We start from the raw sequence: 57,671 nt of genomic DNA, 5'->3' as shown, positions 1-57,671 counted from the left end.
CTAGATGAGATGAACGCCGATGAAGCATGGCGGTGTGAAGCAGCCGGATTCAACATCGTGGACAAGGGCGCTGAGGGCATCCGTGAGTTCCTAGACGAACTCCAGGCGCCGCACCGCGACAGCCGCTCGTCTCGGGGTCCGAAAGTCATGTACGGACGCCTCTACGACTGGCTGGCACACGAATGTCGCGACCGGGCCTACGACCCAGTTCGCGAAATCATCATTGATCATTCGCTCGACACGTTGGCACTCGGGCCAAACGACGTGCTTTTCGGCCGCAAGGTCGGCGTGAGACGGAAACACTCAGTCCGGTCGGCTTCAGAGGAGTTCGGGTTGCATCCGAAGCGGCTGCGCAAGTTGGTTCAACGCGCGAAGCTAACCGGCGACGTACAGAACGCACCCAACAACAAGATCATCTTCAACGCGGCCGAAGCCGACGCTTTCTTGAAAGCTTTGGCGGAATCCATGAGCCTGGAGAAGCTCCGGGACTACCTGAACGTCCCTCGCCCGCACGACCGGGGACTCGTAGAGCGGGGCTTCATCAAGCCCATGGTGGCCGGCGGCCGGTCCAAGGGCGGACATGCGTTCCGCAAGAGCGACCTGGATGACTTCTTGGCGCGGCTTCTGCGCGATGCCGATCCGGCGCTACACGAAGTTCCATCCATGGTTCCACTGATCGCCGCCGCAAAGCATTCATGTTGCGCCGTGATGGATGTGGTAGCGCTGGTCCTCGACAGGAAGCTTTCCCGCATTGGCCGCGATCCTGGCCAGATTGGGTTTCTTTCCGTCCTTGTCGACGCTGAAGAGGTCCGGCCCCTCGTGACCGGGCCCGCCTATGACGGCTATTCCTTGCGCGACGTCGAGAGGCTACTGCCAGCGAAGTCCGCCGCCGTGAAGGCTCTGATCGAGAAGCGTTTCCTCATGACTGAGACGGTGAAGAATCCGGTGACGGGGTGGATGCAGCCGATCGTGCGGAGGGAGGAACTGGCGCGCTTCAGGCGGGAGTATGTTTCTTTGAACAACCTGGCGCGGGAGCGCGGGGAGCATTTCGCGCGGGTGAAGAAGTCGCTCGTCGCCGCCGGGGTTTACCCGGTTGCCGATCCGACAGAGCTGAAACTGACCCTCTACCGTCGGTCCGACATCCCATAAATCCGGAGCACTTCCGGCATCGCCGTTGCCCTCGGCTCATGCGGGCCGGGGGTTTTCTTATGTCGGACGAACTGGCAGTTCGGAAAGGTGGAGGATCTGAGCAATCTTCATGCAAGCAAACCATGAGTTTGTATGACACGCCCATGAAAAATATTGTTTGTTTTCAAGTTGTTACAAGAAGATGTGAGTGAGAATTAATGACGCGTCAGGCCTGCTCATCTCCGCGCCCTCCCCTGGTCGCAACGGACTGAGCAGTCAGGGGCGGCGCGCCTCTCGATAGCGCTGAAACCGCCCCCGACTGCGACTGCGTGGCACTTCGGTGATCAGGGCGCGATCACGCTGATGGCAGGCGCTCGGACCCGCCTAAGGCGGGCTTTGCGAGCTGCACCGCTGCGGCGCCCTCCTCTGCCATTTTCGACATGTTGCTTGGATTGATGCGTGTGGTGGTTCGGCCCTGAATCTATGTCCCCGATTGCAGTTCGAGGGGGATTCCGCACCTTAACGTCTGTCCCCATAGACGGAACTGCAAGCAGAAGCTCCACGGCCGTATACTTGGGCCATTGGCACACCAGTCCTCACCGGGACGCCACTTCCCAGCAGGGTCGCCTGATCTTCTGACTCTGGAGAGCCTTTTATGGGCTCCCGGGCACAGACCCATGGCGTCGCGGCCATGCCAGGGGGCTGGCATTCCAGCCCGACCTGCTCGGCTATGTCCATCTGTTCAAGGATACGGTCCTGAATGCCAAAGCAGCTGCGGAGGACGCGGAACCGCGCCTGAACGAAGACAGCTGCGACATCGGCATCGACGAGGCATCCGAATCCGGCGCCTCTGTGCCCGAGAACCACGTCGTCGTCCTGAAGGAAGTCGGCAACGCGACCGTCTCCCAGGGGAAGGATGTTGCGAGGGAGTTCCGCCGGATCACCGGGCGGCCGCTGCCGTTGCCCGTCGTTTCGGCCCTTGATGCTGTCCGGGAGCGGCTCGTGGCGGAATTCCCCTACGCCACCGCTGCTGTCGACCAGATCCTCGAAGGGCTGGTGGAAGGACAGCAGATGCGCCTGCGGCCGACCGTCCTGCTGGGTCCGCCCGGCTGTGGGAAATCCCGTTTCGCGAGACGGCTCGCGGAAGAACTCGGTGCTCCGTACGAACTCATCCCCTGCGGCGGCATGAGCGACAGTGCCCTGGGCGGCACGCCGCGGCGATGGTCGTCCGGCGAGCCGAGCCTGCCGATCCTTGCCGTGAGCGACACGCGTCTGCCGGTCCCGTCATCATTCTGGACGAGGTCGAGAAGATCGGGACAGGCCGCCACAACGGAAACCCGCACGATGTTCTTCTTGGGCTGTTCGAGCCGGAAACGTCCGCCCGTTGGCATGATCCTTACATCCAGGCGAGTTGCGACCTCTCCAACCTGACCTGGCTGATGACCGCCAACGCAGTGGAGCCGATCCCTGCGGTGCTGCGGGACCGCTGCCGGGTCCTGCGTTTTCCGGAGCCCGGCCGCGAGCATCTTTCCGTGCTCGCGTCGCGCATCATGGAGCGGCTTTACGTCGAACGGGGGTATGACCCTCGCTGGGCAACGCCGCTGAAAGGATTCGAACTGTGCGAATTGACCTCGGTCTGGAGCGGAGGCTCCATCCGGAAGCTCGAGTTGACTATGTCATCTATGCATTAAACTTTATGGCAAAATTTGCCTTCTCTAGTCCTCGCTGGGCATTGTACCACATGCCTTTCGTCGTAGGTCGATTCAAGATAGGCTCCTCGGGGGGGAGTATGAAACCATTTTATACGCAGCCGATTCTCAATTCACCATATCACGAACCAACACGCCATCACGCGCTCGGGGATGACGGTCAGCCTCTGGATCAGCCGCCCATCATTGGTCGCAGGCGGTCGCACTATATGGTGCCTGTGCCAGCGGCCCGGAAGAAGACACGGGCGGCACAGGCAGCGCAGGCTGAGCTGCTGCTCGACGCGGAGGGTAGCGGAGAAACCCGCTACAATCCCAGCGTCATCGTCAACGAAATCCGCTCGCATGTAAGCGCTTGGCGCAAACTGCCTCACTCTGCAGATTGGGGCGGCAACGTCCAGACTGGTCTATGAGTGGATTGCTGGCTTCGAGCGCGAAGTGGATGGCGAAAGACGCTGTGTCCACGCGGGTCATCTCGAGCTGTTCCGCAACTATGATGAACATACCGGCGAGCCGCTGCCACGCATGAACACGATCCTGGTAGACAGCCACCAGATCGAGTGGACGCTTGACGATGCCTTCAAGCAGGCGGCTGCCGTCGAAATCGAACGGTTCCGTCGCGAGAAGGCGGAACGCGAAGGTGCAGCCGCCGCCGGCGCGGTCAGCGACAGCGAAATCCGGCGAGAGGTCATGAACACCGTGGGGCGCAAGGGACGCCTGGGTGAACACGTCCGCTGCGTTGTGTCGGTGTCGATGCTGACGGAAGGCTGGGACACCAACAACGTCACACACATTCTCGGCGTCAGGGCCTTCGGCACGCAGCTGCTGTGCGAGCAGGTCGTGGGCCGTGGTCTGCGTCGCCAGTCCTACGAACTCGGGCAAGACAGGGACCTGGAAGGCAACCCGCTGTTCGAGCCGGAATATGCCGACATCCTCGGCATCCCCTTTGACTTCGCGTCCGAGCCGGTCAAGGTCAGGAACTCAGCAAGATTGGGGTGGGGAAGGAGTAGATGGCGTATTCGTCGACCAAAATAAAAGACATCGTTAGAGCATCTGTCGATCATGACTGGAGCATTCCGGAATTCCAGCGCGGATTTGTCTGGAAGCCAACTCAGGTTCGCGACCTCATCGAGTCCCTGTGGCTTCGCTATCCGGTCGGAACCCTGCTGATCTGGGACAGCCGGGGGCCGGCGGAGACACGCAGCGCCACTGACGCCAAGGGACCCACCCAGTGGGTGGTGGATGGTCAGCAGCGTACGACGGCTCTGTGTGTCCTCAGTGGGAGAAAGCCTTACTGGTGGAGCTCGTCACAGGATTGGGACCAGCTGATCCGCAAATACGACATACGTTTTGACGTCCACACCCGGACGCCGCCGTACTTCGTCGTGGCGAATGCGGCAACCAGGAAGGTGACTACCAGCCGCTACGTACCGGTGCGCAACGTCCTAAATCTGGACCTGGATAGGGAAGAGGACCAGAAGAAACTCGAGGCGTTGGCCAAGCAGATCAAGCTCGATGGTCTGTGCGACGGCATGGACGCCATGGAAGTGTATTCGCGTCTGAATCGTCTGAGGTCAATTCGGGATCAGGATGTCGTTCTGATTACGGTAGACAACGATCTGGAGGATGTCGTCGAGATTTTCGCCCGGCTCAACAGCCGGGGGACCAGGGTTACCGAGGCGGACATCTATCTGGGCGTTGTCGCCGCTCGCGCGCCTGGCTGGGTCCGCGATCAGTACCTACCCTATGTCAAAAGCTTGGGTGACATGGGCTTCGACGTGAGCCCGAACCTCGTCTTCCGCACGATGACGGGCGTTGGAAGGGGCAAGATCCGCTACAAGGAAATTGAGCAGTCCTTCTGGGATGCGGCCACCATCAAGCCCACGTGGGAACGCACGAAAAAGGCGTGGGGGCTGGCCGTCAGGCATCTGCGCGACTTTGGCATCGCGGGCAACAGCCTGCTTCCCTCCGACAATGCGCTCGTGCCTCTGACCGCGTTGCTTGACCGCTACCCGGATGCGCCGTTCGAGCAGACGTTCTACTGGTTCCTCCAGGCATCCCGTTTCGGTCGCTACTCGACCTCTTCGACCAGTTCAATGGAAGAGGACCTGAAGGAGATCGGAGAGTCGAGCAGCCTGTCTGATGCCCTCGAGCGGCTTCTCGCTAAGATCAAATACATCCCGCTCCTGTCGGCGGATGACTTCATGCGCGACTACGGTGACTCCCGCTTCGGCCGCCTGATGCTCTACCTGCTGATATACGACGCCCAGGCTGAAGACTGGGACGAGCGGTCAATGCGGATTGGTTTCGATGCGGGCGAACTCCTGGCCGGCTTTACCCCACAGTTCCATCACATCTTCCCCAGGGGATATGTTGGAGATGAACAACCGGCATCAGTCGTCAATGCGCTCGGCAACATCGCGCTGATCGGCCCAGCGATCAACATCCGAATCTCCAAGAAGGAACCGCTGGACTACGTCGCGCGCTACGGCATCACTGAGAAAAAACTCCGCCAGCAGTATATCGACCCGAGTTTCGTCGAGACCAGGCTGGCTGACCTGGAAACATGGGTGCGTAACCGCGCTCAAGCATTGGCCGACGCAGGCAATGCGTATCTCGCCAGGCTGCGGGGCAACCTGAAGCTTCCGCAACTCCTTCCCACCGATCAGGCGTCCGAGAACGCCTACGAAAACGATTGAACCGATGGCCCGTCCACCCAAGTCCAAGGACATTGAGGCCCTGCGCCACAAGGACAAGCGGATCAACAATCCGACGGCCGAGATGGCGCCGATCTTCGAGCAGAACGAAGAGCTGCTGGGCGCGACAGCGCAGGAGATGCGGCTGGCGCGCGCCTTTCCGCTCGCCGAGGGCGAGACGCGGCCGCGCGATCCGGATCTCGACCCGCAGATCATCTGGAACGGCATCCGCATCACGCTCACCGAAGCGCAGCGCCAGCAGCTCTGGGAGACCGGCGAGGTCGAGATCGGCGACGCGCAGCTCGTCTGGCGCGGCAAGGACACGCAGGACTGGTCCGACCTCGTCGTCAACGCGCCGCCCCTCTACATCCAGGAGAAGATCCACCCCAAGGCGATCATCGACGATCTCAAGCGCCGCACCAAGGAGGCCCGCGCGGCCGAGGCCGACATGCCGGACCTCTTCGCCGATTTCAACGGGCTCACCGACCCGGAGGACCGCTACGAGTTCTACCGGCATTCCATGCACTGGCAGAACCGCATGATCCTGGGCGACAGCCTGCAGGTCATGGCCTCTCTCGCCCAACGCGAGGGGCTGAAGGGCAAGGTGCAGTGCATCCATTTCGATCCGCCCTATGGCATAGGGCGTCGTCAGGAAGTGCACTAGCAGCGCTGTTAGGCGGCACCGGCGAGCACCTCGCGGATGGCCACCCGCAAGCCGGCATGGTCGTCGGCGACGACATTCGACGCCATTGAGGCCGCGCGCAGGAGGTCCTCCCAGGACGAGCGGCTCTCGCGGCCGGCCATCTTGATGGCCAGGATCTGGCGCGGCCGTCCCAGTCGATGCCGATGGCGACCAAGCCGTGTGAGTTGCACCTGTTCTTCAGCGCATGGCAGCCCGATAAATATCCAGAATATTCTCCGGGTTCATGGCACGGGGATTGTTGTCGATCAGCCGCTTGATGGCAAAGGCCTCCTCGGCCCAGGCACCCAGCTCTTCCTCTTTCGCGCCGTGCCTGGCAAGGCTCATCTCAAGCCCGAGGCTTGCGCAATAGGCGTGGGCGCGCTTGCGGACTTCCGTCTCATCCGCAGTTTCGCCAAGTCCCAGCAGGGTCATGATCTCCTGCGTCTTCTCAGGCCGTTCCGGCGCGTTGAAAGCAAGGACGTGGGGAAAGATGATCGCGTTGGCGAGGCCATGCGGCAGCTTGAGGCGCGTGCCTAGTGGATAAGCGAGGGCATGGCCCCCAGCGGTGTTCACCGGCCCAAGACAAACGCCGCCGTAGTAGGAGGCAAGCATCATCCCTGCCCGCGCCTCGGTATCCGAACCATCGGCAACGGCGCGCGCGAGATAGCTGCCAGCAAGCTGGATACCCTGACGCGCGTAGAAATCGATCAGCGGATGAGCCTTGATGTTGGTGAAGGCCTCGACGCAATGGGCCAGCGCATCGATGCCGGTTGCGGCAGTGATGGCGGGCGGCACCGAATAGGTCAGCTCAGGGTCCAGCACTACGAAATCGGCGCGCATGTGGACGCTCTCGACCGCCAGCTTGGCGAGCGTTGCCGGGTCGGTGACCAGCGCGCGGATGCCCGCTTCCGAACCAGTGCCTGAAGTCGTAGGCACTTGGGCGAGCGCCGTGGTCCGGCCCGGTACCTTTCCCGCACCGACCACGTCGGTAATGGAAAGATCCTTGTCCCAAAGGGCAGCGACGAGCTTGGCGACATCCATGACGGAGCCGCCGCCAAGCCCGATCACGAGATCTGGGCGGAAGGCACGAGCGGCGGAGAAGACAGCGTCGACCGCCGGAAGGTCGGGTTCAGGGATGAGGTCCGTATACACCGTGACCTTGCCCGAAAAGCCCAGCCGTTCGACATAGGCCTCGGTCGGCCCCATGGCGATGACGAAGACGCGGCGATACGCGGATGCCCATTCGCCGAGGCGCGCCCCGGTGCCCGCGCCGATCACGATCCTTGCTGGCTGAACAAGCGTGATTGCGCGCGAGAGGAACAGATCAGACATTTTCTTCTGCCTCCAGGCGCTCCATCTGCTGCCAGACATGGGCCTTTTCGGCCTCAGTAAGCTCCACCAGCGGCGGACGCACGCGTGTCCAGCCCTCATGTCCACGGCGGCGGGCGAGCATTGCCTTGACCGTGGGGAGCTGGACATAGGTGTTGGAAAGGTCGCGCCACGCGTTGATACGGGCTTGGGTGGCTTCGACCAACTCTGCCTTACTGGCGTCGAACCAGTTGTCGAAGACAACGCGGAGGTGCTTGCCGATGAGGTTCGAGGATGAGGTGATGCACCCTGCCCCGCCCGCCTTGAGGAGTGGCAGCATGAGCGGATCGGCACCAGCAAGCACCGAGAAGTTGTCGAAGGCCTTCGCGAAGGCTTCCATGCTCTCGAGCTTGCCGGAGCTGTCCTTGATTCCCACGATGACGCCGGGGAATGTCTCGCGCAGGCGCGCGATTAGGTCGATCGAGATGCCGACCTGGGCAATCGGCGGGATGTGGTAGAGCACAATGCGCAGATTGTCTCTGCCTACCCCCTCGATGAGTTCGACATAGAACCGGAACAGACCGTCGTCGCTCACGCTCTTGTAGTAAAAAGGTGGCAAGACCACGCAGGCCTTCACGCCCGCCTCAACGGCGTGGCGGACCAGCGTGATGCTGTCCGGAACATTGGTTTGCGATGTGCCCGGCAGCAGGCACGAAGCGTCGACGCCCGAGGCAATAAGGTTTTCGAGGATCGCCTGACGCTGGGCGATAGAAAAGGAGTTCGCCTCGCCCGTCGTGCCAAGTAGGGCGATGCCGTCGCATCCTTCTTCCAGCAGCGCCTTGCAGTGGGCGGCAAAGGCAGCGTGATCCGGGGCGCCGTCTTCGAGAATGGGGGTAGCCGAGGCGCAGAAAACGCCGTGAACAGGGAGACTGGTTGCGGGGTTCATACAGATTTTCCCGCAACGAGGCGCCGCGCATAGGCAATGGCAGCCTTCATGTTGACATGTTTGGCCTTACCCGTGCCAGCGATGTCGAAGGCGGTGCCGTGGTCGACCGAGGTCCGGTCAATGGGCAGGCCAAGCGATACGTTCACAGCAGTATCGAACGCCACGAGTTTGATGGGGATATGCCCCTGATCGTGATACTGGGCCACCACGAGGTCGAAGGCGCCAGAATAGGCCCGGTAGTAGACGGTGTCGGCCGAGATCGGCCCCACGACATTGATGCCCTCCGCCCGGGCCACTTCGACGGCGGGCGCGACCTGGAGGTCGTCCTCCTTGCCGAAGAGGCCGGACTCCCCACAATGCGGGTTGATCCCTGCCACCGCGATGCGTGGGTTCTCGTAGCCGATGCGCTTCAGATGCTCGTTCCCGGCCCGGATGGTCGCGAGGATCCGCTCGGGCGTTGCGCGGTCGATGGCAGTCTTGAGCGAGACGTGGGTAGAGACGTGAATAACCTTCAGCCTATCCGAGGCAAGCAACATGAAGGCCGACTTCTGGCCGGTGAGCGCCGCGAGCATGCCGGTGTGGCCATCATAGTGATGACCCGCCATGTTGAGCGCTTCCTTGTTGATCGGGGCGGTCACGATGCAGCCGATGGCGCCGGCCTTGGCATCGCGCACCGCCTTCTCGATAAAGCGGAAGGCGGCATCGCCGGCGCGCGGATTGAGCTTGCCCCAGGCAAGCTCGGGCCCTTCGATGGGGAGGTCGACCGTCACGGCGTCAAGGTCGAGTGAAACGCCCGTCGCCTCGCAGGCCCGTTCGAGCACGCCGCGATTGCCATAAACGCGCGTCAGCGCGCGTTCGGCATCGGACATCTCGGCCATGGCCTTAACCGTGATTTCTGGCCCTACCCCCGCGGGGTCGCCCATTGTGATGCCTATAACCTGACTCACGCTTCTTCTCCATCGATCCATCCCGCAGGGAGACGCACGTATTTGATTGCACGCCGGAAATAGGTATAGGCGACGTGCAGCTCGCCGTCTTCGCCTTCGAGGATATAGGGGTATGACAGCTCCTGGTTCCGGCCGTCCTCGGAATTGTTCGAAAGACAAGCGCCCGAGCTGTTATCGATGATGCGGCGCTTCGGCCAGGTGCGACCGCCATCCTCTGAAATGCAAAGCGCCAGCGGCGCGCGTGGTACGCCCCAGATGGGATTGCAGCCTCCGGTTGCATCCGGACGATCATCGCCCTCCTCGATCTCGTCGTAGAGCGAGGTGCGGCGCGCATCAGAAGTTGCCGCCGAGGATGGGTTACAGGCCATGGCAAGACGGCTGTCCCTCAACCGGATAACGTTGATGGACGAGTTGTTGTTTGGCACGTCGGTTGGCTCAGGCGCGGACCAGGTCATGCCGCCATCAAGGCTCTCGGAGCGATGGACGAAGTCGGACTGACGGCGCCGGTAGAAGGCAACCATGTGGTCGCCATCCAGCGGTACAATGGTCATGTGCACGGAGCCGATGGAGCCCGGTACTTCCTCAAGCGTCCAGGTCTCACCTTCGTCATGGCTGACGCCGACAGCGGCGTTGTCGTGGCTACCGTTCCAGCGCTGGCCCGGCCGGGACACACAACGGAAGATCGGCATCATCCATGCGCCGTCCTTGCGGCGCACGAAGCGCCCGCGGATGAAGCAGCCAAGTGGAAGGCCAATTGTGCGCGGTACACCGCCGGTGAGCCTTTCGCCGTCAAAGAAGACCTCGCGGGCGCGCAAGAGGCACTCGTCCTGGTTCCCAGCCGGCTGGGCCGTGTGAAGGAGCTGCCATTTGCCCTCGCCATTCCTCCAGAGGACGGGGTTTTGTTCGGAACGTTCGGGATCGTCGCTCAGTTGAGACCATGCTCCCCAGACGTCCACGCCAGGACGCATCACCGACGCGTAGATCGAGATGTCCGCCTTGCCCTCCAGCGTGCCACCGAACCACGCGCAGGCGAGCGTACCATCGTCCAGCGTGGCCAGGAACGCGGCGTGGTTCTGCACCTTGGGCGAAGGCAGAAAGGCTTCGAGCTGCCCGTTCTCTCCGGGGCGCAATACGCCATCCATCCGTGCAGCTATTTCAGTGGGCAGCATGACTCCTCCGGGTGTCAACTTCGCTCGCCAAACTCCACTTGGAACGACATGTTGTCAAGTTCCAAATCGGGCCATATTGAGAATTTCAATCGCGATCATTTTCTATCTATTTGATATTCCAAATCTATTTTTACCGTAAGCCAGCCAACAGATGCGACAGAAGATTACAATTGACAACTCGCACGGGTTTCCCCGATAGTTCGCGAGGGTCGAATAACCGGCCCGCGGGCATTGGCATCCCTGCCGATCCGTACTCACGACGGGAGGTAAACGTGCAATTCAAAGCTATCTTACTAGGTGCCTTGCTGGCATCGACTTTCAGCGCCCCGGTTTATGCCCAGGCGAACACCGACATCACCGTAGTCCTGAGCGAGGAACTCGACCTGGTTGAGCCGTGCATGGCGACCCGTTCGAACATCGGCCGCGTGATCATGCAGAACATCAGCGAGACACTCACAGAGCTTGACGTGCGCGGCGACAAGGGGTTGATGGGCCGCCTCGCCGAAAGCTGGGAAGATCTGGGCGATGGTACCTGGCAGTTCAAGCTGCGCCAGAACGTAAAGTTCTCAGATGGCACTGACTTTGACGCCAACGACGTCAAGCACTCCTTCGAACGCGTGTTCAGCGATCAGATCACCTGCGAGAGCAAGCGCTACTTCGCTGATACCGAGCTGAGCTTCGACATCGTCGATCCGCACACGATCAACATCAAGGCCGAGCCCGCGCAACCGATCCTACCGCTGCTCATGACGCTCGTCACAATCGTGCCGGAAGAAACGCCGTTCGAGTTCGTGCGCAACCCAGTCGGCACTGGCCCCTATGTCCTCGCCGACTGGACAGCCGGCCAACAGATCGTTCTGGAGCGCCGCGACGACTACTGGGGCGAGCTGCCCGCCGTCACCAAGGCGACCTATGTGTTCCGTTCCGATCCGGCCGTTCGTGCGGCGATGGTTGAGACTGGCGAAGCTGACATCGCTCCGCAGATCACCGAAGTGGAAGCCACGAACCCGGCGACCGACTTCACTTACCCGAACGCTGAAACCGTCTACCTCCGCATCGACCAGTCGATCGAGCCGATGGGTGATATCCGCGTCCGCAAAGCCCTAAACGCCGCGATCGACCGCGAGGCCTTTATCGGAACCCTGCTCTCGGAAGGCACCCAGTTCGCCACCGCGATTGTTCCGCCGACCACGCTGGGCTGGAACCCGGACCTCGTGCCGCCCGCCTACGATCCGGAGCAGGCCAAAGCCTGGCTGGCCGAGGCTGAAGCCGATGGCGTCAACATCAAGGCCCCGATCGAAGTAATTGCCCGTACGGAGAACTTCCCGCACGTTGCCGAGGTCGGCGAAGCCATCGTCCAGATGCTCAGCGAGGTCGGGTTCAACGCTTCGCTGCGCATGGTGGAAGTGGCCGAGCACGAGCAGTACTACTCCAAGCCCTACCCCGAGGGACGTCCAGCCCAGCTTATTGTCGCCCAGCATGACAACGCTCGCGGCGATCCGGTGTTCTCCATGTACTTCAAGTATCACAGCCAGGGCACGCAGTCGGGCCTGAGCGACCCGAAGGTCGACGACCTGATCGAGCGCGCCAGCGCTGCGACGGGCGAGGAACGTGCAGCCCTCTGGTCGGAGCTCTTCGCGTACCTCCACGACGAAGTGGTCGCCGACGTACTGCTCTTCCACATGGTTGGCCACAGTCGCGTGAGCGAACGTCTCGATTTTACGCCCACTATTGCTACCAATCAGGAACTGCAGCTGAGCCAAATCGGCTTCAAGTGACCCTGTGCCAGTCAGACGGCGCCGCCATCCGGCGCCGCACAGTTTCCGAGGGACTGTCGGAATGATCAAACTGATCGGGCAACGCGCCATCGCGAGCATCTTTTCGCTGCTCGTCCTGATGGTGCTCGTCTTTTTCCTATCTCGCCTCACTGGGGACCCGGCAGTCCTGTTCCTGCCGATCGACGCCACCGAGCAGATGAAGGAAGAGTTCCGGCGCCTGCATGGCCTCGACCGTCCTGTCCTCGAGCAGTTCTGGTTCTATCTCCAGGACCTCGCGTATCTCGACTTCGGCGAGAGCCTCCGTAAGGCCCGCCCTGCCCTTGAGGTGGTCCTCGAGGCCTATGCCTGGACGCTGCCGCTCGCGCTCATCACCATGGCACTGGTTATGGTCGCGGCAATCGTCCTCGGCTCGCTGGCGGCCTTCAAGACCGGCGGCTTCTTCGACCGCCTCGTTTCCATCATTTCGCTCATTGGCGCGTCGGCGCCCGACTTCTGGATCGCCATCGTCGCGATCGTCATTTTTTCAATCGGCCTCGGGTGGTTGCCCACTTCCGGTGTCGGCACGCCAGTACACTGGATCCTGCCCGTGGCCGTCCTTTTCATCCGCCCCTTTGGACTGGTCGTTCAGGTCGTGCGCGGCTCTATGCTTGCTGCACTCCAAGCGCCCTATGTGAAGACAGCGCGCGCCAAGGGCGTGAAGAACCTGCCGCTGATCTTCGTTCATACGCTACGCAACGGCATGCTCCCCGTAATCACGGTGATGGGCGACCAGGCCGCCGCCCTGCTCAACGGTGCAGTGATCGTCGAGACGATCTTCGGCTTTCCGGGCATCGGCAAGCTCATGATCGACTCCATCCTTCAGCGCGACTTCAACGTCGTACTGGCGGCCATCATGGTCACGGCACTTGCCATCTTCATCATGAACGTCCTGATCGACATCGCCTACGGCCTGCTCGATCCGCGGATCCGGTACTAAGAGAGCAAGATGCCCGCCACCATTACCCAGGCTCCGACCACCGCGAGCGAGACCAAGGGACCAAACCTCATCTCGATGCTCTGGCGGGACAAGTTCGCCTTCGTCTCCGTCATCATCCTGCTGCTCATCCTCGTTTCTGCACTGATCGGCCCGGCCCTGCTTGGCGACGCGGCCACTCAGCAGAACCTGCGCGGACGCAACTTCCCGCCGTTCAGCTTCGAGCGCGGATGGTTGTTCTACCTCGGTGGCGACGCACTGGGGCGGTCGATGCTGGCGCGCCTGATAGTCGCCGCGCAGAGCACGATCGCGATCGCCGCCGGAACGGTGGCTGCGGCCATGGTCGTCGGGACGATCCTGGGCCTCATCGCCGGCTACATGGGCAAGGTCGTCTCGCAGGTTATCATGCGGCTGGCCGACGTCATCATGTCGTTCCCGTCGCTGCTGATCGCCGTGGTCGTGCTTTACGTTCTCGGACCTTCGATCCCGAACATGATCCTGGTGCTGGCCATCACACGCGTCCCGATCTACCTGCGCACGGCGCGCGCGGAAGTTCTGGAAGTACGCGAGCGGATGTTCGTGCAGGCCGCGATCGTCATGGGCGCCACGCATTCGCGCATCATTGTCAAGCACATCCTGCCGGTGATCGCGCCGACCATACTTACCATCGCGACGCTCGATTTCGCCTTCGTAATGCTGGCAGAATCCTCGCTCTCCTTCCTCGGCATCGGCGTGCAGCCACCCGACATCACCTGGGGGCTGATGGTCAGCCAGGGCAGGCCCTATCTCAGCTCCGCCTGGTGGCTCGCCTTCTGGCCGGGGTTGATGATCGTGATCGCCGCTCTTTCGCTGAACCTTCTTTCGAACTGGTTGCGCGTGGCGCTCGACCCCACACAGCGCTGGAGACTGGAAGCCAGGAGGACGAAAAGTGTCTGAAGCGCTGCTCACGGTCAAAAACCTCTCGGTGGACTTCCACACGGCTCGAGGCACCGTTCATGCTGTCAGGAATGTGAGCTGGTCCGTCTCCCGCGGAGAGACGCTGGCCATTCTCGGCGAAAGCGGTTCGGGCAAGTCGGTTTCGGCCAATGCCATAATGAACCTGCTGGACAGCCCACCGGCGGAGATCGTCTCCGGTGAAATCCTTTATGACGGCAAGGATCTGCTGAAGATCAGCCAGGAAGAGCATCGCGCCCTCAACGGCAAGAAGATCGCCATGATCTTTCAGGATCCGCTAGGGCATCTCAATCCGGTCTATTCGGTGGGCTGGCAGATAGTTGAGATGATGACAGCGCATGGTCGCCCGCACGACCTTGCGCACAAGCGCGCCCTAGAGCTGATCGCGCGGGTCGGCATTCCCGAGCCCGAAAAGGCGATGCGCAAATACCCGCATCAGTTCTCGGGCGGCCAGCGCCAGCGCTTGATGATCGCCATGGCGCTGATGCTCAAGCCGGATATCCTGATCGCGGACGAGCCGACCACGGCGCTCGATGTCACAATCCAGGCCGAAGTACTGGCGCTCCTCAAGGAGCTTCAGGCCGAAACTGACATGGCCCTCGTACTCATCTCGCACGATCTCGGCGTTGTGGCCGAGATTGCCGATCGCATCGTCGTCATGAATGAAGGCGAAATCGTCGAATCGGGGACGGTGCGCGAGGTCTATCATGAGGCCAAACACCCCTATACCCGGAAGCTTATCGCGGCCGCGCCGGGCAAGGGCGAGATCAAGATTCCCAACCGGTCATCACCGATCCTGCTCAGTGTCGAGAAGCTTAGCAAATCCTACCATTCCTTCCATGCCCTGAGGGATGCGTCCTTTACGGTGGCGAGGGCGCAGAGCCTCGCGATTGTCGGGGAAAGCGGCTCCGGCAAGTCCACTCTCGCACGCACCCTTCTTCGCCTTGAGACCGCCGATAGCGGCCATGTCTACTGGAAGGGCAAGGATCTCCTCACCATGAGCGCGCGTGAGCTTCTTGGGGTTCGCCGCGAGATTCAGATGGTCTTCCAGGACCCCACCCAGTCCCTCAATCCACGGATGTCCGTTTACGAATTGATCGCCGAAGGCTGGGACATCCACAAACTCATGCCTGCGAGGCAGGAGCGGCGCGCGCGCGTCATCGAGCTGCTGGAACAGGTAGGTCTCATAGCGGAGCATATCGACCGCTATCCGCACCAGTTTTCAGGCGGTCAGCGGCAGCGCATTGCGATCGCCCGCGCACTCGCGCTGGAACCGGAGCTTATTATCTGCGACGAGGCCGTATCCGCGCTCGACGTCTCCATCCAGGCGCAGGTCATCGCCCTGCTCGACAGCCTGCGCCAGAGACTCGGCATTTCCTTCATCTTCATCGCGCACGACCTTGGGGTGGTCCGCGACTTTGCCGACACCGTGATCGTGATGAAGGCAGGTGAAATCGTGGAAATGGGGCCGACGGCACAGATCTTCGAAGCTCCGCGCGAGCCATATACGAAGAAGCTGCTTGCCTCCAATCTTGATCCTGATCCGGATGTGCAGGCGAAGCGTCGGGCAATGGGTATCTATGCCTGAACTTGCCATCATCGCAGATGACCTCACGGGAGCGCTTGATACCGCCGCCCCGTTTGCCATGCGCGGCCTGTCAACCCATGCAGCGCTTGGCGTGGACAGCATCAGCGAAGCGTTGTCGGCGGGTCCACGGGTTCTCACCGTCTCCACCGACAGCCGTGAAGTTGCGCCTGACATAGCCCGGAAGCGGGTCGCGGAGATCGTCGCAGTGCTACCAAAAGGCACGAAGATCTTTAAGAAGATCGACTCGCGCCTGAAAGGCAATATCGCCGCTGAACTGGGTGCATTGCCCCACGCCAGAAGTATCGCAATACCTGCCATTCCTGCATTCAGGCGGCTGGTCGTGAACGGACATCTCACGGGGTTTGGGGTCGATAGCCCGACATCGGTCGCAGGGGCGCTGGGCGAATATGCGGCCCGCGCTCACATTCCGGATATCGTGACGGACGCTGACATCGACGCCGCGCTGGACGGTGACTACGACTTGCTCATCGGTGCGCGCGGCCTGGCGGACGCCTTTTCCCGCCGCTTGAGCAACCGCCTCCTCCCGCAGCCTGATCATTCCATGCGGCCGGCTTACGTGGTGATCGGCTCGACAGACCTGATTACGCTCCGCCAGGTCGAAGCCTTGTGCAAGGCACACCCTGAGATCGATTATATACCCGCTCCGAATGGGCAAGCGGACATTGCTGGACCTCTTAAAGAAGACATCATTCTGCTTCACGCCACACCCGGAGATCGCTCCGCTCCCCCGTCACAGGTAGCGAGCGCTCTTGCCTCCAGCCTTCAGGCCCTGGTCGCCTGCCGGCCCGCGCTCCTCGTACTCTCGGGCGGAGCAACGGCGCAAGCGGTTCTGCGCCGGTTTGATGTAAACACTCTCGAGGTTCTTGGAGAGGCGCTTCCAGGGCTGCCGGTTTCGCGCTCGGGTCACTTGACTGTTGTTACGAAATCGGGCGGTTTTGGCTCATCGGATACGCTTGTTCATCTTCTTTCTTCCGCAGCAACAGAAGCCAGGTGAACCTATGCTGGAAACCTCGGGTCGGCGAAGCCTATCGGATATGGTTTTTGAGCGGATCCAGAAGTCGATCAAGTCCGGGGCCTATGCCGTGGACGAACGCCTTCCGCCAGAGCACGCCCTGGCGGCGGAATTTCAGGTTTCCCGCCCGGTGGTGCGGGAAGCCTTGCGTCGCCTCCGGGATCAGGGATTGATCTATTCTCGTCGCGGCGCAGGCAGTTTTGTGCGCGAACAGGGCATTCGCGAGCCACTTGGCTTCGGACAGATTGAAAACCTGTCGGATCTTCAGCACTGCTACGAGTTCCGGTTGACGATCGAACCGGAGGCGGCGGCAATGGCTGCACAACGACGCAGCCCGGAAGCGCTGCAGAAGATCAAGCGCGCTCTGGCCCTTTTGCGCGATGCAACCAACCGCCAGGCGCATCGCGAAGACGCCGATTTCATGTTCCATCTATCGATCGCCCAGTCTTCGACCAACCCCTATTTCGTCACTGCGATGAAAGCCCTGGAGGAACATATTGCCGTTGGCATGCGTCTTCACGGCCTTTCGCTCAAGCGCATGGTTGACGGTCTCACCCATGTTCTTGTGGAGCACATGGCCATCACCGACGCCATTGAAGCCGGCGATGTCGAGGGAGCCAGAAACTTGATGCGTGCCCATCTCGCTGGTTCCCGCGACCGCCTATTTGGCACCACGACCAATGGAATGGGGCGCACTCCCGAGGAGCAGGTCGATCAATAGACGCGGCGACGGGTTGGCCGCTTGACGGTGTTGGAGGCGGTCTCGATGCAGGAACCGCCGAGGAAGCGGGAGAGTCCCTCTCAGGTTGAGGGCGTGTAGCCGATGGCGGCGAGCTCGGTTATTTGGCTGATCGGGTCGAGCTTCTCGCGCGGCCTGTTTAGATGTTTGGTCCCGGCATTTGAAACCCGAATCAACCCCTTGTGGCCAACAGGCTACTCATTGCACCCTGACGGGCTGAAACAGAACTTTGGGTCTGACATGAACACAAACTTGGTCCCTCACCACGTCCGTCGTCGTACGGGGGAGCCACCGACCAGATGGTGAATCCTGGATCCATCCTAGCATTCACTTACACGGGCGACGAAGCTAACGGCAACTCGGAGTGAGGCATACCTTACGTGGGGCCGCGTCGGCCCATCGGCGACTGCGGCCCGCGCATGTTGATGGGCGCGGCGGGAAGCTCGTCTGTATTTGCAGGTTCAAGGAAGCAAATCCTCCATTCATGTTGCGCAGTTACGCGCGCCAAAGTCGCGCGCGTTGGTCTTTCGGTGATCGCGGGAATGCAGACAAGGGGTCTTTCTTACCGGTAAGTCTGCACCGACACTCGGAATTGCTCTGAACGCTTCCGCATTCCAGATCGTGGCTGCCTTTCATAGGTCATACCGTACTCCCGTCTTGAAAATCCATTAGCGCTAATGTAATTGCATACCCATGAACGAGAAGACAAGACCCGGCCTCGGAGAACTGCTGCGCTATGTCGGGGAACTCGTCGAGCAGGGCAGCGAGGATTGCTATCGCACGCTCGGCCTCGATTATCGCCCCCGCTACACCCCTGTCATGCGCGCCCTCTCCGCTGGCGCGGAAACAGTCACCGAGATCGTGGCGCGCAGCTATCTGACGCAAGGGGCGATAAGCCAGACGGTTGCCCTCATGGCAAGGGATGGACTGATCGAGCATCATGCCTTGGGCGATGGCAGGAAGAACGGCATTCATCTCACGCCGAAGGGCCGCAACCTCCTCGCCAAACTCGTACGCCAGTGGGACACGATCTATCGGGCGATCGAAGCCCTGGAAAACGAGACCGGCTTTCCACTCCTCCGGGCGTTGGAGGAAACGGCCAGGGCGCTTGAAAGGAAGGGCTTTGCCGAGCGCCTGCGGGAGGCGGACGGTGAGCGATAGGACGCCGCCCCCCAACTGGTTCGAAAGCGGAGGCAAGGCCTACGCTGCCTTCCGGCCTGACTATCCGGACGCGCTTGTCGCCTATCTTGGGGAGATTGCGCCCGACCAGGATCTGGCCGTCGATGTCGGCTGCGGCACGGGCCAGCTGACGGCACTGCTCGCCCAGCATTTCCGGAAGGTGGTCGGCATAGACCCGAGCGCGGAGCAACTGGCAAATGCCAGCCAACACCCTCTGGTCGAATATGCGCAGGCCCATGCGGAAAGCCTCCCGCTGCCGGACGGTTGCGCCAGCCTCGTAGTGGCGGCGCAGGCGGCGCACTGGTTCGACCTGCCGAGATTCTATCGGGAGGTTCGGCGAATTGCGCGCAAACCCGCAGCACTTGCGCTTGTCGGCTACGGTGCCCCACGGTTTGAGGAGGGCAGCCTCCAGAGCCGCTTCGCACGGTTCTACGAGCAGGAGATCGGACCGTTCTGGCCGCCGGAAAGGCGTCTGGTCGATCAGGGCTACGCCACCATCGACTTCCCATTCCCGGAATTCGCGCCACCCCTCCTCTCCATCCAGCGACGGTGGGACCTCAATCAGGTGCTCGGATACTTCTCCACCTGGTCGGCTGTGAAGCGTGCAGTTCTGGCGGGGAAGGCCGAGATCATTCAGAGCTTCCAGGACGACCTGCGGTCGCTGTGGCAACGGGAAGACGAAGCGAAATCCATATGCTGGCCCATCATGATCCGTGCAGGAGCAATCGAATGACACGCGAACGTCCGGTCACGGTCCCTCAAGGCATTCGACACAGCGCCAGCATGATCGTCCAGCCGCAACATACCGTGCCGAAGGTGGAAGACTCCTGGCCCGGTTTCGTAAGGCATCGACACCGGCTTCAACAGCCGCTCGGCCCGGACAAACGCTTCAATCGGTAAGGCGGCTAACGGCAGGCTGTTCAAACCAGCTTTTGCGACTAGCTCTCTCGGATTCCCCCGGTATAGTAGCCCAACAAAGTTTCTCCGCGCCCGTTCCCGGCCTGAAGTCGGGAAACGACGGGACGCGAAAGCCGCCGCAAGGAGAAATCATGAATTTTGGTCTCGGCCCTATCCTCCTTGTACTTCTCCTGGTCATCGCCAGCTATGCAATCGTCATCTATAACGGCCTCGTAAGGGCGCGGCAGATCATGCGCGAAGCCTGGTCGGGGATCGACGTGCAGCTGAAACGCCGCGCGGACCTCATCCCCAACCTGATCGAGACGGTGAAGGGATATGTGCAGCACGAACGCGCGGTGCTCGAGGAGGTGACCGCGCTCCGCTCGCGCGCACAGAGCCTGCCGAGCGACGACGTTGCCGGCCGTGGCCAGGTGGAAGGCCTGCTCGGTCGGGCGCTCGGCCGGCTCTTTGCCGTGGCGGAGGCCTATCCGGATCTCAAGGCGAACGAGAATTTCAGGCAGCTGCAAAGCTCGCTGGAAACGCTCGAAAGCGAAATCCAGATGGCCCGCCGCTACTACAACGGCGCGGCGCGTGAGCTGAACATCAAGGTCGAAAGCTTCCCCTCCAATCTGGTCGCCAGCATGTTCGGCTTCAGCCAGGCGGAGTATTTCGAGATCGACAATGCGGAAGACCGCGCGGTACCGAAGGTCTCGTTCAGCTGACACATGGTGAAGCCGGCCGCGCAATTGCTCATTGCCTTTCTCCTTGTTCTCGGTTTCGCCCAAGGCGCAACCGCTGCAGAGGAAATCCGCAGCTTCCATGCGTTGATCGACGTGGGAAAGGACGGCACGCTCACCGTGACGGAGACCATCGAGGTCACCGTCGAGGGCCGGCAGATCTTGCGCGGCATCTACCGGGACATTCCGCTGCGCTATGAGGATGCCAATGGCCGCATGCGCGAGGTGGGGCTTGATGTGCTCGCGGTGACGCGAGACGGCAATACGGAGCCCTACGCCATTGAGCGGGATTCAGGCGTTCTGCGCATCCGCATCGGCGATGCGAACGTGCTGCTGCGGCATGGCGTGCATGTCTACGAGATTACCTACGAGACGACGCGCCAGATCCGCCATTTCGAGGATCACGACGAACTCTACTGGAATGTCACCGGCAATGGCTGGGATTTCCCGATCCTGGAGGCGACTGCGGAGGTCCGTTTGCCTCTCGGCGCCGGCGCGACCGGCATTACCTACTTCACTGGCCCCTATGGTTCGACTGAGCAGGCGGGCCGGGCCACACGACTTGACGGCGGAAACCGTATTCGTTTCGAGGCGACACGGGAGCTTGGCAGGCGCGAGGGGCTGACGGTAGTGGTCGCCTTTCCGAAAGGCATCGTGGCGCCGCCCTCGGCGGCGGAGCTGCGCGCCGACTGGTGGCGGGACAATCGGGAATGGATCGTCGGCATCGGCGGACTGGCCCTCATATTGACCTACTATCTCTGGGCCTGGCGGCGCGTGGGCCGCGATCCGCCGCGCGAGATCGTCATCCCGCGCTGGACACCGCCAAAGGGGATCTCCCCTGCCCTGGCCAATTACATTGAACAGCGCGGCTTCAGAGGTGGCGGATGGGACGCCTTTGCCGCATCTGTCATCGATCTTGCCGTCAAGGGGCATCTGGAACTTGAACAGCCGAGCAAGACCTTGACGATCCGCCGCAAGGGAAGCGGCATTCCGGACGGTATCGGCGTCGGCCAGCGCGCCATTCTCAAGGAGCTGCCCGAAGACGGCGATTCGCTCACGGTCGACAAGGCGAACGGCGAGACGATCCAGTCGATCGGCCACGCGTTTCGCAGCGCCATCGAAACGGAACATCGCAACGAGTTCTATCGCGGCAACACGCTCTATATCGCTGCCGGTGCTCTCGCATCGGTGGTGCTGCTCGTCTCCATCATCGCCTTGGGTGATTTCTCACCTCACGCGATCTCCGCGGCTTTCGGTATCATCGTGCCCTCCTTCCTGATCGCCATTGTCGCCATCAATGTCGGGCGCCGGTTTCGCCGGGCACACAGCCTGGCGAAACGGATATGGGCGGTGATCGTGACCGCATTTCTCGGCTATCTCGGCTTAAATCTGATCGGCGGACTTCTTCTGCTGTTGGTTCAGGCCGAGATGGATCCCCGCACACTTGCGGCCATCGCTGGACTGATACTGGCCAACCTCGTCTTCTTTTTCCTGATGGGCGCTCCGACGCCGGTCGGCCAGAAGCGCTCCGCCGAGATAGCAGGCCTGAGGCAATATCTGATGCTTGCTGAAAAGGAGCGTATGAGCATGCAGGGCGCGCCGGAGATGTCGCCGCAGCATTTCGAAACGCTGCTGCCCTATGCCGTGGCTCTCGGCGTCGAGAAGCCGTGGTCGCGGGCGTTCGACAACTGGCTGGCGACGGCGCTCGCCACGGGCGCCGCGACCTATACGGGCCCAGTCTGGTATCACGGCAGCAGTGTCAGCCCTGGCAGGCTCGGCTCCAGCCTTGGAAATATGGCAAGTTCACTCCCGAAAAGCTTCACCGCGTCCTTGCCCGCCCCGAAAAGCTCGTCCTCGGGCTTTTCGGGTGGCGGCTTCTCCGGAGGCGGTGGCGGCGGAGGTGGCGGAGGCGGTTGGTAGCTCCAGCAGCGCCGGCAGGATGGGCAGCATCACGGAAGCAGGCGAACCAGTCAGCGCGCCGTGTGCAGAAGCCGTGCAACCTGACCGGGCGCCCCGCCATCAGAGCGGCCCTTCCGAGTCGTGGCCGCGGGATTGACCCTAGGACGGGAGTAGGCCGCCCGCAGTGTCACGCTCCGGCCCCGCCGGTCCTGATAAAGTCCAGGAACGCGCGTAACGGCGGAGGAACCAGCCGGCGGCCGGGATAGTACAGGAACGGTCCGGAAAAAGGCTGCCACCAGTCCTGCAGCACAGGTTCCAGCGCACCGCTTTCGAAATACGGGCGCAGCCAGTCTTCAAATAAGCTGATGACCCCGCAACCTGCAACCGCCATGTCGATCATGAGATCGACCCCCGCACCAAGCGATACCACCAGCGGGCCCTGCACCTGGATGCGGATGACCTCACCGTCGCGCTCGAACTCCCAGCAGTCGGTAGTCACACCGCTCGCAAAGCGGCCGGTCAGGCAGGCGTGATTGAGCAGATCGCGCGGGTGCGTGGGACGGCCGCAGCGGTCAAGATATGCGGGCGCAGCGGCCGCGGCGGCGCGCTGCGTCCGCGGACCGATGGGAACGGCGATCATGTCCTGCTCGAGCCGTTCCTCGTACCGGATGCCGGCATCGCATCCCGACGCCAGGATGTCGACGAAGCCGTCCTCGACGACCACCTCCACCTTGATGTCCGGATAGGCGGCCATGAATCCGGGCAGGATCGAGGGTAGCACCACCCGCGCCGCGACCGTGGGCACGTTGAGGCGCAGGGTGCCAGACGGGTGATCGCGAAAGGTGTTCATCAGGTCGAGCGCCGCCTCCACCTCGCCGAGCGCCGGCCCCAGCCGCTCGATCAGCCGCGCGCCCGCTTCGGTCGGCGCCACACTGCGCGTGGTGCGATGCAGCAGGCGAACGCCTAGCCGTGCTTCCAGCCGCCGCACCGCTTCGCTGAGAGCCGAAGCGCTCATTCCGCTGGTGCGCGCAGCCCCGCGGAACCCACCCGCCCGCGCCACGGCAAGGAATGCGTTAAGGTCTCCGAGATCCGCTCGCATTGTTCGCCAATCCGCACAGCCCGTGCAGATAATGGCCGATTATCGCCCGCTTGTGCAATGACTAGATGTGTTGCCTCACCCACATGGAGGCCCACATGCAGATCATCGACAAGGCAGGAACCTACACGCTCGGCAGCCGCACCGTGAAGCGCCTCGGCTACGGCGCGATGCGGCTTGCCGGTCCCGGCGTCTTCGGGCCGCCCAGGGACACGGCAGAGGCCGCTGCGGTGCTGCGCGAAGCCGTAGCGCTCGGCATCAACCATATCGACACCAGCGACTATTACGGCCCATATGTCGTCAACCAGCTGATCCGCGAGACGCTGGCGCCCTACCCCGACGATCTCGTCATCGTCACCAAGATCGGCGCCCGTCGTGGCGAGGACGGATCCTGGCTTCCCGCAGCTTCTCCGGAAGAATTGCGACAGGCGGTTTACGACAATCTGCGCAATCTCCAACTCGACGTGCTGGACGTCGTTAACATGCGTTTCTGGGGCGACAACGGCCATGATCCGGCCGAGGGCAGCGTCGAGCCCGCCCTGGCGGTGCTCGCTGAGTTGCAGCGGGCAGGACTGATCCGCCACATCGGTCTCAGCAACGTCACCCCGCGGCAGGTCGAAGAGGCGCTCGGCATCTGTGAGATCGTCTGTGTCCAGAACCAGTACAACCTCGCGCACCGCGCCGACGACGCTTTGATAGACACACTGGCGGCCCGGGCGATCGCCTATGTTCCCTTCTTCCCGCTCGGCGGCTTCAGCCCCCTGCAGTCCGAGACGCTCTCCCGTGTCGCTAGGCAACTGGAAGCAACCCCGATGCAGGTGGCGCTCGCCTGGCTTCTTCAGCGCTCGCCCAACATTCTCCTGATCCCCGGCACTTCGTCGCTCGCGCATCTGCGCGAGAACGTAGCCGCCGCGGCGATCGAACTGCCGGACGAAGCCATCGCAGCGCTGGACGGGATCGGGGCAATGCCTCACCCGGCATAAGTGACAGGCACCTGAGGCAGATTTTGCCTCAGGGACTGTCCGCAATCGTGCTGCGCAGTGTGCCCCGCCCGAAGAGAAGCGGCGGGGCACGTTGCGGAAGTGAATTGCTTCTATGCGGCCCGGAACTCCGCAGTGGGCCTGATGTTCTGGTTCATTCTGAAGAAGTTCGTCGGATCGTACTTTCTCTTCACCTCCACCAGGCGCTGGAAATTCGATCCGTAGGCCGCTTCCACCCGCTCTGTCTCATCCTCGGGCATGAAATTTATGTAGGCAGTTCCGGCAGCATAGGGCTTCGTGTCCTCGAACAGGCCGCGCGCCCAGTCGATACAGGGCCGATCCATACGGATTTCGCGCCAGCGGGCATGGACGTTCATCACGTAGTGCGAGCTTCGCTGCGGGAAGGCGGTCGCATCCGGCGCTATACGGCCGGAAGCACCTCCGACATGCCCGACGAACACCTCGCATTCGGGTCCTGGCAGACGGCGAATGGCGTCGATCAGGACATCGATGAGTCCGTCAGACAGTTCGATGAAGTCGTGGCTCTTCCAGTAGTTCCGGGCGCCAGGTGCAAGCAGAGGATCAAATGCCTGCTGCCATCCGACCAGCGTATTCTCTCCGACCACGTCGGCAATCGGCGTTCCTATGGATCGCAACTGCGCGGTTGCCCGCTCCCCCTCATCAAGATCGCCGCAATAGCACATTGCGAGGACGAGAATCTCCTTCCCGTGCCATTCGGCGGGCAGGAACGGCAGCGGCGGCGCCTGCCTCATGACGACCCAGCAGGTGAGTTCGTCAGGCGCCGATTCCAGGGCCTTCCGATACTCTTTCAGAACGGATGCAGCCTCGGCGAACGGATGAACGACGAGGCCGGACAGCACCTGCCGGCCAACCTGGTGAAGCTGGAACTCGAAACCAGTCACCACCCCGAAGTTGCCGCCGCCGCCCCGGATCGCCCAAAAAAGATCCGAAGCCTCGGTGAGGCTCGTCCGCAGCAGCTCCCCGTCCGCAGTCACCACGTCGGCGGCCATCAGGTTATCGAGTGTGAGGCCGTACTTGCGTGTAAGCCACCCGAAGCCTCCGCCGAGCGTCAGACCGGCAATTCCCGTGGTGGAATTGATCCCGGTCGGAAGCGCCATTGCGAATGACTGCGTTTCCTTGTCCACATCGGCAAGCAGAGCCCCCGGCTCGACCCATGCCCGCTGGATCGACGGGTCCACCCGCACCGATCTCATTTGGGAGAGATCGATGAGCACGCCGCCGTCGCAAACAGCGTTGCCGGCGATGTTATGGCCGCCGCCTCGAACGGACACGAGCAGGCCGTGTTCCCGCGCGAAACGCACCGTTTGGATCACATCCGACACGCCAGCGCATCGGACGATCAGGCCGGGCCGCCGGTCGATCATGGCATTCCAGACGGAGCGCGCCTCATCATAGGCGGCGTTGTCGGGTTCGAGAATGGTGCCGCGCAGTCTCGCCTCGAGCGCTTCGATCTCCGCGGCGTTCACTGTGGTTGTTCCTGAATCGAATTTGACGATGGTAGCGTCAAGCATGACGGGCTCCTCCCAGCGCTTGGATTACCCCACCGCTGAACGCATGGTGCGCCTGTGCAGTCACGTTGGCAACTGAATGTTCATGCTCGACGGCCGCGGATATGGCAGAAGTGACCCGCGGCGAGAGGGAGGGGCGTTAAATCCGCAGTTAGACCTACAGCGACAGGCTCAATCATCACCGGCCGGCACGCGGTCGCGCACAGCACTACAGCGGCGTAGCGAACATTGCGTTGAAAAAGGTGCCGACCTTACCCGCAAGGAAGCTGCCGATCGCCGGGACAGCTCGCGCGTACCCTACCGTGTTTAGCCAAAAGGCGCCGTCACGCCGCCTGCACCAGGGGCCGGATCGCCCGGCCGGCCTTGTCGAAAACATGCAGGTGCTCCCGCGCGATCTCCAGCCCCACCTCTTGGCCGTTCGCGGGCACTGCTGGCCCATTTGCGATCACCAGCGCTGTTTCGCCTTCTTCAAGTTCCACATGAAGAAGGGTCGCGGCGCCCGTATATTCGCTGAGCGCCACGCGACCGCGCAGGAGACCCGATTCCGGAGCTGTGAGCGAGATGTGCTCGGGCCGCATGCCGACGCCCTCGGCGGCGCCGATGTTGAGCCCCCGCGCCGCCAGGCGGCCCGCCACGGCGCGTGCGGGCAGCACGTTCATACGCGGGCTGCCGATGAACTGCGCGACGAAGAGATTGGCCGGGCTCTCATAGAGTTCGCGCGGCGTTCCCACCTGCTCGATCACGCCTTCGCGCAGGACGACGATCCTGTCCGCCAGGGTCATGGCCTCGATCTGGTCATGCGTGACATAGATCATCGTGTTTTCGAGCCGCTGGTGCAGCGCCGCGATTTCGGAGCGCATGTGCACGCGTAGCTCGGCGTCGAGATTGGAAAGAGGCTCGTCGAACAGGAACACCTGCGGATTGCCGACGATGGCGCGGCCGATCGCCACCCGCTGGCGCTGGCCGCCGGAAAGCTCGCGCGGATAGCGGTCCAGAAGCGCCTCGAGCTTGAGCGAGGCCGCCGCTTCCCGTACCCGCCGCTCGCGCTCGCTGGCGGGCACCTTGCGCACCTTCAGGCCGAAGGCCATGTTGTCCCTCACCGTCAGGTGCGGATAGAGTGCGTAGGACTGGAAGACCATGGCGACCCCGCGCTGCGCGGCCTGCACGTCGTTGACCTTCCGCTCGCCGATGTAGATTTCGCCCTCGGTGATGTCCTCGAGGCCCGCGATCATCCGCAGAAGCGTGGATTTTCCGCAGCCCGACGGCCCGACGAAGACGACGAATTCCCCGTCCGCAATCTCGAGGTCTACGCCCTTGATCACCTGGGTCGCGCCGAAGCTCTTCTTGATGTTGCGGAGTGTGAGGCTGGTCATGGTCTATCCCTTTACCCCCGAGAGGGCGAAGCTCTCGATGATCTGCCGCTGCGCGATCAGATAGACGATCAGGATCGGCACGACGGCCAGGCTGGTTGCCGCAAGCTGCAGGTGCCAGAGCGGCAGGCCGTACGAGTCTGTGAAGTTGCTGAGCGCAAGCGGCAGAGTGAATTTCTCGAGCGAGCTGATGAAGACCAGCGGCTCGAGGAACAGATTCCAGGAAAAGAGGAAGGTGATGATGGAGACGGCGGCGAGCGCCGGCCGCGACATGGGCAGCGCGATGCGCCACCAGATGCCGAAGGGCGACAGCCCGTCCATCTTGCCGGCCTCCTCCAGTTCCTTGGGGATGGCGAGGAAATACTGACGCATCAGGAACGTTGCCATCACGCCGTGCGAGCCAAAGACCGGCAACAGGATGAGCGGCGCATGCGTGTCCATGAGGCCCATCCAGCGGATGAGGAAGAAGTTCGGGATGATGGTCACCTCCTCCGGCACCATGAGGGCCGAAAGCAGGAAGAGCATCAGGAGCCCCGCCCCGGCAAAGCGCATGCGGGCGAGCGCGTAGCCCGCAAGCGAGGAGATCACCAGCGTCAGCCCGGTGACGGCGACGGCGATATAGAGCGAGTTGAAATACTGCCGGGCAAAGGGCTGGTATTCGAAGACCTCGAGATAGTTCTGCCAGCGCCATACGCGGGGAATGAGCGAGGGCTGCCCGAAGATCTCCGTCGCGCTCTTGAAGCCCGAGGAAACCATCCACAGGAACGGGAAGACGAAGGGCACCGCGACGACGAGCAGCGCGACGGTCCAGCAGATGCGGGCAATGATCCTGGCCTGGCGAACGGTCAGCGTCATTGCATGTCCCTCCGCCTCAGCGTCATCTGCACGACGGTCAGAACGAGCACGATGACGAACATGATCATGGCGAGCGCCGAAGCGTAGCCGACATTGAAGAACTTGAAGCCCTGCTCGTAGATGTAGAAGGCAAGCACCAGCGTTCCGTTCTCCGGGCCTCCGCCGGTCATCAGATAGATGTGGTCGAAGACCTTGAATGAACCGATCATGGTGATGACGAAGATCACCAGCGTCGTGGGCGCAAGCAGCGGCCAGATGACCATGCGGAAGATCTGCCAGTTAGACGCGCCTTCGAGCCGCGCCGCCGCCTCATAGTCGCGCGGAATGGCCTGAAGCGCGGCGATGTAGAGGATCATGTTGAGCCCGACCATCTTGATCACGCGGGTGACGATTACGGCGACCATCGCCCAGTCGGGCTCGCGCAGCCAGTTGGGACCATCGATGCCCACCAGCGCCAGCATCTGATTGACGGCACCGCCCTCCCCCTGCAGTAGGAAGCGCCAGACGATCGCCCAGGCGACGGCGGAGGTCACCACCGGCGCGAAGAAGACCGTGCGGAAGAAGATCACGCCGCGAAAAGGCCGTGAAAGCGCAAGCGCCAGGGAAAGCGCCAACGCCATGTTGAGCGGCACGAGCCCCATCGCGAAGACGAAGGAATTGCGCAGCACATGCCAGAAGTCGGGATTGTGCGACAGCGCATCCACATAGTTCTTGACGCCGACGAAAGTGGCCTGCTGCGTGAGCAGGTTCCACTCCGTCAGGCTGAAATAGACGACGGCGGCGAGCGGCCCTAGGAAAAAGAGGAGGAAGCCTGCGACGGTCGGGCTAACGAACAGCCACGCCTCGATGGCCTCCCGCTGCCGGAGCGTAAGCCTCGGCGCGCGCCATGAGCGCGCCGAGCCTTTTTCTGTAAGGGCGTCCGCCATCGCCGTAGCGCTTACAGAAGCGGCTCGATGGCGGCGCAGACGTCGGCGAGCGCCTGCTCGACGTTCGCATCCGCCTTCCAGAGAGCGTCCACCTTGGGCGCCATGGCGGCAAGGATCTGCGGGCTCTTCTCATGGCTCGGCAGCACCTTGCCTTTGGCGATCGCGTCGCTCACATAGGCCATCTGCTCCGCTGGAATGAGAGAATTGGCGGACGTGAAGGCCTCGCTGTCCAGCACCGACTTGCGCGCGGGCGGGAAGAACTGCGCCATCTTGGCCACGTTCTCCTTGTTGGTCATGTGGGCAACGAACTCGGCGGCGAGTTCCTTCTGCACGCCGCGCTCGAAAACCACGATCGCCGCCTGCCCAATCACCGGTGACTCGCCCGCCGGCCCCGAAGGCAGCGGCGCGATACCCCAGTCGAAGCCCGCTTCCGGCATCTTCGAGGCACGCGAGATCTGGTTGATGGTCATTGCGGAGGAACCGGAGAAATAGTCGCCCTGCTCGCCCGGCGGCACGATGGACTTATCCTTGAAGACCATGTCGTGGAGCTGCTGGACGGCGGCAATCGCCTCCGGCTTATCGAAGCCGCATTCGCCGTTGGCCCAGACGTCGCCGCCATAAGCCCTGATCGGCGGCATGAGAGCGTGCATGATGCGCGAGTCGTAACCCTGCCCATCCTTGAACTCGAAGCCCCACTTGCCGGTCTTTTCCTTAATCGTCTTGGCGACGTCCTGGAACGTGTCCATGTTCCATTTGCCGGCGGCCGCAAGCTGCAGCGGATCTTCCAGCCCTGCCTCGTCGAACAGGGTCTTGTTGAAGTAGATCATGAAGGGCGACGTGGAGAAAGGCACGCCATAGACGGCCTCGCCATCGACCCATAGGCCGAGTGCCGGCTCCGAATAATCGGCAAAGTCGTAGCCTTCGGCCGAGCGAAGGGTCGACCCCAGATCCATCAGAACGCCGGCAGCGGCAAAGGTGGGGGCCGCATCTTCCATCATCCAGCCGAGATCCGGCGGGTTGCCGCCGGCGAGCTGGAAGGTGAGCTTCTGCGTGTAGTCGGCTGCGGGAATGGTCTCGAAACGGACGGTGACGTCCGGATGCGTGGCCTTGAAGCTCTCGGCGATCTCGTTGAGCATCTTCAGATGCGCTTCGCTGCCCGTCCAGACCGTGAAGCGTAGTTCTTCGGCAAGGGCCTGGCCGGAGACCAGGCCGAGCGCAAGGACCGTCGATGCCGTGAGAGTTCTCATTCGATGTTTCATGGAAATTCCTCCCTGAACGTGTCAACGGCGGTGCAAAATCCGGCCACGCGGCGGCGCAAAACCAGGCCAGGTGGCAGTGGCCTGCGCCATGGCGCGCGCGCTTACCAATAGCTGGCGCGTGCCATGGCGCATTGGCCTCTTTGGGCCAAAACGAGCGATCTGATCTCAGGACTTTTGTTGCCGCTTTCGGGCAGTGCTGTTGGCGAGGCGATAGCTCTCGCCGTTCATCTCGAGGATGCTGACGTGGTGGGTCAGCCGGTCGAGCAGTGCGCCGGTGAGGCGCTCGGAGCCGAAGGTCTCGGTCCATTCATCGAAGGGCAGATTGCTGGTGATCAGGGTCGAGCCGCGCTCGTAGCGGCTGGCCTCTTTCTGGTGACCAGCGTCATAGCTGCTGCCATACGGCTCATAGTGTCTTGGTGGGCCGTTTTCGCCGATACGCTTCGCAGGCGGCGCGCGGCTGCCGGTAGGCCGGAAACTGGCGTTGTCGAGGAAGTGCGATCGATGTCCACGGCACCGGGATAAGGCAAGACCAGATGCGGCGACACCGGCCGCGATTGCAATTCCTGGGCCGGCCACCCCGTTTTTCCTCGCCCGTGTCTTGGCAATGACGACGAAACGGCGAACGGCGGCAGCCCCTCCCTCACCGCAAGGTAGAGTAGAGCAGAACTCCGCAGGAGTAACGGATCACCCGAGCCTTCTACCGACACGCGGATGGATTGTATCGTCTTTCCTGCAGCGTGTGCGGCGATCTTTCGTCGGCAAAGAAAGCACTCGGAATTGCCTGCCTTTACCCGCAAAAACCATCATCCGGGCGCTCACAAGCCTGATAGCCGTTCTGCCGCTGCTCGGAGGCGTCTCTTATGCCGCACCCTGCGTGCGGCTTGAAGGCGCCGTGTACAACGATCTGAACCGGAACGGCGTTCTCGACGCCAACGAGCCCGGCATCTCCGGCGCGCGCGTTCATGCCGGCATGGGCCTGGATGTCACGACCAATGAAAACGGCCGCTATACGGTCGAATGCGCGGCAAAACCGGACACCCGCATCGTGGTGAGGCTCGATCTTCCTGCTCCCTACAAATCGACGACGCCGAATCCGGTCGTGGTGCGGGTTTCCGACGAAATGTCGGTTCTCCTTTTCGGTGCGGCGCTTGATCCCATGCAGCTCAGGCTCTGGGACGAGACCTTCCGGCCGGGAAGCATCAAGCTGACGAATTCCGCGCTTGCCGATCTGGAGAAGGTCGTGAGCATGCTGCGCGACGGCCGGTCGGAAGTCGAGATCATCTATGCGGGAGCCGAACGCAATCCGACGCTCGTGCTGGGCCGCATCCGCTTTGTCGAGGAGATCGTCTCCGCCCTGTGGCGCGCCCAGGGAGAGCACTGGTCGCTGCGGATCACGCGGCAGTGGAGGGTGGAAGAGCACCCGCCATCAATGCTCCTCCGCGAACCGCGCCCGTAGCACCGCCGGCAGTGCCTCGGGCAGATCCTCGGCGATAAGGCCGGGGCCGAAGGCTCTTCCCGCCTCCGCGTGCAGGTAGACGGCGGCGCAGGCTGCCGCGAAGGCGGGCATGCCCTGCCCCAAAAGCCCGGCGATCATCCCGGCAAGCACGTCACCGGAGCCTGCCGTGGCGAGATAGGGCGTACCGTTCGCGTTGATGACCGTCTCGCCGTCCGGTGCGGCGATCACCGTATCCGGACCTTTCAAGAGCACAATCGCCCCGCTCATGCGGGCAGCCTCACGCGCCATCTCCAGCTTGGACCGCCCGTCCGCGGCAAGGTCGGGGAACAGGCGCTTAAACTCGCCCAAATGCGGCGTCAGCACGACATCCCCGCCGCTCGCCTTCACCGCCTCGAACAGCCGATCCCGAGAGTCGGCGAAACTCGTGATGCCGTCCGCATCCAGCACCAGGCTTGCGGCAGGTACCTCCTCGCGCGGGCGCAAAAGAGTCTCCACAAAAGCGCATGCCTTCTCTCCCACCCCGAAGGCCGGACCGAACACATAGGCCTGCGGTACCCGCTCGTGCTGGAAGGCGGCAAGCTCCTCAGCCTCCTCCACACGCCTCAGCATGATGGCGGTCAGGTGCATGGCGTTGACCGCCATCGCGGCCGCCGGCGAAAGCACGGTCACCGCGCCCGCTCCGATGCGCAGCGCGCCGCGCGCAGCAAGCCGCGCCGCGCCGGTGGCGGAAGGCCCGCCCGAAAATACGGCCACATGGCCGCGACGGTATTTGTGCGTATCCGCCTCGGGCCGGGGCAGCAGCGTAGCCCAGATCGCCGGGTGATTTTCGCGACAGTGCGGCCGGATGGTCTCAAGGACCGCCTCGCCGATGCCGATATCGGCCACCACGGTCTCCCCGCAAAGAGCCCTGCCTGGATAAAGCAGATGCCCTGGCTTCTTGCGGAAGAAGGTGACGGTAAGCTCCGCCGCGATCGCAGTACCCAAAATCGCGCCGCTGTCGCCCGATACACCAGAGGGAAGGTCGACCCCGACCACCCGTGCCTTTGCCGCCGACGCTTTTTCGAGAACGACGGCGTAAATGCCCTCGACGGGTCTCGCAAGACCCGCGCCGAACAGGGCATCGATCATCACCCTGCCCTGCCGCGGCTCGAAAGCATCGAGCGGCCGGGCCTCCACCGGACATTCCTCCGCCGCCCGCGCGGCGTCCGACCCTGGCCGCGGCGCTTCTGTGCGCCATAGGTTCACATCGAGGCCCCGCTCGCGCAGAAGCCGCGCGATCACATAACCGTCACCGCCATTGTTGCCCGGCCCGCACAAAACATCGTAGCCGGCGGCATCAGGGAAGCGCGCCAGCACTTCCGCCGCCACCGCTGCACCGGCGTTCAGCATCAGGCGGAAGCTCTCGAAGCCTCCGGTTTCAACGGCCAGGCGGTCGGCCCGGCCCATTTCTTCCGGCGTCAGAATTTCGTGCATCGTTCGTCTCTCCCCATCGCGCATATTGGCCCGGCTGCGAGCCTTCGTAAACGGAGACACCGATTGCCTATTTCTTTTGCAGGGTGCACATTTTGTAATCATAGATTACTGTGGTTCTGCCGCGCTTGGGCTTCTTGTGGGTTCGACTGTCTGATGGCCGGTCCTGTGCGCCACCCTGCAGCCGCAGGGGCAAAAGCAGCGGCAAAACCTGCCACCGGTTCCCTTGTGGCCGGTTGGCATGGTTCCTGCATACCAGAAGGCGAAGCGGGGCGGGCCCCGCTTTTCAAGCAATCGGAGGCCGCCGAAACATGAAGAAGATCGAGGCGATCATCAAACCGTTCAAGCTCGACGAGGTGAAGGAAGCGCTCCAGGAGGTCGGGCTTCAGGGCATCACTGTCACTGAGGCGAAGGGCTTCGGGCGTCAGAAGGGGCACACCGAACTCTATCGCGGCGCGGAATATGTCGTTGATTTCCTACCCAAGGTGAAGATCGAGGTGGTGCTTGCCGACGAGATGGTCGAGCCCGCCATCGAAGCGATCCGAAAGGCTGCCCAAACGGGCCGGATTGGCGACGGGAAGATCTTTGTCACCAATATCGAAGAGGTCATCCGCATCCGTACCGGCGAGACAGGCCCGGATGCCGTGTGAGGCGCGCCCGAAACCGGTTGCTAGAAAATTGTCATACACAGGGGTTGTAGAGAAATGACGACAGCACAGGACCTTTTGAAGCGGATCAAGGACGAGGAGGTGAAGTTCGTCGATCTGCGCTTTACCGATCCGAAGGGCAAGCTCCAGCACGTGACCATGGACGCAAGCGCGGTCGATGAGGACATGTTCGCCGACGGCGTGATGTTCGACGGCTCGTCCATCGCCGGCTGGAAGGCCATCAACGAATCCGACATGGTCCTGATGCCGGACACGGAATCGGCCCATATGGACCCCTTCTTCGCGCAGTCCACGATGGCCATCATCTGCGACATCCTGGATCCGGTGTCGGGTGAATCCTACAACCGCGACCCGCGCGGTACGGCCAAGAAGGCGGAGGCCTATCTGCGCGCCGAAGGCATTGGCGACGCCGCCTATTTCGGCCCTGAAGCCGAGTTCTTTGTCTTCGACGACGTGAAATACAAGGCTGATCCCTACAACACCGGCTTCAAGCTGGATTCGACCGAACTGCCGTCCAACGACGATACCGACTACGAGACCGGCAACCTCGGCCACCGTCCGCGCGTCAAGGGCGGCTATTTCCCCGTCCCGCCCGTGGATTCCGCGCAGGACATGCGCTCCGAGATGCTCTCCGTCCTGGCAGAGATGGGCGTCACGGTCGAGAAGCATCACCACGAAGTGGGTGCTGCCCAGCACGAGCTCGGCATCAAGTTCGATACGATGGTGCGCAACGCCGACAAGATGCAGATCTACAAGTATGTCGTGCACCAGGTGGCCAACGCCTACGGCAAGACGGCAACCTTCATGCCCAAGCCCATCTATGGCGACAACGGTTCGGGCATGCACGTGCACCAGTCCATCTGGAAGGAAGGCAAGCCCACCTTCGCCGGCAACGAGTATGCTGGCCTGTCGGAAACCTGCCTCTACTACATCGGCGGTATCATCAAGCATGCCAAAGCGCTCAACGCCTTCACCAACCCGACCACGAACTCCTACAAGCGTCTGGTGCCAGGCTTCGAGGCGCCGGTGCTGCTCGCCTACTCGGCGCGCAACCGCTCGGCCTCCTGCCGCATTCCCTTCGGCTCCTCGCCGAAGGCCAAGCGCGTGGAAGTGCGCTTCCCCGACCCGGCCGCCAACCCGTATCTCGGCTTCGCGGCCATGCTGATGGCGGGCATCGACGGCATCAAGAACAAGATCCATCCCGGCCAGGCCATGGACAAGGACCTCTACGACCTGCCGCCGAAGGAGCTGAAGAAGGTGCCGACCGTCTGCGGGTCGTTGCGCGAGGCGCTGATGAGCCTCGACAAGGATCGCGCCTTCCTGAAAGCGGGCGGCGTGTTCGACGATGACCAGATCGACGCCTATATCGAGCTGAAGATGGCCGAGGTTCTGCGCTTCGAAATGACGCCGCACCCGGTCGAATTCGACATGTACTATTCGGTCTGACGTCCCGAAGATCAGTCTGGAAGACCAAGGCCCCGGAGTTCCGCTCCGGGGCCGATTCATGAGAGGAACCGGCGCTTTTGCTTGGCGGGTAGCGGTCGTCAGATAACGCCGAGCGACCAGTCCACGATTTGGTTTGTGACGAGCCCGAAAGCTTGGTCCAGAGCGGCGACAAGCGCCTGACTGCCCTCGCCCGTTATCGGTACCGAAGCGGCAAAGCCGCGCGAAGCACGAACGGTGCCGTTGCGATCGTCGAGAATGCGGACGAATAGCTCCACATGGGCGTGATCGCTGCCGCTGCCGACGCGCACCTCGAAGGCGCGGATGTCAACGATGATCTGGTAATCGATCGCCAACCCCTCGCCGGGCCGCCCCACGCCGCCGACACGGCCGGACTGCTGATAGGCCTTCACCAGCTCGTCCTGCACGAGCCGTGGCAGTCGGTCGGACCAGCGCGCGCCTCTCAGCACCTGCAGGGCCCCGTCCGCCCGCCGTATGGCAATGTTCTCGCCGTCGAATAGCGCGATGGCAGCCGGTTCCGGCACCAGAAGCTGAGCGCGCGAAATGCGGGGGCCCTGTGAGGAAGGTGGGGGCACGCGCAGATCGTAGGCATCCACCGGCCGTGGCCCGAAACCCGGAATGGCAGCGCATCCGCTGAGCAACAGCGCAAGAACCGCCACCCCATAACGAGCAGTTTTCACAGCCATCCCTCTCCCGAAAAGCGGATCGGCTCCGCCGAAAGACTTACTTCTTGCGGGCGCGGCACAGGCTTGTCAACGTCGCACCCGGCCGTCGTACTGGCGGATCGTGCCGTCCCCGCCCGTGATGATGCGCTGCGGATTCTGCTCGAACTCGCTGACCGCCCGCTCGATGCGCGAGATGGAGCGCCGGGCGTCCCTGACGAGCGCCTCCATGTTCCGCAGGCCCTGATCGGAAAAACGCGACAGGCCTTCGGTGATGGTGCCGATCCGCGCGTTCAAGGTATCGGCCACCTGCCGGTAGGCCCTGAGCGTCTCGCTCGCCTCCGCAAACAGGCTTTCCCCGTCGCCCGAGGCAAGCAGGCCGTCGACCTTCGCCAGGACACCATCCACGCGCACGGAGGCGGCATTGAGCCGGCTTGCAAGCTCCCGCGCCTCGGTGATGAACCGGTCGATATCTTCCGTGCGGGCGCCGATGGTCTCGCTCACCCGGGCGATGTCCGTGGACGCGCGATTGATGGCGGTGCTCGCTTCCTCGAAATTGCGCACCGCCGTTCCCACAGATTCAGGCTCCACCTCCTCCAGGATGCGGTCGACGCGCGCCAGCGTCTCGTTGGCGCGCTGCGAAAAGGAGCCGAGCGATTGCACCGCCTCATCCACACCGGAAGCGATCGTCTCGAACCGCTCGCTCGACTGGTTCAGGCGCTGTGTAAACCCGTCCACGTTTTCCACAATTTTCGCAATGCGATCGCGGTCCACCGCGGTGATCAGTTCCTCGGCGGCGGCAAGCGTCGAATCAAGCCGGCCGGAAACCCGGGCAACGGTATCCGAGAGATTGCCCACGCTCGCGAGGAAAGCATCGATCCCTTCCGCGTTGTGGCCCAGCGCATTGGTGAAGGTCTCGATATTGCGGATCGTCTCCACCAGCGGCCCCCGCGCTTCCGTGACAAAGCCGTCCAGTTCGTCGAGTATCGAATCGGCGCGCGTGAGCAGGCTTTGCGCTGTCTGGAGCAGATTGCTGACGGCCGAGGGACTGGCAACGATCTCCGCAACCGTGTCCTGCTCTTCCGCAACGTCAAGCAGATTAGGCTCTGAAGGATCGCCGCCCCTGAGCTCGATATTGGCCTGGCCCGTCAGGCCGGCGAGGCCCACATCGGCGCGCGTGGACCGCGTGATCGGGGTCAGCCGGTCCACCATGGCATCGGCAATGGCAATGCTCGGGTTGCTCGGATTGAGATAGACGCGCTCGATTTCGCCGACCCGCACGCCGTTGAAAAGCACGGCGCTTCCCCTGCTTAGGCCGGAAGCTGAACCTGGAATGTGAAAACGAAGGGGCGCCATCTCGCCACGTTCGCCCACGCCCGACGTCCAGTAGATGAAACCGAAGGCGGCAAGGATTGCGAGAAGGGTGAACGCCCCGACGACGACGTAATTCGCCTTTGTTTCCATCGCTAGCTATCTTCTTTCATCCGAGCCGCCGGCCGCACCACCTGCCGGGCGCGTTTGCCCCGGAAGTAGGATTTTACCCAAGGCTCCTCGCTCTTCATCATGTCTTCCACGGTGCCGTGGACCAGAACCCGCTTCTTTCCCAGAACCGCAATGCGGTCGCACACGGTAAGCAGGCTGTCGAGATCGTGTGTCACCATGTAAACGGTAAGTCCCATGGTATCGCGCATTTTGGCCACCAGCTCGTCAAATTCGGCAGCGCCGATCGGGTCGAGGCCGGAGGTCGGCTCATCGAGGAAAACGATATCGGGATCGAGCGCAAGCGCGCGTGCAAGCGCGGCGCGCTTGATCATGCCTCCCGATAGTTCCGACGGAAATTTGTTGGCCGCCTCCCGCGGCAGACCCACGAGCTCGATCTTCAGAAGCGCCAACTCATCCATTAGCTTCTTCGGCAGATCGATATATTCCCGCATGGGCACCTGCACGTTCTCGAGCACCGTCAGCGCGGAAAACAGCGCGCCGTGCTGGAACAGGACGCCCTGGCGCATGTCGATCAGCATCCGTTCCGCATCGTCGAGTTCCGCCAGATCCCGTCCGAACATGCGGATCGTGCCCGCTTGCTTGCGCACAAGCCCCAGGATCGTCCTCAGCAGAACGGATTTCCCCGATCCGGAAGCCCCGACAAAGCCGAGTATTTCGCCGCGATAGACGTCGAGCGACAGGTTCTCCAGAACCGTCGTCGTGCCGAAGCGTACGGTAACGCCCTCCGCCGACAGGACGATTTCTCTGCCGTTCTCCGTCTCCGCCGCGCGCGGAGCTTCGGTCTGGTCTTCCTCAGCCGTCGCCATCAGAAGTCAATCGCTGCGTAGAATATGGCAAACAGTCCGTCGACCACGATTACGATGAAGATCGCCTTGACCACGGACGCGGTGACACGCCGGCCGAGGGATTCCGCGCTTCCGCCGACTTTCATTCCCTCCACGGAAGCGATGATGCCGATGATCATCGCCATGAACGGCGCCTTGATGAGGCCGGCGAAGATGCTGGTCAGATCGATCGCGCCGCGCAGCCGGTCGATAAAGGCGCTCGGAGGAATGCCGGAGTACCACCAGGCTATCAGCATGGCGCCGCCCAGCGCCGCGCCGTTTGCAACGATGGTGAGGCACGGCAGCGCAACCACGAGCGCCACGAGCCGCGGGAAGACCAGCACGCCGACAGGATTGAGGCCGATGACGGTAAGTGCATCCACCTCCTCGCGCATTTTCATCGAGCCGATCTCGGCCGTGATCGCGCTGCCGGAGCGGCCCGCGATCATGATGGCCGTCATGAGCACGCCCAGCTCGCGCAGGATCAGGATGCCCACCAGATCCACAACGAAGATTTCTGCGCCGAAATAGCGGAGCTGGAAAGCACCCTGCTGAGCGATGATCGCACCCACGATCGCCGACATGAGCACGATGATGGGCACCGCCCCCACCCCCATGCGGTCGATCTGGCTCGCGATCGCGGCCGGATTGACCGAGTTCCTGCGGCCAAGCTTCATCTGCGCCCCGCTGATGGTGGCGCCCAGGATGTGAAAGCCATAGAGCAGGTCGTCGCGGATGTCGTAGACCGAGCGGCCGACCGCGGCCAGAGCGCGCGAGATCCAGCCGTCGCTGTGGGTTTTGCGCGGTATGTCGGGCTGTTCGGCCGTGGGCGCGACAGCGTCAAGCAGGATGCGCGCCGCTTCCGACTCGCCCGTCAGCTCCACTTCGGCCCCGCGCCGCCGCTGTTCGAAGACGAGCCGCGCCACGAGCCATGCCCCGGCGGTATCGAGTTGCCGGACATCACCAAGATCGATATGAACGCGCTTCGCCTCTTTCTTCAGGAGATCGCGCATGTGCCGGTCGATCACACCGGCGGTGCGCGTCGTCCAGTCGCCGGAAAGGCGGTATGTGATGAACCCGTCTTCTTCCTGAAGCTCCACGCGCGGCAGCGACGCTCCCGGAAGCGCTGCCGACCCGCCGCTCAGCCTCGATGCCTTGAACAACATGGCCAATATCCTTAGAGCGAAGCGGCTGAGAAGCAAACGGGGCCGCACGTAAAAGCGTTGTATAGCTTCAACGGCCGCACTCCCGCGGCCTTCCACGAGGGCATCATGTCGCGCGAACTGATCGTCGAGACCGAAAACTTTCCCATTGCCGGCGTCTTCCGAATCGCACGCGGTGCCAAGACCGCGGCCGAGGTCGTCACCTGCACAATCTCGCAAGGGAAGGTGCGCGGACGCGGTGAATGTGTGCCCTATACGCGCTATGGCGAGTCGGTGCAAAGCGTGCTCGAACAGATCGAGGCAATTCGCGCCGAGATTTCCCGGGGAATGGACAGGCAGGAGCTTCAAGAGAGAATGCCCGCTGGGGCCGCCCGCAACGCGCTCGACTGTGCGTTATGGGATCTCGAAGCGAAGCTTAGGGGCGAGCGCGTCGCGGACATGATCGGCAGCAGGTCCCCCCGGGCGTTGGTGACGGCCCAGACCATCTCTCTCGGCACACCGGAGGAAATGGCCGCCCAGGCGCGCGCGCATGCCGCCCGTCCGCTCCTGAAGATCAAGGTCGGCGCCGAAGACGATGCCGCCCGTATGCGCACCGTGGCCGCCGCCGCGCCTCAAAGCCGCCTCATCGTGGACGCCAATGAGGGCTGGACCGAGGCCAATCTGGAAGAAAACCTTCGCGCCGCGGCCGCCTGCCGTGTTGAGCTGATCGAGCAGCCGCTGCCTGCCGGCAAGGACGCTATCCTTTCGGAAATCCCGCATCCGGTCCCTATCTGTGCCGACGAGAGCGTGCATGTCACCGAAGATCTCGACAGGCTCGCGGGCCTGTACGATGCCGTCAACATCAAGCTGGACAAGACCGGGGGACTCACGGAAGCCCTCATCCTGCGGGACAGGGCGCGCGCCAAAGGCTTTTCCATCATGGTCGGAAGCATGGTCGGAACCTCGCTTGCGATGGCGCCTGCCGTGCTGCTTGCCCAGGATGCGGATTTCGTCGATCTGGACGGGCCGCTGCTGCTTGCGCGCGACCGCGTGCCAGGCCTTACTTATGATGGTGCTACCGTCTCGCCGCCCGAACCCGCCTTGTGGGGATGAGCAGGCCAGCGCCGCTTGCCAGGCGTGGCGCGGACGGGTAGACGATGCGCGAAGGAGAAGCTCATGGATTTGGGCATCAAGGGTAGGAGTGCTATCGTCTGTGCGTCGAGCCGGGGTCTTGGCCGCGGCTGCGCCATGGCGCTGGCGGAGGCGGGCTGCAATCTCGTCGTAAACGGCCGTGATCCGGACCCGTTGAAACGGACGGCCGAGGAAATCCGCGACCGGTTCGGCGTTCAGGTGACCGAGGTTGCCGCCGACGTTTCCACCGCCGACGGGCAGAAGGCGCTGCTTGCCGCCTGCCCGGAGCCGGACATTCTCGTCAACAACAACGCCGGTCCGCCGCTTCGGGATTTCCGCACCCTTTCGCGTGCCGATATCCTCAAGGGCATCGAGCAGAACATGGTCACGCCGCTCGAGCTCATTCAGGCCACGGTGGACGGCATGATGCGCCGCGGCTTCGGCCGCATCGTCAACATTACCTCGCTTTCCGTCTACATGCCGATGTTCGGCCTCGACCTGTCATCCGGGGCGCGGGCGGGGCTCACCTCGTTCCTCGCCGGTGTGGCGCGGCAGGTGGCCGCCAGCAATGTCACGATCAACAATCTTCTGCCGGGCAAGTTCGAGACGGACCGGCTGCGCGACAACATCCGTGTCGGCGCCGAAAAGGCCGGGGTTTCGATCGAGGAACGCACCCGGCAGCAGGCAGCCGAAATCCCCGCCCGCCGCTTCGGCACGCCGGAGGAGTTCGGCCGCACCTGCGCCTTCCTGTGCTCGGTCCATGCCGGCTACATCACGGGCCAGAGTATCCGGCTTGATGGCGGCCTTTTCCCGAGTGCCTTCTGAGAATCAGCACGACCGCATGTGGCGGCCAAGGTCCTGAGAGGAGAAAGAACTTGAAACTCTTGCGTTTTGGCAACAAGGGCGCGGAAAAGCCCGCCGTCCTCCACAGTGACGGCACCATCAGGGACGTTTCCTCCCTGGTCTCCGATTTCTCGCCGGAAACCATCTCGCCCGCGCTCCTGCGCATCCTCGCCTCTGCCGAAATCGGCTCCCTGCCCGAGGTGCCGGCCGCAACCCGCATCGGCGCGCCGATCTCCCGAACCGGGCATTTCATCGCCATCGGCCTCAACTATGCCGACCACGCGGCCGAATCCGGCATGCCCATTCCCAGCGAGCCCGTCGTCTTCTCCAAGGCGCCAAGCTGCCTTTCAGGTCCCAATGACGATGTGATGCTCCCCAAGGGCTCGGTGAAAACCGATTGGGAGGTGGAGCTTGCCGTGATTATCGGCGAGCGCTGCGACTACGTGGAGGAGAAGGACGCACTCTCCAAGGTTTTCGGCTACGCCGTCTGCAATGATGTGTCTGAGCGCGAATATCAGGCCGAACGCGGCGGCCAGTGGATCAAGGGCAAGAGCGCACCCACCTTCGGCCCCCTTGGCCCCTGGATCGTCACGGCGGACGAGGTGCCGGACCCGCAGAACCTCGACATGTTCCTCGACGTCAATGGCGAGCGCCGTCAGAACGGCAACACGAAGACGATGATCTTCTCCGTCGCGCACATCATCTCCTACCTGTCGCGCTTCATGGTGCTGGAGCCGGGTGACGTGATTACCACCGGCACGCCGCCGGGAGTGGGAATGGGCATGAAGCCGCCGGTCTACCTGAAGGCCGGAGACGAAATGCGGCTCGGCATTACAGGGCTTGGCGAGCAGCGTCAGCGCGTCGTCGAACGGTAACAGGGGTGAGTGAAATGGGCGGCGCCAGCCGGGGCAGGAAACCGTGACGGACAAACGTTCGGATCTCGACGAAGCCGCCCTTTTCTTCCATCGCTATCCCGTCCCGGGAAAGCTGGAGATCCAGCCCACCAAATCGATCGGCAACCAGCGCGATCTGGCGCTTGCCTATTCGCCCGGTGTCGCCGCGCCCTGCCTCGCGATCCACGAGGACCCGCGGCTTGCCGCTGAATACACCTCGCGCGCCAATCTCGTCGGCGTCGTGTCCAACGGCTCCGCCGTTCTCGGCCTCGGCAATATCGGGCCACTTGCCTCCAAGCCGGTGATGGAGGGCAAGGCCGTACTCTTCAAGAAATTCGCCGGCATCAACGTCTTTGACGTGGAGATCGACGCGCCGGACGTCGACCGCATGGTGGAAACCATCGCGGCGCTCGAGCCCACCTTCGGCGGAATCAACCTCGAGGATATCAAGGCGCCCGAGTGCTTCGAGGTCGAAGAACGCCTCAAGTGCCGCATGAACATACCCGTCTTCCACGACGATCAGCACGGCACGGCGATCATCGTGGCGGCCGCGGTGCTTAACGGGCTGGAGCTGGCCGGAAAGGACATCGCGACGGCCAAGATCGTCACGTCCGGCGCCGGCGCGGCAGCCCTCGCCTGCCTCAACCTGCTCGTATCCCTCGGTGCCAGAGCCGAGAACATCTGGGTGACGGACCGCCACGGCGTCGTCTATCGCGGCCGCACCGAGGAGATGGACCGCTGGAAGGAACCCTATGTCAAGGACACGGCGGCGCGCATGCTCTCCGAGGTGATTGACGGCGCAGATGTTTTCCTCGGCCTTTCGGCGGGCGGCGTGCTGAAGCCCGAAATGCTGGAGACGATGGCCGAACGCCCACTGATCCTGGCGCTCGCCAATCCCGTCCCAGAGATCATGCCCGAGATCGCGCGCCAGGCGCGCCCTGATGCCATGATCTGCACCGGGCGCTCGGACTATCCAAACCAGGTCAACAACGTCCTGTGCTTCCCCTATATCTTCCGCGGTGCCCTAGACGTCGGCGCGACCGCCATCAATGAGGAAATGAAGCTCGCGGCGGTGCGCGCCATCGCCGACCTCGCCCGGGAAGAGCCTTCGGACATCGCCGCCCGCGCCCTGTCGGACGAGGCGCCCGTGTTCGGGCCCGACTACCTCATCCCGTCGGCCTTCGATCAGCGGCTGATCCTTCGCATTGCCCCGGCGGTGGCGAAGGCCGCCATGGATTCGGGTGTGGCGACCAGGCCGATCGAGGACATGGAGGCCTATCTCGACCGGCTCAACCGCTTTGTCTTCCGCTCGGGCCTCGTGATGAAGCCGGTCTTTTCGGCTGCCAAGCAGGCGGGGCAGAAGCGGGTCATCTACGCGGACGGCGAGGACGAGCGCGTGCTTCGCGCGGCCCAGGTGGTGCTTGAGGAAGGTCTCGCGCAGCCCATCATCATCGGGCGTCCACATGTGGTGGAGACGCGGCTCAAGCGCTACGGCCTCAAGATCAGGCCGGACAAGGATTTCGAGATCATCAATCCGGAGGACGATCCGCGCTACCGCGCCTATGTGGACTTGCTCATCCGCATTGCCGGCCGGCGCGGCGTGACGACGGAGACGGCGCGCACGCTGGTGCGTACCAACACCACGGTCATTGCCGCCCTGGCGATCATGCGGGGCGAGGCCGACGCCATGATCTGCGGGCTGGAAGGCCGCTTCGAGCGGCATCTACGCTATGTGGACGCCATCATTGGGCGCCGCCAGGGCGTGAAGGACCTGTCGGCCCTGTCCATGCTGATCATGCAGCAGGGCGCCATCTTCCTGACCGACACTTACGTATCGGTCGATCCGTCGGCGGAGGAAATTGCCGAGATGACGGTGCTGGCCGCGGAGAAAATTCGCCGCTTCGGCATCGAGCCCAAGGCGGCGCTGCTTTCCCACTCCGATTTCGGGTCGCGCGATTCCAAGAGCGCGCTGAAGATGCGCCGCGCGGTCTCGATCCTCCGCGAGATTGCGCCCGACCTGATGGCCGACGGCGAAATGCACGGCGATGCAGCGCTGTCGGAGGATCTGCGCCAGCGCATCTACCCCCACTCGGTTTTGAAGGGAGAGGCCAACCTCCTGGTCTTCCCGAACCTTGACGCGGCAAACATCACCCTCACCACGGTAAAGGCGATGACAGATGCGCTTCATGTGGGCCCCATCCTGCTCGGTGCTGCGCGCCCCGCGCATATCCTTTCGCCTTCCGTTACGTCCCGGGGCGTGGTGAACATGACAGCCTTCGCCGCCGTCGAGGCCCTGCAGAGTCAGACACCCCCACTTGTTGCGGCAAACGATTAGGGTCGGATACCGACGGTCCCTATGGCCGCCGGGACAGAACGCCTTCCCGCCCTATCAGAGGCAGAAGGTCCGCAAGTTCAGGCCCCGCCTCCAGGCCCGTCAGAGCAAGCCGCAGCGGCTTGAAAAGCGCCCTGCCCTTGCGGCCTGTTTTGGCCTTCACGCGATCCGTCCACGCGGCAAAGGTGCCGCGGTCCCACGGCTCGGGTGGCAGAAGGTCGAGGGCCGCGTTCACGAAGGCGCCGTCTTCAGCCGAAAGCGCGGGGCGCTCCGGCCCTTCCCGCACCACCTTCCACCAGAACGCGGCATCCGGAACCTTGTCGATATTGCCGCGCACGACGTTCCAGAACGCTTCGGCCTGCCGCCCCTTGATCCCCAGTTCCTGCAGACGGGGTCTAGCCTCCTCAAAAGGCATGGAATGGATAAGGCTCCGGCTCAGCATCTGAAGCTCGGCGGGATCGAACTTCGCGGCGGACTTCGAGCTCGAAGCCGGATCGAAACGCGACGCCAGCTCGTCCATATCGCGGCAGGCGGTCACAGCCTCGGACGTGCCGATAAGCACCGCAAGGGACGCCACCGCCATCGGCTCCACGCCGGTTTCCCTGAGGCTGGCAATCGAAAGCGATCCGGTCCGCTTGGAAAGTCCCTCGCCCGTCGCGGTGGTGAGCAGATTGTGATGGCCGAAGGCCGGGGCCTCTGCGCCCAGAGCCTGGAAAAGCGCGATCTGCGCGCCCGTATTCGTCACATGGTCGTCGCCGCGGATGATGTGCGTGATGCCAAGCTCGATATCGTCCACCACCGAGGGCAGCGTGTAGAGGAACGTACCGTCCTCCCGCACCAGAACAGGATCGGACATGGAGGCAAGGTCCACAGTCTGCTGCCCGCGCACGATGTCGTTCCACTTGATCTCGGTGCGCTGCGGCGCGAATGGATCGTCATCGAAATTGGGCAACAGGAAGCGCCAATGGGGCTTGCGCCCTTCGGCCTCGAATCTTGCCTTTTCCTCCTCAGTAAGCTTCAGCGCCTCGCGCCCATAGACCGGCGGCAGGCGGCGCGAGAGCCTGATCTTGCGGCGCAGCTCCAGCTCTTCCGCCGTCTCGTAGCAGGGGTAGAGCAGCCCCGCTTCCTTGAGCTTTTCCACCGCGCGATCGTAGAGCGCAAAGCGTTCGGACTGTCGCACGACAAGGTCCGGCTTGATGCCAAGCCAGCTAAGGTCCGCCTCGATCTGGTCCGCATATTCCCTGCGGGAACGTTCCTGATCCGTGTCGTCAAAGCGCAGCACGAAGCGGCCGCCCGCCTTTTTCGCGAACAGCCAGTTGAACAGTGCCGTACGGGCATTGCCGATGTGAATCTGCCCCGTCGGAGACGGTGCGAAGCGGACGGTCACACTCATGGGCTTCAGCTAGCCGAGGCTTCCAGGCTTTGCAAGGCGCGGGCAGCAAGCCGCCGAGAAACCGCGAGCATCAGAGTGGCTGCGCCGATGCAGTAGACCCCCATGGCGGCGATCTGCAACGGATAGGACACGCCGATGTCGATCAGATAGCCGGTGAGGCCCGGCCCCAGCGCCGTCGCCAGCACCATCACCGCCACGATCATAGCGCGCACGGCCCCAAGGTGCCGTGTACCGTAGATTTCCGGCCACAGTGCGCCCATCAGCGTGGAGGAAAAACCGTTGGAAAGCCCCAGCAGCCCCATGAAGACAAAAACGCTCCACTGCCCCTCGAAGGAGGCAAGCACGAAGCAGGCGAGCGCCAGCGGCAGCAGAAAGGCTGGCAGCGTGCCCACGGCCGAGAAGCGGTCGATAAGCTGACCGCTGACCAGGGCGGAAATGACGGTCGCTGCGGCGGAGACGGTGAAGGCCGAAGCGAAAATCTGCAGTTCCCAGCCGCGAATCTCCACCAGGTAAACCTGATGGAACGCGATGGTCGTGCCGATGAAGCCCGGCGCCATCACGCCCATGAGCAGCGCATAGAACAGCGGATCGCGGACGACTTCCGCCCTCGTCCAGTCGCGGCTCGTCGTCACGCGCGCCTGCGGGTCGGTGGAGCGCGGCTTGCGCTCCACCGCCATCAAGGCCGCGATCACCGGCAGCGCGACCGCAAGAAGAACCATGGCGCCAAGCAGCCATCCGTTGCGCCATCCGAGCAGGCCGGCCACCGTCACGAAGGTCAGCGGAAACAGGGCTTCGCCCGCATTGTGGCCGAGCGTGGTGATGGAAACCGCGCGCCCGCGCTGGGCGGCAAACCACCGCCCCATGGCGGTGAACGCGTTTTGCGTCATCATGCCCTGGCCGAACAGCCGCAAGAGATAGATGGTAAGACAGAGAAACAGGATCGACTGCGAAAGGGCCATGAAGACGCAGGCAAGTGCCAGCATGGGCACCGTGATCAGGGTGACGGTGCGCACGGAATGGCGGTCCACGATCTGCCCCAGACGCGTGAGCGTGAAGGCGCTGGCAAGCGTTGCCAGCATGTAGATCATTCCGAAATCGCCGTGGGAAAGGCCGTATTCCGCCCGGATGTTCCCCGCCGAAATGGAGATGAAGAACGTCTGGCCGAAGGACGAGAAGAAGGTGAGCAGAAAGCCGCCCGCAACCCAGCGTGCGTTCTCGCGCAGGAATTGGAGAAACGGCATGTTCTGCTTCCTTCGGGCTCCAGGGGCGGGTGGCTAGCTGCGGTCCCGGAACCTGTTCGTAATGGGATACCGCCGGTCGCGGCCAAAATTCTTCTTCGTGATCTTCACGCCGGGTGCGGCCTGTCTGCGCTTGTATTCAGCCACATAAAGCAGATGCTCGACCCGATGCACCAGCTCGCGATCGAAACCCCGCGCCACGATCTCGTCCACGCCCATCTCGTTTTCGACCAGGCATTCGAGGATTTCGTCGAGCACCGGATAGGGCGGTAGCGAGTCCTGGTCCGTCTGGTTCTCGCGCAGTTCCGCGGACGGCGCCTTTTCGATGATGTTCGCCGGGATCACCTCGCCCGAAGGTCCGAGCGCGCCGGGCGGCACATTGGCGTTGCGCCAGCGGCAGAGCGCGTAGACCTGCATCTTGTAGAGGTCCTTGATCGGGTTGAAGCCGCCGTTCATGTCGCCGTAGAGGGTCGCGTAGCCCACCGACATTTCCGACTTGTTGCCGGTGGTGATGACCATGGCGCCGAACTTGTTGGAAATCGCCATCAGAAGCGTGCCGCGCGCCCTGCTCTGCAGGTTTTCTTCTGTAATTCCCGGCTCCGTCCCCTCGAAAAGGGGCTTGAGCGTACTCATGAAGCCTTCCACAGGCTCGAAGATCGGAACGATGTCGTAGCGGCAGCCGAGCGCGCGGGCGCAGGCCTCCGCATCCTGCAGGGACTCCTTGGATGTGTAGCTGTAAGGCATCATGACCGCCCTCACCCGCTCCTTGCCCAGCGCGTCCACGGCAAGGGCGGCGCAGAGCGCCGAATCCACGCCGCCTGAAAGGCCGAGAACGACACTGCTGAACCCGTTCTTGTTCACATAGTCGCGCAGGCCAAGCATGCAGGCGCGGTAGTCCGCCTCCTCTTTCTCTGGGATGATGGCCATCGGCCCGTCCGAGCACACCCAGCTTTCGCCTCGCCTCTGCCAGGTGGTGACGGCCTGAGCCTCCTCGAACTGGCTCATCTGAAAGGCGAGCGACTTGTCGGCATGAATGGCGAAGGACGCGCCGTCGAAAACCAGCTCGTCCTGCCCGCCCAGCATATTGGCGTAGATGATCGGCAGGCCGCTTTCGATGACCTGCCTGATCGCCACCTGATGACGCACCTCCACCTTGCCGCGATAATAGGGCGAGCCGTTGGGCACCAGCAGGATCTCCGCGCCCGATTCGGCCAGCGTCTCGCAGACATCCATCTGCCCCCAGATGTCCTCGCAGATGGGGATGCCCAGCCGGATGCCGCGGAAGTTCACTGGTCCCGGCAATCCCGGCCCGGGCTGGAAAACGCGCTTCTCATCGAACTCGCCGTAATTGGGCAGGTCGAGCTTGTGGCGCTCGGCGATTACCTTCCCGCCGTCGAGCACAACTACGGAATTATGAACGCCGCTGTCGCGCTTGAGCGGCGTTCCGATGATGACGCCGGGGCCACCATCGGACGTCTCGGCCGCGAAGGCGTTCACCGCCGCCTCGCAAGCCGTCAGGAAGGCGGGTTTCAGAATGAGGTCCTCCGGCGGATAGCCGGAGATGAACAGCTCGGTAAAGAGCACGAGGTCGGCCCCCTGCCGAGCGGCTTCGGTGCGGGTCTCGCGCGCCTTGGCGAGGTTGCCCGCGATGTCGCCGACAATCGGGTTGAGCTGGGCAACGGCGATGCGAAAGACGTCAGGTGCAGCGTTCATGGCGCTCCTGTAGCCCGCGACCCGCGGCCTGGCAAGAATGACCGGTCAGTAGCCCGAAAGACCCAGCGGTCCCTCGCCCCGGTCGAGGATGACTGGAATGATCAGGTCCTCCTCGTCGTAAAGGTGCCGGGTCAGCATGTGGATCAGCCGCTCGTTCTCGTCCGCATAGGCGTCGGCCGCAAAACGCTGTCTGTCGGCATTCTGCTGCAGGGCAAGCAGGAATTCGCGCCCCTTCTCGGCGTTGCGCTCCAGCGCCTCGTGGATCACATGATGGTCGCTGTCCAGAATGTCGAACCCGCGCTTCAGCCGCCGTTCCGCCTCCGCGAAAATGGGGAAATAGTGCAGATCCTCGATCTGGTGATGGCCGTGAAGCTGATGCAGGAAGAAGCGCAGCCGCGGCGCGAACCAGCGCGAGAAATCGGCGGGCGACAACCGCCCCTCCCGGTAGTCTCCCACGCTCGCCTGAAGCATGCCGCCCAGTTCGCGGAACATGTCGTGCCGCTGCAACCAGAACCGGGCCGTGTCGCCCAGATTGGCATGTCCGTCCCAGATCTCGCGCGGATATTTCTCCACGAGAAAACGCAGGTCGGGCGGCAGCCCTTTCCGGTTTTCAAGCAGAAAGTCGTTCGGAAGCTCGGTCATTCATCCCTTCCAGCAGATCAGCCGGCATCACCGGCAACGGGAACATCCGGCCTCGAGCGGGAGAACTGCGGCAGCCCGTCATCGATCTCATAATAGTCGCCCTTGTCGGCCACGAAGATATGCGCCTCGCCCGCAAGCCCGCTCGGCTGATCCAGGCTACCTGCGAGAAACGAAGTGACACTCGCGCCGTTGCGCTTCCAGAACAGCGCCGATCCGCACCTGCTGCAAAAGCCCCGCCTAGCGAAATCCGACGCCGCATACCAGGTGAGATTGTCCGCCCCTTCCACCGTAAGCTGCTCGTCGGCAGCGTTCGTTGCGGCATAGAAATGGCCCGTCTGCTTGCGGCACTGCGAGCAATGGCAGTAAACGATGCCGCGCAGGGCACCCTTCACACGATACCGCACCGCGCCGCATAGACAGCCGCCAGTCCTGATCTCATCCATTCGTCACCTCCGCCTCCGGCCACCTGATCCATCATGGCACGAGGAAGGCTTGCCAACACCGCAAAAGATTTGAACAAAGCGATCAGCATCGCGGATCGGACAAGCCGGAGCACCACGCCGGAGCACGAGGCAGGGCCCTCACCCGAGACACCTTTCCCTTCACTTGAGGCGAGGCAAGCACCCGCAGTCACGGCAAGGCCCGCATTGAGCGGGCCTTGGCAAAGTTCTAGTGCAGCCCAGCGCGGCCTGTACCTGCCCTACACCGCCGCCGCTGCCCTTTTCTCGCTGTGCGCAGCCGCATCCTTCTTGAGCAGCTCGGCCACCAGGAAAGCAAGCTCCAGCGCCTGATCCGCATTGAGCCGCGGATCGCAATGGGTGTGGTAGCGGTTGGACAGATCGTCGGCCGAGATCGCGCGCGCGCCGCCGGTGCATTCGGTGACGTTCTTGCCCGTCATCTCGATATGGATGCCGCCCGGATGCGTCCCCTCGGCGCGATGCACGTCGAAGAAGGTCTGAACTTCCGAAAGGATGCGGTCGAAGGGCCGCGTCTTGTAGCCGTTGAGCGAAATCGTGTTGCCATGCATGGGGTCGCACGACCACACCACCTTGCGGCCTTCCTTCTCCACCGCCCGGATGAGCTTCGGCAGGTGATCGGCCACCTTCTCCGCGCCGAAGCGGGCGATTAGCGTCAGCCGTCCCGGCTCGTTCTGCGGGTTGAGGATGTCGATCAGCCGGATAAGCGTCTCGGGCTCGAGCGACGGCCCGCACTTGAGCCCCAGCGGGTTCTTCACGCCGCGGCAGTACTCCACATGGGCGTGGTCGGGCTGGCGCGTGCGGTCGCCGATCCAGATCATGTGCCCGGACGTGGCGTACCAGTCGCCGGTGGTCGAGTCGATGCGCGTCAGCGCCTCCTCGTAGCCCAGAAGCAGCGCCTCATGGCTGGTGTAGAAATCCGTCTCACGCAGCGAAGGATGGGTATCGGCGGTAATCCCGATGGCCCGCATGAAGTCCATCGTCTCCGTGATGCGGTCGGCCAGCGCCCGGTAGCGCTCCGCCTGCGGGCTGTCGGAGATGAAGCTCACCATCCACTTGTGCACGTTTTCCAGATTGGCATAGCCGCCCTGGGCAAAGGCGCGCAGCAGGTTCAGCGTAGCGGCCGACTGCCGGTAGGCCATTTCCTGGCGCGCCGGATCAGGCGTGCGTGAGGCTTCCGTAAACTCGATGCCGTTGATGATGTCGCCGCGATAGGAGTCCAGCACCACGCCGTCCTTCTCCTCGGTCGGAGAAGACCGCGGCTTGGCGAACTGGCCGGCAATCCGGCCCACTTTCACCACCGGCTGGGCGCCAGCGAAGGTCAGGACCACGGCCATCTGAAGGAAGACGCGGAAGAAGTCACGGATGTTGTCCGCGCCATGCTCGGCGAAGCTCTCGGCGCAGTCGCCGCCCTGAAGCAGAAAGCCCTCGCCATTGGCGACGGCGGCCAGCGCCTTCTTCAGCTTGCGTGCCTCGCCCGCAAAAACGAGCGGCGGATAGGTCGCCATGCGCGCCTCGACCTCGGCGAGCGCAGCAGGGTCCGGATAAGCCGGAACCTGGCTGATCGGCTTGTTCCTCCACGAATTCGGCGACCATTTTGTCATATCAACACCCATAGGCTTGCCCCCGGACACGGGCTTTACCGGCCGGCAAGCGGCTATTTAGCGGAAGGCCGGGAAGGATACTACCCCGCAAATGCCCGGGAGACGACAGAATAATGCTTCTGCTGTCACCGCACGCGCGGCCTGTCTGAGCTACGGCCGCGCCCGATCATTCCTCGCCTTCCTCCCGGCGATATGGCGGCAGTCCGCGCGCGGCGCGCGACCACGCCCGGTAGTCATGCCACGGGCGAAAGGGCTCCTCGACCGCGAAGGTCGCTTCCGCCCGCATTGACGCCCCGTCGCGCACCAGTCGGATGGCTGCCGCACCCCTGCGCGCCAGATCGCGCTTGGTGATCACCGCCGCCTCCCCTGCCCCGCACACGTTGCCTGCCGTCACGTCGTCCATAACGATCAGGGCCGCCGCGCCGCAGACCACCCGTGCCGCGGCGGAGTCCTGCGTGTGGGCGATGAGAGCGCCGCTTGCATGGCGCGCCAGACACAACCCGTCGCCGCAGACGAAGCCCGGTTCGGCGAGCGCCGGGTCATCCGGCGAAGGCCGCACGGTTGCATTACGCGGCTTCAGCATCTCTTCGGCCATCAGCGCGCGTGTCCAGTCGTCGATGGTAAAGCCGTTAGGACGGCTGCGGTTGACGGCAATGCGGCCGGCCGGATCGCCCACGCCGACCAGCCTTGCATCCTCGGCAACAAGAACATCGGGCAATTCCCTGCCCGCTATCAACGCCAGCCCCAGCACCAGAAAGGGCAATGCCGCAAGCCGGACCCATGTAGTGGACACGACCAGAATGACCAGCGCAACGGTAAGAAAAAGTACCGCCGGAAGCGGAACGATCCCCACCGCATCCACCGGCGAATGATCCGAGAACCATCGCGCGATGGCGATCACGCCGGCAATGCCATGTACCATGATCTTGAGGAAAAAACCGTCGAGGCCAAAAGGCAGCGCCAGCATGGCCATCACCGCCGAGGGCATAACGACCAGCGAGACCAGCGGCATGGCGGTGAGATTGGCCGGAAGGCCCATGGGGGCCGCGCGCTGGAAATGCCACACGCTGTAAAGCGCGGTCGCCGTCCCGGCGATCAGCGAGGTGGCTGCGAGCCCCGCAAGGAAGGCAAATGCCGCTCGCATCGCCCGGCGCACGAGCGAACCGGACGGCGGAGGCGAGAATTCCCGCCTGCGCCGCCGCCACTCGCTCCAGACAGCATAGCCCGCCACCAGCGCGGCGGTCGCGGCGAACGACATCTGAAAGCTGGGCCCCACCACCTCATGCGGGGAAAGCGCGACGATGACGAGCGCCGCAATCGCGACGTTGCGCATGGTGATGGCCGCGCGGTCGAAGAGGAGCGCGGCAAGCATCACCGCAAGCATGATGTAGCTGCGTTCGGCCGCCACGTCGCCGCCGGAGATGAAGAGATAGAGCGTGCAGAAGGCCAGTGCAGCTGCGGCAGCATATTTCTTTACCGGCACGCGCGAGGCAAAGCCCGGGAACAGCGCCGCGCCCGTCCGAAGCATCGTCATCACCGTCATGGCGACAAGCGCCATGTGGAGCCCGGAGATGGACAGGATGTGCGCGAGGCCGGAGCGGCGGAGCCATTCGTTGGTTTCCTCCGGGATGCCCGGCCGGAAACCGACGATCATGGCCACGGCGACCTCCCCTTCGGGCCCCGAGACATGGGCGCGGATGCGCTCCGCCAACGCCAGCCGCGCGCTTTCCAGCCAGCGCGCCGGGCGCGCCCATACGGGTAGTGGCTCGTCCAACTCCACACGCTCCACATTCGACATGAAGAAGCCGATGGCGCCCAGGCCGCGAAAGAAGCTGGTGAAGCCGAAATCGTAGCTTCCCGGCCGCACGGGACCGGGCGGCGGCATCAGCCGCACAAGCCCGGCAACGCCCTCGCCGGGTTGCAGCCCGTCGGGGACGGATCTCGCCGTGACCCGCACCCGTTCCGGCGCGTAGCGCAAGTGCGGCCGCTCCGTGGCAAGCACGTCAACGGTAAGCCGGACCCTTCCACTCGCCTGATCTTCCAGCCGGACCAGCCTTCCGGTGATCCGCGTGGTGATCTCCGAACCGATCATGGGCGTTGCCGCGCGCCAGGTCTCCAGCTTCGCCGCCGCCACGCCGAGCGCGAAGACAAGGCATCCCGTCAGTGGCACGAACAGAACCGGTCTGTGCCGCGCCAGAAAGGCTGAAATGGCGAGAAACGCCAGAATGACAACAAGCGGTGCCGTGCCGGGCTCCTGCCTGAGGCCGAAATAGAAAGCGGCTCCGCCCGCCAGCAGAACCGGCAGGCACAGGAACGCAGCCCCGCGCGCTGCATCCTTGGCAAGTGCCTCAGCCGCCTGCAGGTGAAGGCGCTGCCAAAGGCTGGTCCGCAAACGGGACGCGGCGCTAGGCGGCAGGGATGGCTTCCCGCCCGCCGGCCACCGTGCCACGGTCTGGTCTGCAGGCGGCATGACATGTATCTCCATGTCCGCCAGCAGAAAATGCGCACGCTCGCCGTCCGGCGTCGCCGCCCTTTCGCCCCCCATGCCTGTCCCCTTCAGGCGCTTGCACCCCTTTCATCCTATGCTACATGACGGGCAGCCGATTTCCACCCGCGCCGGTGAACTGCACCGCGCCAGAACATCCGGACAACAGCATGCCCGATAACGTCATCACACGCTTCGCGCCGTCGCCGACCGGTTTCCTCCATATCGGCGGTGCGCGCACGGCGCTCTTCAACTGGCTCTATGCCCGGCATACCGGCGGCAAGATGCTCCTGCGCATCGAGGATACGGACCGGCAGCGCTCGACACCGGAGGCCACCGCCGCCATCCTCGACGGGCTGAAATGGCTCGGGCTCGAATGGGATGGGGAGCCGGTCTCGCAGTTCGCCCGCGCGGAGCGCCACCGCGAGGTGGCGGAAGAACTGGTGGCCAGAGGTGCCGCCTACTACTGCTATGCCTCACCGGAGGAAGTCGAGGCCGCGCGCGAGAAAGCACGCGCGGAAGGCAAGCCGCCGCGCTTCTTCAGCCCCTGGCGTGACCGCGATCCGAGTGAGGCCCCGGCCGGCGTCAAGCCCGTGATCCGCATCAAGGCCCCGCGCGAGGGCGAAACGATTGTCGATGACCGCGTGCAGGGCGTGGTACGCTTTCCCAACAAGGATCTCGACGACTTCATCATCCTGCGGTCCGACGGCTCGCCCACCTACATGCACGCAGTCGTGGTGGACGATCACGACATGGGCGTGACCCACATCATCCGCGGCGACGATCATCTGACGAACGCCGCCCGCCAGACGCTGATCTATCAGGCCATGGGCTGGGAGGTTCCCGTCATGGCCCACGTGCCCCTCATTCACGGGCCGGACGGCGCCAAGCTTTCCAAGCGGCACGGCGCGCTGGGGGTCGAAGCCTACCGCGCCATGGGCTACCTGCCGTCCGCCCTACGCAACTATCTCGCCCGCCTCGGCTGGAGCCACGGTGATGACGAGGTGATGACCACTGAAGAGATGATCCAGTGGTTCGAGATCGAGGACATCAACAAGGCCGCCGCGCGCTTCGATTTCCAGAAGCTCGAAGCGCTGAATGGCATTCACATGCGCCGCACGGACGATGACACGCTGTTGAACATCTTCCTCGAAACCCTGCCCCATCTGGAGGGCGGGAAGCGACTGCTCGACCGTATGGACGAGAAGCGCAAGGCTCAGCTCCGCGCCGCTATGCCTGGCCTCAAGGAACGCGCTAAGACATTGGTCGAACTTCTTGATGGAGCAGGATTTCTCTTTGCCGAGCGTCCGCTTCAGATTGATGAAAAGGCAGCCAACCTGCTCGATCCGGACGCGCGGGCCATGCTTGCCGAGCTGGCAGAGGAATTCGCACGCATCGAGGACTGGTCGGCGGAGTCGACGGAGGCCGTGGTGCGCGCCTATGCCGAAAGGACGGGCCTAAAGCTCGGAAAAGTGGCGCAGCCGCTGCGGGCGACCCTCACCGGGCGCACCACCTCCCCCGGCATTTTCGACGTGCTTGCCGTTCTCGGCCGCGAGGAGGCACTCGGACGCATCCGCGACCAGGCCGCCGCCAGATGACGGGCGGAACCGCATTTGCTGCAACGCAAAACTGCCCGCTGTCAAGCTTGGCAGAGAAGGGCAAATGCGCTAGCTACACCGAATGGACAGGTGCCCTACGGCCCTCCCGCACCATGAGCGGTGGCGACTTCTGCTTCCCGCCCAAGTCCCAATAACAGAGAGGTGATACGCGATGGCCAACTCGACCGTGAGACTGGAACTTGGCGGGAAAACGCATGAGCTCAACGTGCGGCGAGGAACGATCGGCCCAGATGTCATCGACATCGGCTCGCTTTACTCAAACACCGGGATGTTCACCTACGATCCCGGCTTCACCTCCACGGCCAGCTGCGAATCCAAGATCACCTACATCGACGGGGAACAGGGCATTCTTCTGCATCGCGGCTATCCCATCGAGCAGCTTGCCGAGCAGGGGGATTTCCTGGAGGTCTGTTACCTCCTGCTTTATGGCGAACTGCCGACCAAGGCCCAGAAAGAGGATTTCGACCAGCGCGTGACGCGGCACACCATGCTGCACGAGCAGATGTCGCGCTTCTTCACGGGCTTCCGGCGCGATGCGCATCCCATGGCGGTGATGTGCGGCATGGTCGGCGCGCTTTCGGCCTTCTATCACGACTCCACGGACATCTCGGACCCGCACCAGCGTATGGTCGCTTCCATACGCATGATCGCCAAGATGCCCACCATCGCCGCCATGACCTACAAGTATCATGTCGGCCAGCCCTTCATCTATCCGCGCAATGAGCTCAGCTACGCGGCGAATTTCCTGCATATGTGCTTCGCGGTGCCGTGCGAGGAATACAAGGTCAATCCGGTGCTCGCCCGCGCCATGGACCGTATTTTCATCCTGCACGCCGATCACGAGCAGAACGCTTCCACCTCCACCGTGCGGCTTGCCGGCTCCTCCGGCGCCAACCCCTTCGCCTGCATCGCCGCGGGTATTGCATGCCTCTGGGGTCCGGCCCATGGCGGCGCCAATGAGGCGGCCCTCAACATGCTGGCGGAAATCGGCACGCCGGACCGCATCCCCGAATACATCGCCCGCGCCAAGGACAAGAACGATCCGTTCCGCCTCATGGGCTTCGGCCACCGCGTCTACAAGAACTACGATCCGCGCGCCAAGATCATGCAGAAGACCTGCCATGAGGTGCTGGCGGAGCTCGGCATCAAGGACGATCCGCAACTCGAAATCGCCATGGAGCTGGAGCGAATCGCGCTCACGGACGAGTATTTCATCGAGAAGAAGCTTTACCCGAATATCGACTTCTATTCCGGCATCACGCTCCGGGCGCTCGGCTTCCCGACCACCATGTTCACCGTGCTCTTCGCGCTGGCGCGCACCGTGGGCTGGATCGCCCAGTGGAAGGAAATGATCGAGGACCCGCAACAGAAGATCGGGCGCCCCCGCCAACTCTACACCGGCGCCCCCCAGCGCGACTACGTGCCGATCGACCAAAGGTAGGCGACGGCAGCGCCAGGCCGCGCCGGTTCCCGGTTCCGGCTGTCAAATCTGAGCGCAGTGCTTCCGATGGGCTAATGATGCTGGGCGAGAGGCTGCCGCCATGGCGTGGGTCAGGCCTTCTTCTCGCCCCCGCCGTGCCAGGCGCCAGGCTCGAGGCCAGCGTCTTCCGGCCGACGTTCAGGTTCGCCCGTGCGCTTCGCACGGGCTCAGAAGCAGTCACGAGCGAAAAGCCCGACGCAGATCGCGGCTTCCGGAGCCTCCAGATCGCCTGAGAGCA

48 protein-coding genes and 4 pseudogenes (2 of these 52 only partly in view) are annotated in these 57,671 nt (G+C 63.1%); 27 read left to right on the top strand and 25 right to left on the bottom strand.

Annotation, left to right across the window (positions count from 1 at the left end; translation table 11 throughout):
• From NYR54_RS12470 to NYR54_RS12445, 7 genes and pseudogenes are all read left to right on the top strand, one after another.
• Positions 1-1,149, top strand: the 3' portion of a protein-coding gene (locus NYR54_RS12470; RefSeq protein WP_261515986.1) for a TniQ family protein. The gene continues 678 nt to the left of window position 1, outside the view; 1,149 of the gene's 1,827 nt are visible here — the last part of the coding sequence; its start codon lies beyond the left edge, outside the window; the stop codon is at positions 1,147-1,149.
• A gap of 1,050 nt (positions 1,150-2,199) precedes the next feature.
• Positions 2,200-2,334 (top strand): annotated as a pseudogene (locus NYR54_RS19355) (AAA family ATPase); the annotation flags it as partial.
• 14 nt (positions 2,335-2,348) lie between these two features.
• On the top strand, positions 2,349-2,819 hold the full coding sequence (locus NYR54_RS12465; protein WP_261515985.1) for an AAA family ATPase: 471 nt from the start codon (positions 2,349-2,351) through the stop codon (positions 2,817-2,819).
• A gap of 98 nt (positions 2,820-2,917) precedes the next feature.
• Positions 2,918-3,247 (top strand): hypothetical protein, encoded by a 330-nt coding sequence (locus NYR54_RS12460; RefSeq protein WP_261515984.1) that lies wholly within the window; start codon positions 2,918-2,920, stop codon positions 3,245-3,247.
• A pseudogene (locus NYR54_RS12455) lies at positions 3,225-3,809 on the top strand (restriction endonuclease); the annotation flags it as partial. The gene NYR54_RS12460 and the pseudogene NYR54_RS12455, both read left to right, overlap by 23 nt.
• Before the next feature lie 35 nt (positions 3,810-3,844).
• Positions 3,845-5,533 (top strand): DUF262 domain-containing protein, encoded by a 1,689-nt coding sequence (locus NYR54_RS12450; protein WP_261515983.1) that lies wholly within the window; start codon positions 3,845-3,847, stop codon positions 5,531-5,533.
• A 4-nt stretch (positions 5,534-5,537) separates the two neighbouring features.
• The gene (locus tag NYR54_RS12445; protein WP_261515982.1) at positions 5,538-6,194 is read left to right on the top strand and encodes a hypothetical protein; all 657 of its coding nucleotides are present in this window, start codon (positions 5,538-5,540) and stop codon (positions 6,192-6,194) included.
• 11 nt (positions 6,195-6,205) lie between these two features.
• Here the strand turns inward: NYR54_RS12445 and NYR54_RS12440 are convergent.
• The 5 genes and pseudogenes from NYR54_RS12440 to NYR54_RS12420 form a co-directional block, all read right to left on the bottom strand.
• A pseudogene (locus NYR54_RS12440) lies at positions 6,206-6,387 on the bottom strand (transposase); the annotation flags it as partial.
• Between the two features lie 23 nt (positions 6,388-6,410).
• Positions 6,411-7,544: an iron-containing alcohol dehydrogenase gene (locus NYR54_RS12435; protein ID WP_261515981.1), complete on the bottom strand. Its 1,134-nt coding sequence runs from the start codon at positions 7,542-7,544 to the stop codon at positions 6,411-6,413.
• The gene (locus NYR54_RS12430; protein ID WP_261515980.1) at positions 7,537-8,466 is read right to left on the bottom strand and encodes a dihydrodipicolinate synthase family protein; all 930 of its coding nucleotides are present in this window, start codon (positions 8,464-8,466) and stop codon (positions 7,537-7,539) included. Before NYR54_RS12430 ends, NYR54_RS12435 begins: the two co-directional genes overlap by 8 nt.
• Positions 8,463-9,413 (bottom strand): 4-hydroxythreonine-4-phosphate dehydrogenase PdxA, encoded by a 951-nt coding sequence (pdxA, locus tag NYR54_RS12425; protein ID WP_261515979.1) that lies wholly within the window; start codon positions 9,411-9,413, stop codon positions 8,463-8,465. Before pdxA ends, NYR54_RS12430 begins: the two co-directional genes overlap by 4 nt.
• Complete coding sequence (locus NYR54_RS12420) at positions 9,410-10,582, bottom strand: sialidase family protein (protein WP_261515978.1); 1,173 nt, start codon at positions 10,580-10,582, stop codon at positions 9,410-9,412. The genes pdxA and NYR54_RS12420 overlap by 4 nt, the downstream gene beginning before the upstream one ends.
• Before the next feature lie 272 nt (positions 10,583-10,854).
• On the opposite strand from NYR54_RS12420, the gene NYR54_RS12415 reads away from it, so the two are divergent.
• The 10 genes from NYR54_RS12415 to NYR54_RS12370 all read left to right on the top strand — a co-directional run bounded on the left by NYR54_RS12415 (position 10,855) and on the right by NYR54_RS12370 (position 22,380).
• Positions 10,855-12,360, top strand: a complete 1,506-nt coding sequence (locus tag NYR54_RS12415; protein ID WP_261515977.1) for an ABC transporter substrate-binding protein — start codon at positions 10,855-10,857, stop codon at positions 12,358-12,360.
• Between the two features lie 61 nt (positions 12,361-12,421).
• A complete protein-coding gene (locus NYR54_RS12410; RefSeq protein ID WP_261515976.1) occupies positions 12,422-13,336 on the top strand; it encodes an ABC transporter permease in 915 nt (304 codons plus the stop codon).
• A gap of 9 nt (positions 13,337-13,345) precedes the next feature.
• Positions 13,346-14,269, top strand: a complete 924-nt coding sequence (locus NYR54_RS12405) for an ABC transporter permease (protein WP_261515975.1) — start codon at positions 13,346-13,348, stop codon at positions 14,267-14,269.
• Positions 14,262-15,875 (top strand): ABC transporter ATP-binding protein, encoded by a 1,614-nt coding sequence (locus NYR54_RS12400; protein WP_261515974.1) that lies wholly within the window; start codon positions 14,262-14,264, stop codon positions 15,873-15,875. The genes NYR54_RS12405 and NYR54_RS12400 overlap by 8 nt, the downstream gene beginning before the upstream one ends.
• Positions 15,868-16,890: a four-carbon acid sugar kinase family protein gene (locus tag NYR54_RS12395; protein WP_261515973.1), complete on the top strand. Its 1,023-nt coding sequence runs from the start codon at positions 15,868-15,870 to the stop codon at positions 16,888-16,890. Before NYR54_RS12400 ends, NYR54_RS12395 begins: the two co-directional genes overlap by 8 nt.
• A 4-nt stretch (positions 16,891-16,894) precedes the next feature.
• Positions 16,895-17,629, top strand: coding sequence for a FadR/GntR family transcriptional regulator (locus tag NYR54_RS12390; protein ID WP_261515972.1), 735 nt, complete (start codon positions 16,895-16,897; stop codon positions 17,627-17,629).
• 711 nt (positions 17,630-18,340) lie between these two features.
• Positions 18,341-18,808: a MarR family winged helix-turn-helix transcriptional regulator gene (locus NYR54_RS12385; RefSeq protein WP_261515971.1), complete on the top strand. Its 468-nt coding sequence runs from the start codon at positions 18,341-18,343 to the stop codon at positions 18,806-18,808.
• Entirely contained in the window at positions 18,798-19,559 is a 762-nt protein-coding gene (locus NYR54_RS12380) for a class I SAM-dependent methyltransferase (protein ID WP_261515970.1), read from the top strand. The genes NYR54_RS12385 and NYR54_RS12380 overlap by 11 nt, the downstream gene beginning before the upstream one ends.
• A gap of 316 nt (positions 19,560-19,875) precedes the next feature.
• Entirely contained in the window at positions 19,876-20,445 is a 570-nt protein-coding gene (locus NYR54_RS12375) for a LemA family protein (protein WP_261515969.1), read from the top strand.
• A 3-nt stretch (positions 20,446-20,448) separates the two neighbouring features.
• On the top strand, positions 20,449-22,380 hold the full coding sequence (locus NYR54_RS12370) for a DUF2207 domain-containing protein (protein WP_261515968.1): 1,932 nt from the start codon (positions 20,449-20,451) through the stop codon (positions 22,378-22,380).
• 166 nt (positions 22,381-22,546) lie between these two features.
• Here the strand turns inward: NYR54_RS12370 and NYR54_RS12365 are convergent, their stop codons facing one another.
• A complete protein-coding gene (locus tag NYR54_RS12365) occupies positions 22,547-23,458 on the bottom strand; it encodes a LysR family transcriptional regulator (protein WP_261515967.1) in 912 nt (303 codons plus the stop codon).
• A gap of 95 nt (positions 23,459-23,553) precedes the next feature.
• Between NYR54_RS12365 and NYR54_RS12360 the strand changes: the two genes are divergently transcribed.
• The gene (locus NYR54_RS12360) at positions 23,554-24,438 is read left to right on the top strand and encodes an aldo/keto reductase family oxidoreductase (RefSeq protein ID WP_261515966.1); all 885 of its coding nucleotides are present in this window, start codon (positions 23,554-23,556) and stop codon (positions 24,436-24,438) included.
• A gap of 110 nt (positions 24,439-24,548) precedes the next feature.
• Here the strand turns inward: NYR54_RS12360 and NYR54_RS12355 are convergent, their stop codons facing one another.
• The 6 genes and pseudogenes from NYR54_RS12355 to NYR54_RS12330 all read right to left on the bottom strand — a co-directional run.
• Entirely contained in the window at positions 24,549-25,988 is a 1,440-nt protein-coding gene (locus NYR54_RS12355; RefSeq protein WP_261515965.1) for an FAD-binding oxidoreductase, read from the bottom strand.
• A gap of 320 nt (positions 25,989-26,308) precedes the next feature.
• Positions 26,309-27,358 (bottom strand): ABC transporter ATP-binding protein, encoded by a 1,050-nt coding sequence (locus NYR54_RS12350; protein ID WP_279327515.1) that lies wholly within the window; start codon positions 27,356-27,358, stop codon positions 26,309-26,311.
• Between the two features lie 3 nt (positions 27,359-27,361).
• On the bottom strand, positions 27,362-28,204 hold the full coding sequence (locus tag NYR54_RS12345) for a carbohydrate ABC transporter permease (RefSeq protein ID WP_261515992.1): 843 nt from the start codon (positions 28,202-28,204) through the stop codon (positions 27,362-27,364).
• 2 nt (positions 28,205-28,206) lie between these two features.
• Positions 28,207-29,136 carry a carbohydrate ABC transporter permease gene (locus tag NYR54_RS12340; RefSeq protein WP_261515964.1) on the bottom strand — a complete coding sequence of 310 codons (930 nt, stop codon included), beginning with the start codon at positions 29,134-29,136 and terminating at the stop codon, positions 28,207-28,209.
• Positions 29,137-29,147: 11 nt separating this feature from the next.
• Positions 29,148-30,383: an ABC transporter substrate-binding protein gene (locus NYR54_RS12335; protein ID WP_261515963.1), complete on the bottom strand. Its 1,236-nt coding sequence runs from the start codon at positions 30,381-30,383 to the stop codon at positions 29,148-29,150.
• A gap of 177 nt (positions 30,384-30,560) precedes the next feature.
• A pseudogene (locus NYR54_RS12330) lies at positions 30,561-30,758 on the bottom strand (ATP-binding protein); the annotation flags it as partial.
• Positions 30,759-31,287: 529 nt separating this feature from the next.
• On the opposite strand from NYR54_RS12330, the gene NYR54_RS12325 reads away from it, so the two are divergent.
• On the top strand, positions 31,288-31,851 hold the full coding sequence (locus tag NYR54_RS12325) for a hypothetical protein (protein WP_261515962.1): 564 nt from the start codon (positions 31,288-31,290) through the stop codon (positions 31,849-31,851).
• On the opposite strand, the gene NYR54_RS12320 is transcribed toward NYR54_RS12325, so the two are convergent.
• Positions 31,822-33,324, bottom strand: coding sequence for an NAD(P)H-hydrate dehydratase (locus tag NYR54_RS12320; RefSeq protein ID WP_261515961.1), 1,503 nt, complete (start codon positions 33,322-33,324; stop codon positions 31,822-31,824). The genes NYR54_RS12325 and NYR54_RS12320 overlap by 30 nt on opposite strands.
• A gap of 308 nt (positions 33,325-33,632) precedes the next feature.
• On the opposite strand from NYR54_RS12320, the gene NYR54_RS12315 reads away from it, so the two are divergent.
• Both NYR54_RS12315 and glnA read left to right on the top strand, forming a co-directional pair.
• On the top strand, positions 33,633-33,971 hold the full coding sequence (locus tag NYR54_RS12315) for a P-II family nitrogen regulator (RefSeq protein WP_261515960.1): 339 nt from the start codon (positions 33,633-33,635) through the stop codon (positions 33,969-33,971).
• A 54-nt stretch (positions 33,972-34,025) separates the two neighbouring features.
• Positions 34,026-35,435: a type I glutamate--ammonia ligase gene (gene glnA, locus NYR54_RS12310; RefSeq protein ID WP_261515959.1), complete on the top strand. Its 1,410-nt coding sequence runs from the start codon at positions 34,026-34,028 to the stop codon at positions 35,433-35,435.
• A 98-nt stretch (positions 35,436-35,533) separates the two neighbouring features.
• On the opposite strand, the gene NYR54_RS12305 is transcribed toward glnA, so the two are convergent.
• From NYR54_RS12305 to NYR54_RS12290, 4 genes are all read right to left on the bottom strand, one after another.
• The gene (locus NYR54_RS12305) at positions 35,534-36,139 is read right to left on the bottom strand and encodes an ABC-type transport auxiliary lipoprotein family protein (RefSeq protein ID WP_261515958.1); all 606 of its coding nucleotides are present in this window, start codon (positions 36,137-36,139) and stop codon (positions 35,534-35,536) included.
• A gap of 66 nt (positions 36,140-36,205) precedes the next feature.
• Positions 36,206-37,579 carry an MlaD family protein gene (locus tag NYR54_RS12300; RefSeq protein ID WP_261515957.1) on the bottom strand — a complete coding sequence of 458 codons (1,374 nt, stop codon included), beginning with the start codon at positions 37,577-37,579 and terminating at the stop codon, positions 36,206-36,208.
• Between the two features lie 2 nt (positions 37,580-37,581).
• Entirely contained in the window at positions 37,582-38,424 is an 843-nt protein-coding gene (locus tag NYR54_RS12295) for an ABC transporter ATP-binding protein (RefSeq protein ID WP_261515956.1), read from the bottom strand.
• Complete coding sequence (locus tag NYR54_RS12290) at positions 38,424-39,608, bottom strand: ABC transporter permease (RefSeq protein ID WP_261515955.1); 1,185 nt, start codon at positions 39,606-39,608, stop codon at positions 38,424-38,426. The genes NYR54_RS12295 and NYR54_RS12290 overlap by 1 nt, the downstream gene beginning before the upstream one ends.
• 105 nt (positions 39,609-39,713) lie before the next feature.
• Between NYR54_RS12290 and dgcA the strand changes: the two genes are divergently transcribed.
• The 4 genes from dgcA to NYR54_RS12270 all read left to right on the top strand — a co-directional run bounded on the left by dgcA (position 39,714) and on the right by NYR54_RS12270 (position 44,786).
• Positions 39,714-40,697 carry an N-acetyl-D-Glu racemase DgcA gene (dgcA, locus tag NYR54_RS12285; protein ID WP_261515954.1) on the top strand — a complete coding sequence of 328 codons (984 nt, stop codon included), beginning with the start codon at positions 39,714-39,716 and terminating at the stop codon, positions 40,695-40,697.
• 63 nt (positions 40,698-40,760) lie between these two features.
• Positions 40,761-41,540, top strand: coding sequence for an SDR family oxidoreductase (locus NYR54_RS12280; RefSeq protein ID WP_261515953.1), 780 nt, complete (start codon positions 40,761-40,763; stop codon positions 41,538-41,540).
• A 50-nt stretch (positions 41,541-41,590) separates the two neighbouring features.
• A complete protein-coding gene (locus NYR54_RS12275) occupies positions 41,591-42,433 on the top strand; it encodes a fumarylacetoacetate hydrolase family protein (RefSeq protein WP_261515952.1) in 843 nt (280 codons plus the stop codon).
• A gap of 43 nt (positions 42,434-42,476) precedes the next feature.
• Positions 42,477-44,786 (top strand): NADP-dependent malic enzyme, encoded by a 2,310-nt coding sequence (locus tag NYR54_RS12270; protein ID WP_261515951.1) that lies wholly within the window; start codon positions 42,477-42,479, stop codon positions 44,784-44,786.
• Between the two features lie 19 nt (positions 44,787-44,805).
• Here the strand turns inward: NYR54_RS12270 and gltX (NYR54_RS12265) are convergent, their stop codons facing one another.
• The 7 genes from gltX (NYR54_RS12265) to NYR54_RS12235 form a co-directional block, all read right to left on the bottom strand.
• Positions 44,806-46,176 (bottom strand): glutamate--tRNA ligase, encoded by a 1,371-nt coding sequence (gene gltX / locus NYR54_RS12265; protein WP_261515950.1) that lies wholly within the window; start codon positions 46,174-46,176, stop codon positions 44,806-44,808.
• Between the two features lie 5 nt (positions 46,177-46,181).
• Positions 46,182-47,417 carry an MFS transporter gene (locus tag NYR54_RS12260; RefSeq protein WP_261515949.1) on the bottom strand — a complete coding sequence of 412 codons (1,236 nt, stop codon included), beginning with the start codon at positions 47,415-47,417 and terminating at the stop codon, positions 46,182-46,184.
• A 33-nt stretch (positions 47,418-47,450) separates the two neighbouring features.
• Positions 47,451-49,127, bottom strand: coding sequence for an NAD+ synthase (locus tag NYR54_RS12255; protein ID WP_261515948.1), 1,677 nt, complete (start codon positions 49,125-49,127; stop codon positions 47,451-47,453).
• Positions 49,128-49,172: 45 nt separating this feature from the next.
• Positions 49,173-49,769 (bottom strand): hemerythrin domain-containing protein, encoded by a 597-nt coding sequence (locus NYR54_RS12250; protein ID WP_261515947.1) that lies wholly within the window; start codon positions 49,767-49,769, stop codon positions 49,173-49,175.
• A gap of 17 nt (positions 49,770-49,786) precedes the next feature.
• Positions 49,787-50,212: a GFA family protein gene (locus NYR54_RS12245; protein ID WP_261515946.1), complete on the bottom strand. Its 426-nt coding sequence runs from the start codon at positions 50,210-50,212 to the stop codon at positions 49,787-49,789.
• Between the two features lie 257 nt (positions 50,213-50,469).
• The gene (locus NYR54_RS12240; RefSeq protein WP_261515945.1) at positions 50,470-51,849 is read right to left on the bottom strand and encodes a class II 3-deoxy-7-phosphoheptulonate synthase; all 1,380 of its coding nucleotides are present in this window, start codon (positions 51,847-51,849) and stop codon (positions 50,470-50,472) included.
• Positions 51,850-52,015: 166 nt separating this feature from the next.
• A complete protein-coding gene (locus NYR54_RS12235) occupies positions 52,016-54,394 on the bottom strand; it encodes a ComEC/Rec2 family competence protein (RefSeq protein ID WP_261515944.1) in 2,379 nt (792 codons plus the stop codon).
• Positions 54,395-54,504: 110 nt separating this feature from the next.
• On the opposite strand from NYR54_RS12235, the gene gltX (NYR54_RS12230) reads away from it, so the two are divergent.
• Together gltX (NYR54_RS12230) and gltA are read left to right on the top strand one after the other, a co-directional pair.
• Positions 54,505-55,932: a glutamate--tRNA ligase gene (gltX, locus tag NYR54_RS12230; RefSeq protein WP_261515943.1), complete on the top strand. Its 1,428-nt coding sequence runs from the start codon at positions 54,505-54,507 to the stop codon at positions 55,930-55,932.
• A gap of 172 nt (positions 55,933-56,104) precedes the next feature.
• A complete protein-coding gene (gene gltA / locus NYR54_RS12225; protein ID WP_261515942.1) occupies positions 56,105-57,394 on the top strand; it encodes a citrate synthase in 1,290 nt (429 codons plus the stop codon).
• 206 nt (positions 57,395-57,600) lie between these two features.
• Here gltA and NYR54_RS12220 read toward each other — a convergent pair whose 3' ends face one another.
• A protein-coding gene (locus NYR54_RS12220) for a hypothetical protein (RefSeq protein ID WP_261515941.1) crosses the window boundary here: on the bottom strand, positions 57,601-57,671 show its 3' portion. 82 nt of this gene lie beyond the right edge of the window; the window shows 71 of its 153 coding nt (coding positions 83-153); the start codon falls outside the window, past its right edge; it ends in the stop codon at positions 57,601-57,603.

Origin of the sequence: Chelativorans petroleitrophicus (genome assembly GCF_025398195.1) — a bacterium.
Classification (GTDB): Bacteria; Pseudomonadota; Alphaproteobacteria; order Rhizobiales; family Rhizobiaceae; genus Chelativorans; species Chelativorans petroleitrophicus.
This window is presented reverse-complemented; position numbering and strand designations above follow the sequence as displayed.

What these genes read in the sequence shown, in the direction of transcription:
- NYR54_RS12465 (WP_261515985.1), top strand. Translation starts at nt 2,349, where the DNA reads ATGGTCGTCCGGCGAGCCGAGCCTGCCGATCCTTGCCGTGAGCGACAC.
- NYR54_RS12460 (WP_261515984.1), top strand. Translation starts at nt 2,918, where the DNA reads ATGAAACCATTTTATACGCAGCCGATTCTCAATTCACCATATCACGAA.
- NYR54_RS12450 (WP_261515983.1), top strand. Translation starts at nt 3,845, where the DNA reads ATGGCGTATTCGTCGACCAAAATAAAAGACATCGTTAGAGCATCTGTC.
- NYR54_RS12445 (WP_261515982.1), top strand. Translation starts at nt 5,538, where the DNA reads ATGGCCCGTCCACCCAAGTCCAAGGACATTGAGGCCCTGCGCCACAAG.
- NYR54_RS12435 (WP_261515981.1), bottom strand. Translation starts at nt 7,544, where the DNA reads ATGTCTGATCTGTTCCTCTCGCGCGCAATCACGCTTGTTCAGCCAGCA.
- NYR54_RS12430 (WP_261515980.1), bottom strand. Translation starts at nt 8,466, where the DNA reads ATGAACCCCGCAACCAGTCTCCCTGTTCACGGCGTTTTCTGCGCCTCG.
- NYR54_RS12420 (WP_261515978.1), bottom strand. Translation starts at nt 10,582, where the DNA reads ATGCTGCCCACTGAAATAGCTGCACGGATGGATGGCGTATTGCGCCCC.
- NYR54_RS12410 (WP_261515976.1), top strand. Translation starts at nt 12,422, where the DNA reads ATGATCAAACTGATCGGGCAACGCGCCATCGCGAGCATCTTTTCGCTG.
- NYR54_RS12405 (WP_261515975.1), top strand. Translation starts at nt 13,346, where the DNA reads ATGCCCGCCACCATTACCCAGGCTCCGACCACCGCGAGCGAGACCAAG.
- NYR54_RS12395 (WP_261515973.1), top strand. Translation starts at nt 15,868, where the DNA reads ATGCCTGAACTTGCCATCATCGCAGATGACCTCACGGGAGCGCTTGAT.
- NYR54_RS12390 (WP_261515972.1), top strand. Translation starts at nt 16,895, where the DNA reads ATGCTGGAAACCTCGGGTCGGCGAAGCCTATCGGATATGGTTTTTGAG.
- NYR54_RS12385 (WP_261515971.1), top strand. Translation starts at nt 18,341, where the DNA reads ATGAACGAGAAGACAAGACCCGGCCTCGGAGAACTGCTGCGCTATGTC.
- NYR54_RS12375 (WP_261515969.1), top strand. Translation starts at nt 19,876, where the DNA reads ATGAATTTTGGTCTCGGCCCTATCCTCCTTGTACTTCTCCTGGTCATC.
- NYR54_RS12370 (WP_261515968.1), top strand. Translation starts at nt 20,449, where the DNA reads ATGGTGAAGCCGGCCGCGCAATTGCTCATTGCCTTTCTCCTTGTTCTC.
- NYR54_RS12365 (WP_261515967.1), bottom strand. Translation starts at nt 23,458, where the DNA reads ATGCGAGCGGATCTCGGAGACCTTAACGCATTCCTTGCCGTGGCGCGG.
- NYR54_RS12360 (WP_261515966.1), top strand. Translation starts at nt 23,554, where the DNA reads ATGCAGATCATCGACAAGGCAGGAACCTACACGCTCGGCAGCCGCACC.
- NYR54_RS12355 (WP_261515965.1), bottom strand. Translation starts at nt 25,988, where the DNA reads ATGCTTGACGCTACCATCGTCAAATTCGATTCAGGAACAACCACAGTG.
- NYR54_RS12350 (WP_279327515.1), bottom strand. Translation starts at nt 27,358, where the DNA reads ATGACCAGCCTCACACTCCGCAACATCAAGAAGAGCTTCGGCGCGACC.
- NYR54_RS12340 (WP_261515964.1), bottom strand. Translation starts at nt 29,136, where the DNA reads ATGGCGGACGCCCTTACAGAAAAAGGCTCGGCGCGCTCATGGCGCGCG.
- NYR54_RS12335 (WP_261515963.1), bottom strand. Translation starts at nt 30,383, where the DNA reads ATGAGAACTCTCACGGCATCGACGGTCCTTGCGCTCGGCCTGGTCTCC.
- NYR54_RS12320 (WP_261515961.1), bottom strand. Translation starts at nt 33,324, where the DNA reads ATGCACGAAATTCTGACGCCGGAAGAAATGGGCCGGGCCGACCGCCTG.
- NYR54_RS12315 (WP_261515960.1), top strand. Translation starts at nt 33,633, where the DNA reads ATGAAGAAGATCGAGGCGATCATCAAACCGTTCAAGCTCGACGAGGTG.
- glnA (WP_261515959.1), top strand. Translation starts at nt 34,026, where the DNA reads ATGACGACAGCACAGGACCTTTTGAAGCGGATCAAGGACGAGGAGGTG.
- NYR54_RS12305 (WP_261515958.1), bottom strand. Translation starts at nt 36,139, where the DNA reads ATGGCTGTGAAAACTGCTCGTTATGGGGTGGCGGTTCTTGCGCTGTTG.
- NYR54_RS12300 (WP_261515957.1), bottom strand. Translation starts at nt 37,579, where the DNA reads ATGGAAACAAAGGCGAATTACGTCGTCGTCGGGGCGTTCACCCTTCTC.
- NYR54_RS12295 (WP_261515956.1), bottom strand. Translation starts at nt 38,424, where the DNA reads ATGGCGACGGCTGAGGAAGACCAGACCGAAGCTCCGCGCGCGGCGGAG.
- NYR54_RS12290 (WP_261515955.1), bottom strand. Translation starts at nt 39,608, where the DNA reads ATGTTGTTCAAGGCATCGAGGCTGAGCGGCGGGTCGGCAGCGCTTCCG.
- dgcA (WP_261515954.1), top strand. Translation starts at nt 39,714, where the DNA reads ATGTCGCGCGAACTGATCGTCGAGACCGAAAACTTTCCCATTGCCGGC.
- NYR54_RS12280 (WP_261515953.1), top strand. Translation starts at nt 40,761, where the DNA reads ATGGATTTGGGCATCAAGGGTAGGAGTGCTATCGTCTGTGCGTCGAGC.
- gltX (WP_261515950.1), bottom strand. Translation starts at nt 46,176, where the DNA reads ATGAGTGTGACCGTCCGCTTCGCACCGTCTCCGACGGGGCAGATTCAC.
- NYR54_RS12260 (WP_261515949.1), bottom strand. Translation starts at nt 47,417, where the DNA reads ATGCCGTTTCTCCAATTCCTGCGCGAGAACGCACGCTGGGTTGCGGGC.
- NYR54_RS12255 (WP_261515948.1), bottom strand. Translation starts at nt 49,127, where the DNA reads ATGAACGCTGCACCTGACGTCTTTCGCATCGCCGTTGCCCAGCTCAAC.
- NYR54_RS12250 (WP_261515947.1), bottom strand. Translation starts at nt 49,769, where the DNA reads ATGACCGAGCTTCCGAACGACTTTCTGCTTGAAAACCGGAAAGGGCTG.
- NYR54_RS12245 (WP_261515946.1), bottom strand. Translation starts at nt 50,212, where the DNA reads ATGGATGAGATCAGGACTGGCGGCTGTCTATGCGGCGCGGTGCGGTAT.
- NYR54_RS12240 (WP_261515945.1), bottom strand. Translation starts at nt 51,849, where the DNA reads ATGACAAAATGGTCGCCGAATTCGTGGAGGAACAAGCCGATCAGCCAG.
- NYR54_RS12235 (WP_261515944.1), bottom strand. Translation starts at nt 54,394, where the DNA reads ATGGGGGGCGAAAGGGCGGCGACGCCGGACGGCGAGCGTGCGCATTTT.
- gltX (WP_261515943.1), top strand. Translation starts at nt 54,505, where the DNA reads ATGCCCGATAACGTCATCACACGCTTCGCGCCGTCGCCGACCGGTTTC.
- gltA (WP_261515942.1), top strand. Translation starts at nt 56,105, where the DNA reads ATGGCCAACTCGACCGTGAGACTGGAACTTGGCGGGAAAACGCATGAG.